The following is a 55,813-nucleotide window of genomic DNA, read 5'->3' as shown; positions in this document are numbered from 1 at the left end:
AGGCCGAGGCCGGTACCGGTGGTCTTGGTGGTGAAGAAGGGTTCGCCCAGGCGCGCCAGGGTGGCGGCGTCGATGCCCGGGCCATCGTCGCTGACGCACAGGCGCAGGCTGTCGTCGCGGCGGTACAGGTGGACCTTCAGGCGCGCGTCGCGGCCCGTCGCCTGGATGGCGTTGTCGATCAGGTTGAGCACGGTGCCGACCAGGGTGTCGCGGTTGCACAGCACCTCGCCGGCCTGGGCGTCGCACTGCCAGCGCACCCGCATGCCGGCCAGGTGCGGCTCGGCCGCCGCGCGGACGGCATCGAACAGCGCCCTGGGCGCCAGGCGGTCGGGCATCGGCAGGTCGCCACGGGCGAACACCAGCATGTCGCGGACCTGGTGCTCCAGTTCGTGCAGGCGCTCCTTGAGACGCCCGGCAAAGCGCTGCTGCTGTTCCACTTCCAGCACCTGCTCGCTGAGGTGGCTGGCGTAGAGCATGGCGGCGGACAGCGGCGTGCGGATCTGGTGGGCCAGCGAGGCGACCATGCGACCGAGCGCCGACAGTCGCTCGTTGCGGGCCAGTTGGTCCTGCAGGCGACGGGTTTCCGTCAGGTCATTGAGCAACACCAGTTGCCCCGGTTCGCCGGACAGCGAACGGGTGGCGATGGACAGCCGGCGGCCATCCTTCAGGGAAATCTCATGGCCGTCATCCTCGCGGGGCGCGAAGCAGCGCGCGATCACCTCGCGCCAGAGCATGCCCACCAGCGGCTTGCCGAGCAGGTTGATCGCCACCGGGTTGGCCTCGCGCACCACGCCCTGGCCGTCGATGACGATCACCCCGCCGGGCAGCAGGTCGAGCAGGCTCTGCAGCCGATGGGCCAGGCGCTCCTTCTCCGCCAGCTCCTGCATGCGCTGGGCGCTGACCAGGGCCAACTGGCCCTTCAGGTCGGCAACTCGCGCTTCGAGCAGGTTGTAGGACTCGTTGAGCTGGGTGGACATCTGGTTGAACAGGGCGAACGCCTGTTCGATGCCGGCCCGGCTGGTCTGCTCCGCCGAAGACGGGCTCTCGGAATCGCTACGGATAGGATCGGCGGAATGGCTGGCAGCGTGGCTCATGCTCTTCTCTCTGTCTCGAACCGTCAGTAAACGGTTGGTCGACAGAGACATAGCAATCGCCGTGCCTGAAATTTTTTATCTTTTGATTCAGATAGTTAGGAATGAAGCGTCAAATCACCGACGATTCTACGGGGTTGATTGGATTCCCGCGTTCGCGGGAATGACGTAACCCACACCAAGCCCTCACACGTCGTCCCCGCGAACGCGGGGACCCAGTAAAAAAGCAGGCGAACGACTCAGTCATCCACTCCCACTTCTTCGTCGCGCCGGCTCATGCCGTACTTGCGCATCTTCTCAACCAGCGTGGTGCGGCGGATGCGCAGGCGTTCGGCGGCGCGCGCCACCACGCCGTTGGCGTCGTCCAGCGCCTGCTGGATCAACCCCTGTTCGAGGTTGCCCAGGTAGTCCTTGAGGTCGAGCCCTTCCGGCGGAAGCATGGCCGAGCCATTGAGCCCCGGCATGTTGCCGGCGATGATTGCCGCGCGCTCCTCCATCTCCTCGCGGATGCTGGCCAGTTGTTCGTCCTCGTCGTCGACGTGGCGAAACTTCTTCGGCAGCTCGGAGACGCCGATCACCCCGTAGGGATGCATGATCGCCATGCGCTCCACCAGGTTGGCCAGTTCACGCACGTTGCCCGGCCAGTCGTGGCGGCACAGCGACATGATGGCGGCGGAGTTGAAGCGGATCGAACCGCGCTTCTCCACTTCCAGGCGGGAAATCAGCTCGTTGAGCAGTAGCGGGATGTCCTCCACCCGCTCGCGCAGCGGCGCCATCTCGATGGGGAACACGTTGAGGCGGTAGTAGAGGTCTTCGCGGAAGGTCGCCGTCTCGATCATCTGTTCGAGGTTCTTGTGGGTGGCGGCGATGATGCGCACGTCGACACTCTGCGTCTTGTTGCTGCCGACCCGCTCGAAGGTGCGCTCCTGCAGCACGCGCAGCAGCTTGACCTGCATCGGCAGCGGCATGTCGCCGATCTCGTCGAGGAACAGGGTGCCGCCGTTGGCCAGTTCGAAGCGGCCGGCGCGGTTGGTGATAGCCCCGGTGAAAGCGCCCTTCTCGTGGCCGAACAGTTCGCTTTCCAGCAACTCGGCGGGAATCGCCCCGCAGTTCACCGGCACGAACGGCGCGTCGCGGCGCTTGGAATGGTAGTGCAGGTTGCGCGCCACCACTTCCTTGCCGGTTCCCGACTCGCCGAGGATCAGCACGCTGGCGTCGGTGTCGGCGACCTGCTGCATCATCTGCCGCACCTGCCCGATGGCGCGGCTGGTGCCGACCAGACTGCGGAACAGATTGGGCTCGCGGGAACGGCCGCGATCACGGGCCTGGTCGTACATCTCGCGATAGACCTGGGCACGGTGCAGCGAATCGAGCAGCTTGTTGTAGCTCGGCGGCATTTCCAGGCTGGCCAGCACCCGGCGGCGCATGTCCTCGGGCCAGTCGGCCGGCGTCGGATCGCCGATCAGCAGCACCGGCAACTGTTCGTCCCAGCTCGCCAGTTGCTTGAGCAACTCCAGCGCCCCACCCTTTGCGGTGACTTCCCCCAACAGCACGCTGATCACTTCACGCGAATTGTCGAGGCCCTCGACAGCCTCCCGCCATTCGCGGCAATCGCATGCGATGTGTTCTTCCCCCAGGAAATTCAGAACGACCGCCAGGTCCCGGCGGCGCTCACTATTATCGTCAATCAGCAGGATCTTGGTTTCACGCCACATCTTTCTCTGATCTTTTAGCGAGGAGTGAGAGGAGAAAGCACGCCGGGCAGAATTCCGGAAAGCGCCATCATTTAGCCACTAGTAAAGTCAAAAAACCCGCTAGAGTCAAATTTATGGCGTGATTTTTCCGAACATGCCGACGAACAGCAAGAGCTTGTTCAGGCTGGAAGAAGCAAAGAATACAGGGAGATTAGCGTGAAGCGGGAGCAGCAATCCAGCACGGGGCGCGGCATGCGCGCCCTTTGGATCAGCCGAAGAGTTGGTAGACCTTGGCGCCTTGCTTGGACTGGTTCAGTTGCATGAGCTCGCCGGCCAGACGACGCTGCTCGGCCTGGCAGACCTCCACCAGTTCGCGGTAGAGCTCGAGCAGCTCTTGCATGCGTACTTTCAGCAATTCCTCATCGGGCAGTGGATCGGCCATGGCCTCGTCCACCGCACGGCGGCACTGCTGGTCCAGCTCGCCAATGGCAGCCCAGTCCTGGTTTTCAAGAGCCGCACGCAGCGCGCTGCCGGTCTCTTCAAGAAGCTGCACAGCGAAACTCATGTTCTGTCTCCTTCGAATCATTCCAGCGGCGCAATTGCGTCCCAGCCGGACTTGATCGTACGCATCAGTTGGGAAATCTCATCGAGAATCGCCAGGTCGTTCGTGGCATTCGCCTCTACGAGACGACGAGTCATGTATTCGTACAGGCGATCGAGATTGACCGCGACTTCTCCACCACGCTCCATGTCGAGCGCACCACGCAGGCCGCCAACGATGGCGATGGCCCGGCTGATCAACTCTCCCTTGCTGGCCAACTGGCCCCGCTCGAGCGCTCCGCGGGCCTGGGCCATGCGGCTGAGTTGACCGTCCATAAGCATCTGGACGAGTCGATGGGGACTGGCCTCGGCGACCATGACATTGGTGTTGACTGCCTGATACTGCCGAAGAGCTGTAGACGCGTTCATGATCGTTCTCACTGGGCTACTGGAGACATACCCTATATATCGGTTCTACCCAGCGAAGCTTTAGTGAGTTTTTACCCTTCTCTTCGATGTCTCGTGACAGCGTGATCAGGACTTGTTGTTCCGCGCAGTCAGGGCTTCCAGGCTGGCCAGCAGCGAGTTGCCGGTGCCGGTGAGCTGGCCCACCAGGTTGTCCATGGCGTTGTACTGGGCGTAGAGCCGCGCTTCGAGGGCCGTCATGCTGCGCTCGTGCGCCTCGCGCTGCTTGCTTATGTTGCTGAGAGTTCCCTGGAGCGATTCGGTCCGCTCTTTCAGCACGCCGCCCGCCTGGGTGTAGATTTTCACCTGGTCATCCAGTCGCTTGAACAGCCCCTCGTTCCCCGTGAAGAGGGCGCCGATCGACTCCGGGCTTTTCTCGATGATCTTGTCCAGCTTGCTCTGGTCGATGAGCAAGGTGCCGTCGTTCTGTGTCTTGATCCCCAGGTCCGCCAGAATCTTGATTTCACCGTTGCCGGTGTCCATCGACGTGGTGAGTTCCTTGCGCACGGTATTGAGCAACTGACGCAGGCTCGAATCACCGACCAGGGCGCCACTGTTGGTCGTCTTGCCATCGGCGCCCTGGGAAACCTTCGTCAGGCTGTCGGTTACCTTGATCAACTGGTTGTAGGCATCGACGAACTTCTGGACCGATTCCTTCAGGCCTTCCTTGTTCGGACCGACAGTCAGGGTCGTGATCTTGTCGACGCTCTCCGGGAGCAGCTCGAAAGTGAGGCCGTCGACGGCGCCTTCGACCTTGTTGGTCGCGCTGGACAGTTTCAGGCCATCGAGCTCGAATTCGGCATTCTGGGCCTTGGTGATATATCCGGCCCCGCTTCCCTGTTGCTGCTGGGAGCCGTCCACCTTGAGTTGATCAAGGGAGGCGTTCGAGCCCGAGACCGAGATGTCCTTGCCCTCACCCGTGACGGAAGAACTGAAGATGAGACGGGACCCCGCCTGCGGATTGGCGGGGTCGTTGACGATGTTGGCGGTGATGCCCTTGTCCTTCAACTGGGTGTTGATGGCGTCACGCACTTGAAGCAGCGAAGCCCCCTCGGCGATATCCACCGTGAAGCTTTCGTCGTCGCCGAGGCTCACGGTCAACGAACCGCCGCTGAATGCGGTATCCGCCGCAACGCCTTCGGTGACGACCTTGGACGAGCTCGCCAACTGGTTGACCTTCACCTGGTAGCTACCGGCGACCGCATTGTTCGAAGCAGAGACGGTGATCTGCTCAGGCTTCGAGGAAAGTGCGGCCAGGGCCGAGAAGGCAGTGTCCTTGCCCAGGTCTTTCATGGCCTTCTGGAAGGCCTCGAGAGCGCTCTGCAGTTGCCCTACGCCAGATATCTTGGCATCGGCCTGGCTCTTGAGGCGGTCAAGTTGAGCTGTCTTCGGGGCACTCTGCGCATCAACCAGCGACTTGACGATAGCGTTGATATCGAGCCCGGAACCAATACCGGTGCCAGTAATGTTTGCCATGTGCTGAACCTCGACAGTCTTTTGACAGTAACCATTTCCTGCATGGCTACGAGCAGAATTCGGGCCAAGTCCCTCAAGCGGAGGTATTGAGCATCAGGCTCCGCACTTCTTCCAGATGCTTCAGCAGACGAAGCGCCTCTTCGGAAGGGATCTGGCGAATGACATCGCCGGATGCCTGTTCCCGCACCTCGACGACGACCCGTCCACTGGAATCATCCACCCGGAAGGAAAGATCGCGCTGAATGGACTGCACGAACTCCTGAAGGAAGACGATCGCCTCCCCCAGTGCACCGACACCCTCGGATGGACTGGCACTCCGCTCTTCGATGGCCGACGAGCGTTTTTCCTCGGAGTAGGCAGCGCTGGGATTGCGACCTTGCGGCGTCTGCTCTGCGGCACGTTTCATATCAATCACGCCAGCCGATCTGACGCCCTGCACATTGATATCCATAACCGCCTCTCTTGAAAGGCAAAAACAGGGGTAGGCGTCCAGTGACCCCTCCCCTGTTCATCTTCGCCGTTTAGACCATTACTGCAGGAGGCTGAGCACCGCCGACGGCAACTGGTTGGCCTGGGCCAGGATCGCGGTGCTGGCTTGTTGCAGCACTTGGTTCTTGGTCAGGTTAGCGGTTTCGGCAGCGAAATCGGTGTCCTTGATGCGGCCACGGGATGCCGAAACGTTCTCTGCGATGTTCTGCAGGTTGGCGATGGTGTTCTGGAAGCGGTTCTGTACAGCACCCAGGTCGGCGCGCTTGCTGTCGATAGTGGCCAGAGCAGCGTCGATCGCGGAGACCGCAGCCTGGGCGCCGGAAGCGGTGGTGATGTCCACGGAGCCGGAAGCCACACCGAGGCCGGAAGCGTTGAAGGAGCCTGAGCCCATGCTCACGCTGATGGTTTCGTTGGCGTCGGCACCGACCTGGAAGTCCACATTACCGCTGAAATCAGTGCCGTTGAGCAGGTGCAACTTGCTGGAACCACTACCGAAGCTGGTGGTGTCAGCGATACGGTCCAGTTCGGTCTGCAGGGCCACGACTTCCTGGTTCAGGGACTCGCGGTCGACGCTGCTGTTACTGCCGTTGGCCGCTTGCAGAGCCAGTTCACGCATACGCTGCAGGATGTCGGTGGACTGCTGCAGGGCGCCTTCGGCCACCTGGGCGATGGAGATACCATCGTTGGCGTTGCGAACCGCGACATTCAGGCCGTTGATCTGGCTGGTCAGGCGGTTGGAGATCTGCAGGCCGGCGGCGTCATCCTTGGCGCTGTTGATACGCGAACCGGTGGAAAGACGCTGCATGGAAACACTCAGGGAATCGGAAGCGCGGTTCAGGTTGCGCTGAGTGTTGAGGGAAGCGACGTTGGTGTTGACGGTCAATGCCATGATATTCGTCCTCCGAAGGACTGAGCTTGATTGCCTGAGCTTGCGACTCCGAGCCTGCAGCTCATGCGGCTATTGAGTTCGCGTTCATTGGTTGTATCGGCGTCTGTTGCAAAACCTTTAGCTTTCCGATGCAACTTTTTTCGCGGCCCGGGTCGTGCGAAACACTGCGCAGCCCAAACCTTGATCAAGCTATCGCCCTCTTTCCGGCAAACTTTAGGTTGCATTCTGAAAAAACCGGGGGAGCCGAACGAGGCTTCCCCCGGTACATCGCAAAACGGCTGTCAGCTCGGCAGCCAGGCCTTGCGCCATTCGAGCAGCGAGTCTCCCTGCAGCATCCAGTCCCGCCTCACGACTTCCCGCAACGCATCACCGGCCTTGGCCGTGGCATCCAGGTCGGCAAGATGCATGCGGATCGCTTCCAGCCAATCTTCGGTACGGTTCTTGACCAAGGTGACCGGCATGCCGCAGCGGTAGGTCACGATGTCCGTGCAGATCACCGGGAAGCCGCACGCCCCGTACTCCAACAGGCGCAGGTTGCTCTTGCACTCGTTGAACAGGTTCATTTCCAGTGGAGCCAAGGCCAGATCCAGGTTCATGCTGGCAAGACGCTCCGGATAGCACTCGATGGGAATACCCGAATGGAACTCATGGATATAGGGCCTGAGCAATTCGGGGCACATGCCGAAGAACACCCATTCGACCTCATGCGCCAGTTCACGCACCACGTCGAAAATGAGCTCCAGGTCTCCCGTATGGCTCGAACCGCCAGCCCAGCCAACGCGAGGCTTGCGCCCCACCCGCCGCTCGCTGCTCAGATGTCCCCACCACTCAACCGGAAGGCGGTTCTGTACTACACGGATATCCGGGTGCAAACCAGCGAAGGCCTCGGCCAGCGGCTCGGTCGAGACGACAAAGCGATCCACTAGGCTCAAGGCCTTGTTGATGTAGTCCATCACATCCTTGGGTATCCGTTTGTAGTGGATGCTTTTCTGCGGCACTCCCGGAATGAAGTCATCCATGTCCATGACACGGAAAGCACCGGAGAACGTTTTTGCTTCCTCTCGCCGCAGCAGGCTCTCCGGCGTGAACTGGCGCTGATAGACGATGCTATCGGGCGCGAAACGCTCCAGCTCCACCGGCGCCAGCAACTGGCCAGTCGAAACACCTTCGATCAGCGCTTCGCGCTCCATGGCCAGGAACGGCTGATACAACCGATAGTGGCCACATCCACCACCGTCGGATGGATGGCACAAAACGCGAGGGAGTAACGGCTGCCCAATAGGTTGCCACTCACGGGTTCTGGAATAGTCAGGGGTGAAGCCGAATCCGCTGATGGACAGGTTCTGGTTGTAGGCTGGGTCTCGGGCAAGCACAGGCAACCACTTTTCATACATGCCAACCCGGGCTGCCTGCTGCTCCTGGGACTCGAGCGAAGGATCGACGCTTTCCGTCAACACCTCACCGGCCTGGCGCATCAATGCATGAGCAGCCCACAGGGTGAGGTAGCCGGCCTGGCCGATCTTCAGGCAAAGATCGACATCGGCATAGTCGTTGCGAATGCCCTCCCCTCCCATGCCGCCCACTTCCTCGTACAAGTGCTTGCGCACCAACATGCAGGCACGGCTCACCGCGCTGTAGCTCTGGTCGACCTGCAGACGGCTCATGTAGCCCGGAGCATCGCCCGCCTCACCAATGAACACGCCGCCGGCCGGACCACGCAGTCCCAGAACGATACCGGCATGCTTGACCGGCCCGAAGCGGTAGAGCACTTTCGCCCCTACGACTCCGATCTCTGGGCGCAGACCGTGGTTGAGCATTTCGTCCAGCCATTCGGGCTGGGTTACCCAAGTGTTGCTGGCAAGCAGTAGCAGGTACTCGCCGCTTGCAACACTGGCGCCCAGATTGCACATCGCCGACAGATCTAAACGCCCGGGGTGGCGTTCGACCCGGACTCGCCCCGCCCCCACGGCAGCAACGTTACCCAACCAGTCCCGTACCGGTGATGAGTCATCAAGGCTTCCCACCAGCACGACTTCATAGTTCTGGTAGCGAGTCACCTCCAGGAGACTGTCGACACAGCGCTCCAGCCGGGCCAGCTCGTCATCGACCGGAATGATGATACTGACGAGAGGCTGGGCCTTGTGCGCATACCGGATGCGATAACGCCCTGGGAGAACGGGAGCCACGATAGAGTCGTCGTAACCACGTGCCGCGAGGTGCCTGCCGATTGCTCGGAGTTCATCCGCCTTGTCTGCCGGAGACTTCCTGGCAGCGATGAGCAGGGGCTCATCGACGTGCGCCAGTCCCGCGAAACCGCCCTGCTCCACCATCCGGAGGATGAAGTCGAGCTCGAAAGCCTCGGAGAATCCGGGATCAAAACCGTCGAGCGCAAGCAGGGTTTCCTTGCGGAAGAACCAGTGGGAGGCCATCGCTCCGGGATAGGAGAGCAGGAGATCAAGATTGAATCCAGGCCGCAACAGCGATGTACGTATCCCCTCTCCATCGATCTCCAGCTCATCTCCATAGACAGCTCGACAACCCGGTGCGGACAACAGCTCGATGGCCAGGGTCTGCAACCCGGCCGCCGTGAACTCGGTTCCGGCCTCAACCAGCATCAGCCAGTCGAACTCGACCTCCGCGGCGATCAGGTTGAGGGTTTCCACCAGGTTACGCTCATCGACCTGTATGAAACGCAACTCCTCGGACGAGTTCTCCTTGGGGATATCGATCGCCGTTAGAACAGTGATCTTAACGTTCCGATAGAAGCAACGATCATTGTCCAGGCTCTTGATCGTAGCGATCACCTTCTGTAGATCGCCAGCCAGATCCTTGATCACCACTTGGAAGAGCGGCGCTTCAGGGTTGTCCTCGAGCGCCGAGTTGACCAATTGCACATGAGTCTCGGCCGGGACCCGAGCATCAAGCCACCGATCAAGCCAGAAGCGCTGACTGACGGCCTCCTTGGTCGCTTGTGCCTGGGTCTTCCTGGTGAAGACGACTAACTGATCCCAGAAACGCTCCTCCAGCTCGGCATGCCAATCGCGAATAATCGGCAACCCACTTACTGCCTTCTGCAACGACGACGTGGAATCGTCCAGGGCAATACCGCTGTGGCGGTAGAACTTCAGGGTCTCCTCAGTGAATGCCAGGTGCTCGTACCCCTTGGCCTTTAACGCGACGACCGGACAGCCGCAGAGCATGGCTTTGGTGCAGGTCGAGGATGTCTCGAACGAATAAAGAACCTCGGCAGACTTGAACTTCTCCGCCAACTGGGCCAGGGGAAGCGGATCTGCCATCGACAATATCTCGACATCGGGCGGCAGGATGGAAAAGTCCACGGCATCCTGGGACACCCGGTTCAAATACAGCAACCGCGATGTCTTTCCCCGCTGCGGATCGGGTGAAAACATCTCCATGTCAGTACCGGGCAAGGTCAGAAGATCGACTGCAAGCTCCCCGTCCACGAACTCTTCACGGAAATAGAAGAACAGGTCATGGATACCGGCGCCCATCCGATTGCCGCCGATCAGCCCCTCCTTGTTGAGGATGTAACGCACTACGACCGGCGTCATCAGCGGATTGCCGGACGCAACCTCCGGATAGACTCCGACGGGCACCTTCCCGGCCTGCTTGTGACGCTTCTTGATCGCATCGGTCAGTAACGGTGTCTTGAGGTCCGGATTGACCCGGTTGGCTCCGACTATGTAAGCCTCGAAACCCTCCAGGTTCAGGGCATGGCACAGATAGTGGAGCACACATACACCCGAGGAGGACTCTCGATAGTCAGGGGCCAGGATGTAGTAAGGGTGTCCGGGTTTGCGGTGCAGTCTGCTGTTCATGTGAAGTCCTTACTCCCGAGCACCGAGCGAGTTCATGATGAAAATGGGGCGATTGAGGAACTCTCCCAAGGCGTTATCACGCTGGATGTTTCGCTCATCGACATCCCGGTAAGTCAGCTCGCCATCCCGCCGCTCCGCTACACCAATGGCCTCGATCTTCCAGAAACCCGAAGTACCCTCGCGGATATACTCGATCATTTCCGCTTTCGTACCGTGGGTGAACAGACCACGCGCCGGATCACCGCGCCAGTTGAAACCCAGTTGGAAAATCAGTCGATCTGTCACACGACTCATCCGGTTCAGTTGTTTGAGAATCGACACCTTGGCCTGCTCGATGGTCAGAGCGGGATCGCCATAGTCGTCGCCAACGTGATGCAGGACGTTCAGCAAAAATGCGATGTCGAAATGCCCTGGCAGGGTCTCGAAATCGAAGTACCGCGACCGGATTTCCAGAGACTTTTCCAGTTGGAGCAGTCTGGCCGCCTCCTCGACGAAAGCAGCATGCGCCGCACTACCCTCATAGCCAGTGACATGAACGGCGTCAGCCTGTAGTGACTCGAACAGAAAAAAGCCCGTGTTGCACCCGATATCCAGAACCTTGCGGCCCTGGAAATCGACCTTGGACTGCATGTACGCCAATCGCTCGAACTCATGCTTGGAACGGATATCCACGCCTACATCACCCAACAGTTCTTTCACCGGGGTTGCCAGTAGCTGGTACGCGGAATGCTTCCTGGTGCCCGCCGTATCGACCAGCAGGCGCTTGAGTTTGTCGAGCTGTTCAGCAGGCAGCAACATTGCTGGAACCCTCTATTGAAGTAAGTTGTTTTTCCTACGAGCCCATGCTGATCGGAACGGAAATCAGTTCATGCGCAGGGTTCTGTATCAGGGGCGCCGAGACGGGCCGGAGAAAGATGGAAGATGGAGCCACACGCCAGAAATCGATCACTGCGTGCCTCCCACCACCCGTCTTCTCGCCCGGACAAAGCCCAGACGCAAGGCCTGGCTCAACTCATGCCCTAGCAGGCGCAAGGTGTCCTTGCGCAAATAGATATCCGCCCCGAACAGTGCCATGGGATGGGAAACGAGCTTGCGCAGGAGTTGCGGATAACGGCGAGGTCTTCCACCGGCCAGCAGGGACAGCATCAAGCCACTCGTCCAGAGATAGAGTGCGTTGCTGCTACCACCTTCCGCCTGCATGCCATCCACGATGGCATCCGGCCGGAAGCCCGCCTTGATTGCCAGCTCGAACGGCCCCCAGAACCTCGGATTGGCCTCGATCAGGTGAAGCACCCCATCCACCTCGATCAACTCCACCATGACGAAACCGAAGAACCCCACCGACTGGAACCCACGAACCAAGTGAGCCTCGATGTCGAAGTCCGGGCAATCGCACAGACGGGCAACCAGCATGGATTTGCCATTTGGCTGCTGGAGCAGGTTCTCCTGGTACCTCACAGCGGGCGCCCCCTGGCGCGGGAAGAAGGCCAGGAAGTAGTAGCTCCGGCCATCCAGGTAGGCCTGAAAGAAATAATCCTCGACCACGTCGCTCGCAAGAAAGGCCTCGAGCGCCTCCGCCGTAAAAATGAGTTCCGGATAGAGCTTGCGGCCGGTACGCCGGGACACCTCATTCAGAGGTTTGGCAACCACCGGCAGGTCACTGGGGCTCACATGCTCCAGTCGAGTCGGTAGCGGTACACCGAACTGCTCCATCAAAGCCAGGAAACTGGCCTTGTCGGAAATGGTTTCGTAGAGGGTCTTGTCGACCAGTGGCACCTCCAGGCCGGCCGACTCGAAGGAGTCTCGGTTATCCAGCACCAACCGGATGATCGACTCCGCCGTGGGCAGGAACACCAATCGCTGGCCTGGATAGCGAGCCTTGAGCAAGGCCAAGGCGCCAAGCATGTCATCGACATCCAGGCAATCGAGGCTGCGTACCGCATCGATCCAACGGGCGAAGCGGGTTTTCCGTATGGCGTCCACCCCTGGCCTAGCTACCAGAGAACAAGCGACACCGTGCCGCTGGAAATACCGGCAAACCGCAACCACCGCCCGCTCATTGGCGCCGGAGAAAATGACATACCGTGTCGTATCAGCCATCAGCCCGTTCCCTGGCAGCATCGAGGACGATGGAAATAACCTCATCCTGCTCCTGGTCCTGCATGTGCGGGAAGATCGGCAGGCAGATGACCTGGCGGGAGATGCTGAATGCGTTCCCGAGCCTCCTGGGCTGGGCACTGTCGAGCCCCCGATACATGGGAAACTCCGATATCAGGGGATAGAAGTAGCGGCGAGCGAGAATCCCTGCGTCACGCATGCGCATGAACAAGGCATCGCGGGAAAGCGGGAAGACTTCCTCATCGACATACAAGGGACAGTAAGAGTAGTTCCACTCCAGGCCCTGCCCTGGAGACACCATGCGCAACCCGGGAACTCCGAAGAAAGCATCGCGATAGCGTTCGAACAGCCGCTGTCTCGACTTCAGGGCATCGCCCAGATGCTTGAGCTGGAGCAGCCCGAAAGCCGCTTGCACTTCATTCATCTTACCGTTGATGCCGGGGGCGACGACCGTCACCTCATCGACGAATCCGAAGTTCTTCAGGTAGTCGATCCGCTTCTTGATCTTCGCGTCGGGGCAAACGATGGCGCCGCCCTCGAAGGTGTTGAACACCTTCGTCGCATGGAAGCTCAGAATCGACAGGTCACCGCTACGCAGGATGCTGGCGCCATCCTGTCGAACGCCAAATGCGTGGGCAGCGTCATAGATGACCTTGAGACCATAGGTATCAGCCACTCGCTGGATACCCTCCACATCGCAGGGAATACCGTAGCAATGCACAGGCATGATCGCCGAGGTGGAAGGCGTAATGGCTTCCTCGACCCGTGCCGGGTCCAGATTACAAGTGAGCGGGTCGATGTCGACGAACACGGGTTTCAAGCCGTTCCATAACACCGAATGCGCAGTGGCGACGAATGAATAGGGCGTGGTGATGACTTCGCCGGAAATGCGCAACGCCTGCAACGCCGCCACCAGAGCGAGCGTACCGTTGGCAAACAGGCAGATATGCTCGACGCCCAAGTAAGCAGCCAGCTCTCGCTCCAGACGCTCATGCATGGGACCGCCATTGGTGAGACGACGGCTTTCCCATACCTCTTCCAAATAGGGAAGGAAATCTTCAAGAGGCGGCAGTAAAGGACTGGTTACCGGAATAGATTTTGCCATGCTCGCACCGTGTATTGATTGAGCGTGCTTCAGGATTCGCCAACCAATGTGGCTAGCCTCCTGATCCTGAGGCGCCAGATTCGTGACGCATGCTTTTGTGCCTCAGTACACAGCAAGATGCCTGCCAAGAAGAACAAAGCCGGCATCAGCACGGCTTTTCAGGTTCTAGCGGACGCAGCTCACATCTTGTTGAACAGATTGAGCTGCGAAATCGTCACGTAGCTCTTCTGCGACGCGTCGAGGATCAACTGTTGGAACGACAGCCGCGACAGCGCCTCGGCATAGTCGAGCTCCCGCAGATCCGCTTGCACGGCCTTGTTGACCAGGGTCACATCTTCGTTGTCGGTCAGGGACGATTCGACCACGTTCAGACGGGCGCCGATCTGCCCCCGCGCCTGGTCCACCGCACTGATGCCGTTATCCAGGTTGGACAGACCCAGTGCCACCGCATCCCGCACTTCACGGCTATCGGCGCTGGATTCTAGAGCCTTGCGCAACTGGGAGATGGTGTTCAGTACGCCCGACTTGATCTCGGGGTCTCCCGGACCGGCGCTGGCGGCGGGCCCCGGACCGGAGACGGTGAAGGTGGAGCCGGCAGGCGGCGTGCCGTTCACGAAGAATGCCACTCCGCCGTAGGTGATCTGGGTGTCCTTGCCGTCGGCCAGACGACCGGAAACCGGCGTGCCGGAAGGCAGCGGGGTGAGCGTGTAATTCTTCGGGTCGGCAGGGTCGAAAGTAATCTGTACGCCATCTGCCGGGAAACTGGCGAACGACGCCTCATCCTTGACCAGGGCTCCGCTGATGCTGTTGACCGGCGCTGGCGGCGTGGAACCGTCGGTGATGGAGAGGCGTCCGGCATTGAGCGCATTCTCGAATACGGCCCTGCCGTTGTCGCTGATGGGAATCTCCAGCGAACTGGCGATCTGCAACTTGCGCTGGCCATCGTCTCCCGCATAGGCGTAGGAGCCATCGGGCTGACGCACGAATGGCTGGCTCTTCCCCTGGAAGCCGGAGAACAGATACTCGCCACGCGCGTTGCGGGTATTCATCAGGCTCAGCAACTCATCCTCGCGCTCGGCCAGCTCGGCGGCGATGGATTGGCGGTCTTCCAGGCTCAAGGTTCCGTTGCCCGCCTGCACCGCCAGCTCACGCACACGCTGGAGGATGGTACTGACCGAATTGAGCGTGACCTCTTCCTGGTTCAGGCTGTTCTGCGCCGCCGTCAGGTTGGACTTGTACTGCCCCAGCACATTCTGCTGCTGTTCCAGTTGCAGCAAACGCACGGAGGCGACCGGGTCGTCCGCCGGCGTGAGGATGCGGTTGCCGGTGCTGATCTGTTCCTGGGTGCGGATCGCGTTGGCGTAGTTGCGCTGCAGGCCCGCTACGCCGTTGTTGAACGCCTGGAGTGTGGAGATGCGCATGTCTGGACCTCTGTTTTCCGTCAGGGGCGCGAACTCCGCCCCTCACCCTGGTCCTCCCCCGAGAGGAGAGGAATCGTTTCGTACTGGCGGCAAGCGCCGTGCATTCATTGCGCTGGGTATCGCCGCGCCCGTCCCATCCTACGGGTGCCCCTACCTGAACGAACTGATCAGGGTATCGAACAACGAGCGGGCAACTTGAATGACCTGTGCCGAAGCGCTGTAGTACTGCTCGAACTTGATCAGGTTGGCCGCCTCTTCGTCGAGACTGACCGCCGACAGCGAGTCGCGGTTGTCGGTGGCCTGCTTGAGGATCGCCGACGTGGCGTCGCTGTCCTGGCGCGCCTGGGCGGTCAGGGTGCCGACGCGTTCGACCAGGTCGCCGTAGCCGTCGGAGAAGGTCACCCCGGTGGTGCCCGGCGAGTTCGGGTCGATGCCGATGGTGGCCTTGTTCTGCAGGTCCGCCAGTTTCAGGGCGTTGCGGTTGTCGGAAACGCCCTTGTCGTTGAACGCCACGTTGAAGGTGTCACCGTTTTCCGGGCGACCGCTCAGGGTCAGGCGCAGCGTGCTGCCGTCCGCCAGGGTCAGTTCGTAGGTGTTGGTCTGGCCGCTCTGGAAGGTGGGCGGCGTGGCCGGCGTGCCGTCGTTCGGGTCGATCCGCGTCAGGGTGGCGCCGGGCGGCAGGGTGAAGTCCCCGCTGGCGGCATCGTAGGTCAGGGTCACCGGCAAGGCGCCGGTCAGGCTGCCGAGGTTGAGCAAGGATTGCAGGTCCGGCTGGCTGATCGAGCCGGTGCCACGGTTCTGTCCGTTGGCCTCGCTGCGCACCGGCGCGGCGAAGGCGAGCTGGTCCGGCTGGTCCAGCACCGTCGAGATGCTGGCCGCGCCGCGCCGCGTCGGTTGCAGCAGGAAGACGTCGCCGGCCGCCGGCGCAGGGGTGCCGACTTCGAGCTGGATGCCCTGGTCGCGACCGCTGCCGTCGGTGAAGCTGAGCGTGCCGGGCGGGTTCTCGGTGACGGTCATCAACTGGTTGTCGCTCAGCCGCCGCGCGGTGTAGTTGGTACCGTCGAACTCCAGGCGGTAGTCGCTGGTGGTCAATGCGCTGGTGTCGGTGATGTTCAGCAGCGGCCGGGCGTTGCCGGTGTTGCCGGCGAAGCTCTGCACGCGCAGCTTGGCCAGGCTGGGGTCGTTGAAGTCGCCGAACAGCGCGGCGCCGATCTGGCCCTTGAGGTCGAGGCCCTGGCCGAGCTGGCTGTTGACCTGGTCGCTGACCGCCAGGGCCAGGCGGCCCAGGGAGTTCATGGTGCTGTCGAGCACTTCTTCGCGATAGCGGATCAGCCCGCCCAGTTCGCCTCCGCTGATCTGCGTGGTGATGCCCTGGCGCGAGCCGCCGCTGACGAACTGCACTTCGAAGCGGTTCGGGTCGCCCTGCCCCGGCACCACTTCCAGGCGGTTGGCGTTGGCGCCGACCACCAGTGGCTGGCCGGAGCCGATGAAGATGTTCTGCGAGCCGTCGTCCTGCGGCACCACGGTGACGCCGATATAGCTGGACAGTTGGCGGACCGCTTCGTCGCGGGCATCCAGCAGGTCGTTGGGCTGCTGGCCGTTGGCGGCGGCCACGGCGATGGCGTTGTTGAGGCTGGCGATGGAGCCGGCCAGGCGATTGATCTGGTCGCCCACCGCGGTCATCTGTTTGTTGGTGAAGTTGTTCTGTTCGTTGAGGCGGTCGTAGACGGTGTTGAAACGCCGCGCCAGGCCTTCGGCCTCGGACAGCACCAGTTGCCGCGCGGGGATGTTCGACGGGTCTTCGGCGGCGGTCTGCAGGGCCGAGAAGAATTTCTGCAGCGACGGCGTGATGCCGGTGGTGGAGCCGGCGAGCAGCGAGTCGAGCTGGTCGATCTGGCTCTTGTAGGCCATCACGTCGCTGTTCAGCGCGGTGGTCGAGCGCAACTGGGTGGTGAGGAACTCGCTGTAGCTGCGGCGGATGTCGGTCAGCGTGGTGCCCGAGCCGACGTAGCCGGCACCGCTGAACTGCGGCACGCGGGTGGCCTGCGTGGCGCTCTGGCGGCTGTAGCCGGGCGTGTTGACGTTGGTGATGTTGTGGCCGGTGACGCTGAGCTGGGTCTTGCTCGCCGAGATCCCGGACAGTCCGATGTTGAGAAGGTCAGCCATGAAAGTCCCTTATCAGCTCGTGGGTACGCTGCCGGCGGCGGCGATGGTCTGGTAGGTCTGCATCTGCTTGGCGATCTGCGCCACCTTGCGCGCGTAGTTCGGATCGGTGGCGTAGCCGGCCCGTTGCAGTTCCTTGACGAAGCGCTCGGGGTTGTCGGTGGTGTTCAGCGCGGTGCCGTAGCGGCCGTTGCTCTGCAGGAAATCGACGTAGTCGTGGAAGCTCTGCCGGAAGGAGTCGTAGGCGCGGAAGCTGGCCGCCTCCTTCACCGCCTGGCCGCCCTTGTATTCGGTGGTCAGCACGCGGGCCGACTTGCCGTCCCAGCCGTGGGACTTGATGCCGAACAGGTTGTGGCTGCTGGAGCCGTCCTGCTGGCGGATGATGGATTTGCCCCAGCCGGTTTCCAGCGCGGCCTGGGCCACCAGGTAGCGGGCGTCGAGGCCGATCTTCTCGGCGGCTTCCTGGGCCATCGGCAGCATGGCGGCGACGAACTCGGCCGGCGAGCTGAAGGCCGACTTGCCCGGCGCCAGCGGCGGCTGGGCCAGCCGGCGGCCACGCAGGGCGTCGCTGGCGGTGGTGTCCAGCGCGGCGGTTTCCGGAGCCGGGTAGACCTTCGCCGGAAGCCAGTCCTTCTGCGCCAGCGGCTGGCCGTCGGCGGGCGTGGCGCTGGGCACGATGCCGGCCAGCAGGCGGTCGGTGAGCTTGCCCGGCAGGGCCAGGCGGCGCTGGTTGATCAGCTTGGAGTCGTCGCGCGCGCTGTCCACCGCCGGCAGTGGCTTGTCGGCCTTGGCAACGCTGTTGTCACCGGTCTGGGCGAAGGGATTGGGTCGCGAGCTGCCCTTCTTGAGCTGCGACATCTGGCGCACCAGCACGTCGGCCAGGCCCATGCCCTTGTCCCGGGACATGCTGATCGCCAACTGTTGGTCGTGCATGTCCTGGTACATCTTGGTCTCGTTGCTGTTCATGAAGTTGCCTTCGGCGAACACTTCGTTGGCCGAACGCATCGCCTTGAGCATCTGGTTGAGGAACAGCGACTCGAACTCCTGGGCCACCTTGCGCAGGTTGCTCTCGCTATCGCCGCCGACCTTGAACTGGTTGAGGCGGTTGAGATCGGTGTAGGCGCCGGAGTCGACGCCGGCGGAGAACCTGGAGTCCATGTGCGCCTCCTCAGATCACGATCAGCTCGGCCTGCAACGCGCCGGCCTGCTTGAGGGCTTCGAGGATGGCCATCAGGTCCGACGGCGAGGCGCCGACCTGGTTAACCGCGCGGACGATCTCGTCGAGGCTGGTACCCGGAGCGAACTTGAACATCGGCTTGGCTTCCTGGGTGGCGTCGATCCGCGAACGTGGCACCACGGCGGTCTGGCCGCCGGAGAAGGCGTTCGGCTGGCTGACGATGGGGTCTTCGGTGATGCTCACGGTGAGGCTGCCGTGGGTCACCGCCGCCGGCTGCACGCGGACGTTCTGGCCGATCACGATGGTGCCGGTGCGCGAGTTGATGATGACCTTGGCCACCGCCTGGCCGGCCTCGATCTCCAGGTTCTCCAGCACCGACAGGTAGTCGACGCGCTGGCTGGGATCGAGCGGCGCGCTGACCCGCACCGAGCCGCCGTCGATGGCCTGGGCGACGCCGGGGCCGAGCAACTGGTTGATGTGGTCGACGATGTTCTTGGCGGTGGTGAAGTCCGGGCGGTTGAGGTTGAGGACCAGGCTGTTGCCCTGGTCGAAGCCGCTCGGCACCGGCCGCTCGACCGTGGCGCCGCCGGGGATGCGACCGGTGGACGGCACGTTGACGGTGACCCGCGAGCCGTCGCTGCCCTCGGCGTCGAAGCCACCGACCACCAGGTTGCCCTGGGCCACGGCGTAGACGTTGCCGTCGATGCCCTTCAGCGGGGTCATCAACAGGCTGCCGCCGCGCAGGCTCTTGGCGTTGCCGATCGACGACACGGTGATGTCGATGGTCTGTCCGGGCTTGGCGAAGGGCGGCAGGTCGGCGTGGATCGACACCGCGGCGACGTTCTTCAACTGCACGTTGCCGACGCTGGCCGGCACCTTGATGCCGAACTGCGCCAGCATGTTGTTGAAGGTCTGCAGGGTGAACGGCGTCTGGGTGGTCTGGTCGCCGCTGCCGTTGAGGCCGACCACCAGGCCGTAGCCGATCAACTGGTTGGTGCGCACGCCCTGGATGCTGGCCAGGTCCTTGAGCCGCTCGGCCTGGGCCAGCGGGCTGAGGAGCAGGCCCAGCAGCAGGGTCGCCAGCAGCAGCCAGTCGTTGGCGCCGCGACGGCTGTAGCCGCGCCACTCGCCGGCGAACTGGCGGCGGCAGGAGTATTTCGGCGCAGGAGCGAGCTCTGCTCGCGAACCCCGCCACGCAAAAGCTTCGCGAGCAGAACTCGCTCCTACACGCTTGACGGCTTCCCCACACTCGCGGGAATGATGCAGCAGCGACGCCACCACGCGACCGTCACCCCCGCGAACGCGGGGATCCAGAACAAAGGCCAGCCAGGCTTTCATGTGCGCTCCCCTGCTCAGAACGGCCACAGCGGGCTCATGAAGAAGCGGTCCAGCCAACCGGGCTGGCTGGCATCGGCGAAGGCGCCGGTGCCGGAATAGGTGATGCGCGCATCGGCCACGCGGGTCGACGGTACGGTGTTGTCGGTGGCGATGTCGTCGGAGCGGACCAGGCCGGCGATGCGCACCAGCTCGTCGCCGGTGTTCAGGGTCATCCACTTCTCGCCGCGCACCGCGAGGATGCCGTTGGGCAGCACTTCCGACACGGTGACGGTGATCGAGCCGGAAAGGCTGTTGCTCTGCCCGGCCTTGGCGTCGCCCTTGGTGTCGCGCTCGGCGCCGTACTCGGCGCTGAGGTCCAGCGAGCCGCCGCCGAACGGGTTGTTGGTGCTCACGCCGCCGCCGAACAGCGAGGTCAGGCCGATCTTGGCGCTGCTGTCCTTCTGCAGTTGCGAGTTGGCGTTCTTGCTGGCCTGGGTCCGCTCGTTGAGGGTGATGGTGATGATGTCGCCCACGCGGAACGCCTTGCGGTCGGTGTACAGGTTGGACTCGAAGCCCGGCTGGTAGATCGCGCCGTTGTTCTGCGAGGCGGGCAGCGGTGTGCGCGGCAGCACCGGAGCGTAATAGGGATCGTTCGGCTTCGGCGGCGGCGCCACGCAGCCAACCAGGGCCACGACGCCGAGCAGCGGGAGAAGGGAAAGCCGGTTCATTGCCATTACCTCGCGGTGCGCGACTTACGGATTACAGGTTCTGAGAGACGAAGCCGAGCATCTGGTCGGCGGTGGAGATGACCTTGGAGTTCATCTCGTAGGCGCGCTGGGTGGTGATCATGTTCACCAGTTCCTCCACCACGCTGACGTTGGAGTTTTCCAGGGTGTTCTGCTGCACCGTGCCGAGGCCGGTGAGGCCCGGGGTACCGACCTGCGGCGCGCCGCTGGCGGCGGTTTCCAGGAACAGGTTGCCGCCGATGGCTTCCAGGCCGGCCGGGTTGATGAAGTCGGCGGTCTGGATGGTGCCGAGGATCTGCGGCTGCGGGTCGTTGGCGGTGGTCACCGAGACGGTGCCGTCCTCGCCGACGGTGAAGGTCTTCACTTCGTTGGGCAGGACGATCGCCGGCTCCAGGGCGAAGCCGTTGGCGGTCACGACCTGGCCATCGGAATTGAGGTGGAAGCTGCCGTCGCGGGTGTAGCCGACGGTGCCGTCGGGCAGCAGCACCTGGAAGAAGCCGCGGCCGTTGATGGCCATGTCCAGCGGTTGCTCGGTGGTCTGCAGGCTGCCGGCGGTGAAGATCTTCTGGGTGCCGACGATGCGCACGCCGGTACCCAGTTGCAGGCCGGAAGGCAGTTGGCTGTCCTGGCTGTTCTGGCCACCGGGCTGGCGGCGGATCTGGTACAGCAGGTCCTCGAACTCGGCGCGGTCGCGCTTGAAGCCGGTGGTCGAGACGTTGGCCAGGTTGTTGGAGATGGTGGTCAGGTTCATGTCCTGGGCGGACAGACCGGTCTTGCTGACCCACAGTGCCGGAATCATGGTCGTTCTCCTCGGGCGCCGGATTCATGGCGCCGCGTTGCGTGATTAGCTGATCTGCAATACCCGCGCCATGGCCGCCGCATCGTCTTCGGCGGTGCGCATCATCTTCACGGACAGTTCGAATTGGCGGGACAGCGCGAGGATCGAGGTCATCTCTTCCACGGCGTTGACGTTGCTGGTTTCCAGGAAACCGGAAGTCACCCGCACGTCGTTGTCGGCCAGCAACTGGTCCTGGCCCTTGTAGCGGATCAGGCCGTCGCTGCCCTTCTCCATCAGCTTGAGGTCCGGGTTGACCAGCCGCAGCCGATCGACCTCGGCGAGCACGTTGGGCGCCTCGCCCAGCGCACGAATGGTGATGGTGCCGTCCTGGCCGATCTCCACCTTCTGTTCCGGCGGCACGGCGATCGGGCCGCCGTTGCCGAGGACCGGCAAGCCGTTGCCGGTACGCAACTGGCCGAGCGCGTCGATCTTCAGGCTGGCGGTACGCACGTAGGCCTCGCCGCCGTCCGGGGCCTGCACCGCCAGCCAGCCTTCGCCGCTGATGGCGACGTCCATGCCGTTGCCGGTTTCCTGCAAGGTGCCGGGAGTGAAGTCGGTGCCGGGACGCTCGGTCATGGCATAGACGCGCGCCGGAAAACCGTCACCGAACACGGCCATCGACCGCGCCTGCTCGAAGTCGCGACGGAAGCCGTTGGTGGAAATGTTCGCCAGGTTGTTGGCATGGGCGCGCAGGGCCAGGGTGTTCTGGCTGGCTCCGCTCATGGCGACGTACAGCATCTTGTCCATGGTTGTCTCCGAGGTTGGGCGTCAAGCCCTCTGCTCTGTTGGCAGTGACTCAGCAAAGGCTGTGCCAGTCTCGGCGATTAAAAACAAGATATTGATTAATAAGGAATTTTCAAAAGAAAAAAGCTCCCTTTCGGGAGCTTCGGCATGGAGGAGCGGCGGAAGATTGCCGCTTGCGGCAAAGGTGGCTTGCGGGATATCCAGTCGCTGGATCCCCGCGAACGCGGGGACCCAATCAACCCTACCCTCAACGCAGGTTGATGATGGTCTGGGTAATGGTGCTCTCGGTCTCGATGGTCTTGGCGTTGGCCTGGTAGTTGCGCTGGGCGACGATCAGGTTGACCAGTTGGTCCGACAGCTCGACGTTGGAATCCTCCAGCGCGCCGGCCTGCAAAGCGCCCAGGGTGCCGGAGCGCGGCGTGCCGATCACCGGCTCACCGGACTCGAAGGACTGCACCCAGCCGGTCTTGCCGGTCGGGGTCAGGCCCTGCACGTTGGCGAAGTTGGCCAGCACCACCTGCCCCTGCACCTTCGATTGACCGTTGGTGTAGCGGGCGAAGATCACCCCGGTATCGTCGATTTCCAGGCCGGCCAGTTGGCCGGTGGTGTAGCCGTCCTGGCTCACCCGGTTGACCGCGAAGGTGCTGGCGTACTGGCTGGAGGAGCGGATGTCGATGGAGATGCCGGTGGGGCTGGCATTGGCGCCGTTGGGGCTCCATACCGGCGGAGTACCGCCGTCCGAGGCGGCCGGTACCCAGTTGTCCAGGTTCATGAGCCCGGTCGCCGGGTCGTAGTTCAGCGGACCGCCGGCGGCCATGCCGGCGGTGTTCAGGGAGCCGTCGGCGTTAAATTGCAGTTGCATGGTGTAGGGCGCGTCAGAGCCCGGAGCCCCCGGGTTGCGTCCGTCGACCAGCACGTGCATGTCCCAGGTGTTCTCGCCGGTCTTCACGAAATACTGGGTGAACACGTGGGCATTGCCCTGGGTGTCGTAGATGTTCACCGAGGTCGACGAGTTGTAGGAGGTCGGCTCTTGCGGGTCGAACGGCGTGACGGTCGGCGTCGTGTTGGTCGAGTTCAGGTTGAAGGCCTGCTCCAGCTTGGTGGAGGCCTTGGGCGCCTGGTTGGTGGTTTCCACGCGCAGGTCGCCGACCACACCGTTCTGCAGGTTGCCGTTGGCATCGACGGTGTAGCCCTGCAGGCGATAACCGAAGTTGTTGACGACGTAGCCCTGGCGGTCGGTACCGAAGTAGCCGGCGCGGGTGTAGCCGATGTCGCCGCCGTTGCTGGTGACGAAGAAGCCGTTGCCATTGATCGCCAGGTCCAGGGCGTTCTGGGTGTAGTTGATGTTGCCCTGGTTGAACAGTTGCGACACGTTGGACAGCAGCACGCCGCTGCCCTGCGGGTTCGCACCGGTGCCGAGCACCGAAGCGGCATAGACATCGGCGAACTCCGCACGCGACTGCTTGAAGCCCGCGGTGCCGGCGTTGGCGATGTTGTTGCCGGTGATGTTGAGATCGCTGGTGGCGGCGCGCAGACCGCTGAGCCCGATGTTGAACGCCATGGAAGACTCCTTTGCCGGGACAACCGGCGGGTTATGACCGGTTGGTTATTGACCGATGATCTGGACTTGGGAGAGCGGTACGCTGCCGAGACCGGCCAGGTTGAGCATCAGCTCGCCGCCGTTCTGGCCGAGGGTGACGCTGTCGACGTTGGCCGGCAGCAGGGTGTAGAGCCCCTTGGTGCCGTCCTCATAGGTCGCCTGCGCTTCGAACTTGTAGGTGCCGGGCGGCAACAGATTGCCGTCCGAGTCCTTGCCGTCCCACATGAAACTCACCTGGCCGGCCTGTTGCTGGCCGAGGTTGACGCGGGCCACCGCCTTGCCGGTGTCGTCGTAGACGTTGACGTAGACGTTGTTGCTGCTGACCGGCAGTACCAGGCTGGCCTTGAAGGTTTCGCTGGTGTCCACCACCGCTTTCTCGCTCGGCACGATGACCTTGCGGCCGACCAGAGAGGAAGCCTGCAACGCCTGCGAGGACTGGTAGCCGGAAAGCAGCGAGGCCATGCTGTCGTTCAGCTTCTGCACGCCCTCCACCTGGCTGAACTGCGCCAGTTGGGCGATGAACTCGCCATTGCCCTGCGGCTCCAGCGGGTTCTGGTTGTTCAATTGGGCCACCAGCAGGTTGAGGAACGCGTCCTTTCCCAGCTCTTCCTTCTTGGCGCCGCTGTCGTTCTTGATCTGGTACTGGTCCAGGATCGAACTGGCGCCGCCGGTGCTATTGATGCTCATGGTTGCTCCTTATCCGCGCCGTCACTGACCCAGGGTCAGTACCTTCATCATCATCTGCTTGGCGGTGTTCATCATTTCGGCGTTGGTCTGGAAGGAGCGGCTGGCGGAGATCATGTCGGCCATTTCCTCGACCACGTTGACGTTCGGGTAGTAGACGTAGCCGTTCTCGTCGGCGGCCGGGTGGTTCGGCTCGTAGCGCGGCACCAGGGTGCTCTGGTCCTCGACCACGCCGAGCACCTGCACGCCGACGCCGGCCTTGTCCTGGTCGGCGAACAGCGAGCCACGGTCGCCGGTCTGGCTCTGCGCGCTCTGCAGCATGGTGGCGAACACCGGGTGGCGGGCGCGGTAGGTCTGGTCGACGCTGGAAGACACGCTCTCGGCGTTGGCGATGTTGCTGGAGATGGTGTTCAGACGGGTGGTCTGGGCACTCATGCCGGTACCGGCGATGTTGAAGACGTTGGACAGGGACATGACGGGGTTCTCCGTTATTCGCCGCGCAGGGCGGTGATCAGCCCTTTGAACTTGCTGTTGAGCAGGGTGAAGCTGGTCTGGAACTGCACCGCGTTCTCGGCGTAGTTGGCCTGCTCGAGCTGGGCGTCGACGGTGTTGCCGTCGATGGCGGCCTGCATCGGGGTGCGGTACTTGAGCGCCGGGTCGCCGATCTCGAGACCTTCGGCGGCGATGTGCTGGCTGTTGGTACGGGCCATTTCGAAGCTGCCGCGCTGGGTGCGCTCGCTTTGCGCGGCCAGCACCGAGGCGAAGTCCAGGTCGCGTGCCTTGTAGTTCGGGGTGTCGGAGTTGGCGACGTTGTTGGCCAGCACCTCGGCGCGCTGGGCGCGGAAGCCGAGTGCCTTTTCATGGATGCCGAGGGCTTTGTCGAAGCTGATGCTCATGGTCAACGAACCTTGCCGGTCTGATGTGCTTGTCAGCCATTCAGCAAAGTGCGTGCCAGAAAAATTTATCCTTTTAATTCAGCCATTTGCCGCAACGGCAAGGCCGGATTGCCGCTCACAGCGGCAAGGCTTTTCCGCCTCGTGGCAAGGCCGGCTTGCCGCCCTGTCGCCTCGCGGCCATGGGCCGCGCCTGCGTGGTTCACTGGTTCCCCGCGTTCGCGGGCATGACGAAACCCCACCGCGCGCGCTCCGTAGGGTGGGCTTCAGCCCACCACTCGCGGCGCCCGCACCAACCGCAGCGCGGCGATCACCAGGGCGAACACCGCCAGGCTGGCGCTGTACAGCACCAGCGCCGGCAAGGCGAGGAACAGCGCCACCAGCGCCAGCCCCCATCCCACCCGGCCAGGCACGAAGAAAGCCACCAGGGCGGTCAGCAAGGCGCTCCAGGCAATCACCCGGAAATGAATCAGCAGGCCCAGCCCGGAACGCAACCGGCACTCCCAGCGCTGCGCCTCGTCCACGCACAGGCCGACCCACTGGCCATTCTCCATCAGCGCGAAACGCAGCCCATAGCTGGCGGCCAGCCACAATGCCAGGGCGACCAGCAGCAGGAGCAGGGAAAAACGGCGGGACATGGGATTCTCCGAGAGCAAAACGGCGCTCAGCATAATCCGTCGGCGCCAGCGTTCAAGCCTCCCTCCTCCTCTTCGTTCGTCGCCACGACGCCGCGCGCCGTGAACCGATCGAAGGTTGACGACTCCAATCGCCAACTGACTGCCCCGTCACGCTTGCAGTCGCAACGGCAACCGTATTCACTCCACGAGTCTCGTCTAAAGGGATTTAGCCATGCCCGCCTTTCTCCGCCTCGCCGCCCTGTTCGGCGGACTCATCCTGAGCGCGCCCCTGCTGGCGGCCGTCGAACCGGATGCGGCCAGCTACGGTTACCCGCTGACCAACCCCTTCGAGGCGACCATCGCCACCACGCCGCCGGCCCTGCGCCCCGAGCTGCCGGCGGACGACGCCATCGACCAGGCCGACTACGCCATCAAGCTGCGCCCCGAACGCGAGTTCGCCCTGCTGAAGAACTTCTGGCCGGTGACCAAGCTGCGCTACCGCCTCGCCCGCCAGGATGGCCCGGCGCCCCTGGTGTTCGTCATCGCCGGCACCGGCGCGCCCTACTCCAGCGGCACCATGGAGTACCTGAAGAAACTGTTCTACGGCGCCGGCTACCACGTCGTGCAGTTGTCCTCGCCGACCAGCTACGACTTCATGGCCTCCGCCTCCCGCTACGCCACGCCGGGCCTTTCCAGCGAGGACGCGGACGACCTCTACCGGGTCATGCAGGCGGTGCGCGCCCAGCATCCCGATCTGGAGATCACCGACTACTACCTCACCGGCTACAGCCTCGGCGCCCTCAACGCCGCCTTCGTCAGCAAGCTCGACGAAACCCGGCGCAGCTTCAACTTCAAGCGCGTGCTGATGCTCAACCCGCCGGTCAACCTGTACACCTCGATCAGTAACCTCGACAGCCTGGTGCAGACCAAGGTCAGCGGCATCGACGACAACACCACCTTCTACCAGGTGGTGATGAACAAGCTGACCCGCTATTTCCAGGAAAAGGGCTACATCGACCTCAACGAGGCGATGCTCTACGACTTCCAGCAATCCGGGGAACAGCTCTCCAACGAACAACTGGCCATGCTGATCGGCACCGTGTTCCGCTTCTCCTCCGCCGACATCGTGTTCACCTCGGACCTGCTCAACCGCCGCGGCCTGATCACCCCGCCGAACCTGCCGATCGACCAGGGCACGCCGCTGGAACCCTTCTTCAGGCGCGCGCTGCAATGCGACTTCGACTGCTACATCCGCGAACAGCTACTGCCGATGTGGCGCGTGCGCACCGACGGCGGCAGCCTGATCCAACTGATCGACCAGGTCAGCCTGTACGCCCTGGAGGACTACCTGAAAAGCAGCGACAAGATCGCCGTGATGCACAACGCCGACGACGTCATCCTCGGCCCCGGCGATCTCGGCTTCCTGCGCCGCGCCATGGGCGACCGCCTGATCCTCTATCCCCACGGGGGGCACTGCGGGAACCTCAACTACCGCGTCAACGCCAACGACATGCTGGAGTTCTTCCGTGGCTAAGAAGCTTTTCCTGCTTGCCTTGCTGCTGGGCGCCGGCCTGGCCCGCGCCGACCACGTCACCGACCCCGACGGCTTCACCCGCCCGCTGGAACACCTGCAATTCAACCCCGGCCTGGACCAGCGCGAGTTCGAACGCTCGAGCTTCGACGCGCTGAACGTCTACGATCCCCTGGAGTCGTGGAACCGCCGCGTCTACCACTTCAACTACCGCTTCGACGAATGGGTGTTCCTGCCGGCGGTGCGCGGCTATCGCTACGTCACCCCGGGCTTCGTGCGCAGCGGGGTGAGCAACTTCTTCAGCAACCTCGGCGACGTGCCCAACCTGCTCAACAGCCTGCTCCAGTTCAAGGGCAAGCGCTCGATGGAAATCACCAGCCGCCTGCTGTTCAACACGACCTTCGGCGTGCTCGGCCTGTGGGACCCGGCGACCAGGATGGGCCTGCCCAAGCATAGCGAGGACTTCGGCCAGACCCTGGGCTTCTACGGCATGCCCAGCGGTCCCTACCTGATGCTGCCGGTGCTCGGCCCCTCCAACCTGCGCGACACCGGCGGCCTGGTGGTCGACTACGTTGCCGACTACGGGATCAACTTCCTCGACGTGCCGGAGACCAGCAGCAACCACCCGGAGATCAGCGTGCTGCGCGCGGTGGACAAACGCCACACCACCAACTTCCGCTACGGGCAGACCAACTCGCCGTTCGAGTACGAAAAGATCCGCTACGTCTACAACGAAGCACGCAAGCTGCAAATCGCCGAATGAGGGGAAGTCCATGTAGGGTGCGCCGCGCACCGATCAGGAGACAGCGCCAGTGTTTCAGGTGAACTCCGCGCTTGCCCCCGGTAAACGGTGCGCACGGCGCACCCTACGGACGTTCTTCGTCCAGCCTTAAGCCTCCAGCGCTCTTATCGTCCCTCCGCACTACCGCTCCCCGGCATAGCACACCGGCGAACTGCTCGGCCCCTGGCGATCCAGCTCTTCTTCGAGAAATTCCGCCAGGACCTGCGCGTTGTTGTGCTGCTCGTCGCGCGCGGCGAACAGCAGCGTCAGGGTGCCGTTGCGCGCCTTGTCCAGCAGAGGCCACCAATGCTCGGGATGCGCGGCCAGCTCGGCGCGGTAGTGCAGGCGAAACTCGTCGAAACGCTCGGCATCGTGATGGAAGGTCTTGCGCAACTCGGCCGACGGCGCCAGCTCGCGCGGCCAGTCGTCCAGGCGCAGTTCGTCCTTCCGGCAACCGCGCGGCCACAGGCGATCGACCAATATCCGGTAGCCGTCGCCGGCCTCGCGAGGCGCATATACCCGCTTGCATTGAATCATTCCCACCTCCGCTCTTGAGACGGACCGGCGCGATGGGTAACGTGGCCGCAACTTTCCCGGAGACCGACCATGCGCGCCGTCCGCCCTCTATTGTTTGCCCTGTTGCCCCTCTTCGCCAGTTGCCAGGTGTACAAACCGCAGTCCAGCTCGGCGGCCACCACGCCGATTCGCCTGCAAGGCGAGCTAAGCGTCAACGCCGGCCAGTTGCTGCTGCGCCCCTGCGACGAGCAACGCCAGTTGACGCTCGGCGACGACGGCAGCACCAGCCTGGCCCGCGATGTCGCCGGCCTGCTCGCCGACGGCCCCGGTCCGCTGTTCGTCGACCTGAGCGGCATCCCGGCGGCCGGCCAGGGCGAAGGCGCCGGGCGCCTGAAAGTGAGCCAGGTCTATCGCCTGCAGCGCGAAGGGCACGGCTGCAACGACCCCGACTTAAAACGCCTGCTCCTGCGCGCCAGCGGCAACGAGCCGAGCTGGAACGTGAAGATCAGCAGCGGCGGCATGGTCATCGAGCGTCCCGGCCAGCCCCCGCTGGCGTTGCCCTACGTGGAAGAGCAACTGCCCGAAGGCCGCTTCGACTTCAGCAGCGAAGCCAACGGCGAACGCGTGCAACTGTGGGTCGCCCCGCAACACTGCGTGGACAGCATGAGCGGCGCGGTCCATCACCTGAGCGCGGAGCTGCGCATCGACGGCCAGGTACAGCGCGGCTGCGCCGCCTATGGCGGCCAGCTCGGCAACTGAGCGGAAACCTGCGGACACAGCTAGCGGCCGCGTGGGCAACCTCCCGCACCTAAGCTGAAAACGGAAGTGCAGTGCAGAAGGAGAGTTCGTATGTTGCGAATCGCCATCAACGGTTATGGACGGATCGGCCGTACCCTGGTCCGCGCCCTGTTCGCCCGTGGCCTGGAGGACAAGATACGCCTCGAAGCCATCAACGACCTCGGCGAACCCGCCACCCTCGCCCACCTAACCTGCTTCGATTCGACCCTGGGTCGCTTCCCCGGCGAGGTCGGCCTGGACGGCGACAGGTTGCTGATCGACGGCCAGGCCATCGCCCTGCTGCGGGAACGCGACCCGCTCGCCTTGCCCTGGCACCGCCTCGACGTCGACCTGGTGCTGGAATGCACCGGCAAGTTCAAGAAACGCGCCCAGGTCGAGCAACATCTCGAAGCCGGCGCGCCGCACGTGCTGGTCTCCCACCCGCTGGAAAGCGCCGATCTCACCGTGGTCTATGGCGTCAACCACGAACTGCTGGGCAACCAGCGCATCGTCTCCAACGCCTCCTGCACCACCAACTGCCTGGCACCGCTGGCCATGCTGCTGCACCGCGAGTTCGGCATCCGCCAGGGGATGATCAACACCGTGCACGCCTACACCAACGACCAGAACCTGCTGGACAAGGCCCATCACGACCTCTACCGGGCGCGCGCCGCGGCGCTGTCGATGATCCCCACCAGCACTGGTGCGGCGAAGAGCATCGGCCTGGTCCTCCCGGAACTGGCCGGCCGCCTGGATGGCCTGGCGGTCCGGGTGCCAACGCCGACCGTCTCGCTGCTCGACCTGACCTTCACCGCCGAACGCCCGGCCAGCCGCGAAGCCATCGACGACTGCCTGCGCCGGGGCGCCGAGACGTTGCCGCCAGGTGTGCTGGAGTGCAATGCGCTGCCGCTGGTATCCAGCGACTTCATCGGCCACCCGGTGTCCTGCGTGGTCGACCTCAACCACACCCGGGTACAGGGCGACCTGGTCAAGGTGCTGGCCTGGTACGACAACGAATGGGCCTTCGCCAACCGTATGCTGGATGTTGCACTGGCCTGGTTGGGGCGTTGACGTAGGGTGGGAGTAATCAGGGGGCGGAGTGGTTGGCATCATTCGAAACACCGTCCCTCACCCTAGCCCTGCCTACGCGGCCCGCTCCGGAGGGAGAGGGGACTTGTCCGGTGAGCCCCGAAAGTCCGTGCCAGGGCGTAGCCCGGATGCAATCCGGGAGTCGGAATGGCCGGCATCTCAAGTTGAAGCTAGATCACTGCACCAACCAGCAATGTGGACTGCCCCCTCTCCTATTTATGGGGGCACGCCTAGTGGAGAGGGTTGGGGAGAGGAAAGAAATCCCATAACCACTCGAAGCACCGCCCCTACAGCTCAGCCCAAGGCACCCCCGGCAACGCCTGCCCCTCCTCCGCACAGGCAGCCACCCCATCGATCAGCGGCTCCAGCACATACCCCTGCGCCTTCAACCAGGCCGGATCGTAGTAACTGGTGGCGTACCGCTCTCCTCCATCGCAAAGAATCGCCACCACAGCCCCCTGCTCGCCAGCCTCGATCATCCGCCGGGCGGCGGCCAGCGCGCCGATCAGGTTGGTGCCGCTGGACGCTCCGACCCGTCGCCCGAGGCGCTTCGCCAGGTAGTGCATGGCCGCCAGCGACAGGGCGTCCGGCACCTTGACCATGGCGTCGATCGCCTCCGGCATGAAGGAAGCCTCCACCCGTGGCCGGCCGATGCCTTCGATGCGTGAGCCGCAGTCCAGGGTCAGGCTGCGGTCGCCGCTGACGTAGCTGTCGAAGAACACCGAGCGCTCGGCATCGGCGCACAGCACCCGCGTCGCGTGCTGGCGATAGCGCACGTAGCGGCCCAGGGTCGCCAGGGTGCCGCCGGTGCCGGCGCTGGACACCAGCCAGGCCGGCACCGGGTGCCGCTCGAAGCGCAACTGGTGGAAGATCGACTCGGCGATGTTGTTGTTCGCTCGCCAGTCGGTGGCGCGCTCGGCGTAGGTGAACTGGTCCAGGTAGTGACCGCCGGTGTCGCGGGCCAGGCGTTCGGATTCAGCGTAGATCTGCGTCGGGTCGTCGACCAGGTGGCTCTGCCCGCCGTAGAAGGCGATCTGCGCGATCTTCTCCGGCGAGGTGCTGGCCGGCACCACGGCGATGAAAGGCAGGCCGAGCAGGCGGGCGAAATAGGCTTCGGAAATCGCCGTCGAACCGCTGGATGCCTCGATCACCGGCGCGCCCGGCTTCAGCCAGCCGTTGCACAACGCATAGAGGAACAGCGAGCGCGCCAGGCGGTGCTTGAGGCTGCCGGTGGGATGGCTCGACTCGTCCTTCAGGTACAGGTCGATGCCCGGCAAGCCCGGCATGGGCAAGGGGATCAGGTGGGTATCGGCGCTACGCTGGAAGTCCGCCTCGATGATGCGGATCGCTTCGCGCACCCATTGCCGTATATCGTTCATGGCCCGTCCTCAATCGAGAATGCCGGCCGGTGGCTGCGGCCGGCTGCGCCACTGGCTCAGGGCGACCCCGGCGAACACCAGGCCGGCCGCCAGCATCTGCACCCCGTTCAGGCTTTCGCCAAGCATGGTCGCGGCGAACACCAGGGTGAACACCGGGATCAGGTTGATGAACCCCGACGCCTGGCTGGCCGGCAGGCGGCTGACGCCGAAGTTGTACAGACCATAGGCGCCGACCGTCACCACGATGCCCAGGTAGACCACCGAACCGATCGCCAGCGGGCTCGGCTCGACCGGCAGCGGTGCGCTCACGACCGCCACGGGCAGGAAGAACAGAGTGCCGATGAACGCCTGCATGGCAGTCAGGAAGAACGGCGAATAACGCGACGCCAGGTGCTTGAGCAACAGGGTGTAGCCGGTGGCGCAGAGCATGGCGAGGAATTCGTAGAAGTTGCCCAGCAGCGGCGCCGAGGCGTGCGCGTCGCTCTCCCCGGCCAGGCTCAGCCAGGTCGCACCGACGACCGCGACGAGGAAACCGGCCAGCGTCGTGCGGGCAACCCGCTCGTGCAGGAAGAGAAAGGCGCCGACCGCCACCAGCAACGGCAGCAGCGCAGTGATCATGCCGGCCTGGGAGGCGCTGGTGTATTGCAGCGCCAGGGCCTCGAAGATGAAGTACAGACAGGGCTCGCACACCGCCAGGCCGAGCAGGTATTTCCAGTCGCCGGCGCGGTAGTCGATACGCCCGCGCCAACACCAGGCGAGCAGGAAGATCAGGCTGCCGAGCGCCATGCGGCCAAAGATCACCCACATCGGCGGCAGCTCCTGGAACGCCAGCTTGAGGGCGATGAACGAACTGCCCCACAGGGCCATGGCCAGAACCAGACATCCCAGGGCCAGGGCCCGTCCTTGCTGCTGCACGGTAGTTCTCCGAATCGATGCGCCCAGTATAGAAAGCCGCTACCGTGCCACACAGGCACAGTACGAGGCGGTTCCGGGCGAAAACTGTTATTGCCGGGGGCGCGTCGCCAGCGACCCCGTGCGGGGATTCAGGGGCTGACGACAAAGAACTGGGGGAACGAACGGACACGAGCACGGCGACTCCCCTCCTCCGCGGCCTGGAAGAGGGGGTATCGAGAATCCGGCTCGCCGTCAGTGGGTCACGCGGCTGGTGCCATTGACGGTGAGGACGCGCACGCGGTCGCCAACGCGGAAGACCTGGTTCTCTTCCACTTCCTGCACATAGGCGCGCATGCTGCCGTCGTCTTCGCGAACGGTGATTTCCACACCCTGGGTACGGGTCAGGCCTTCCTCGGTCGCCGCACCCAGCAGGCCACCGGCCACTGCGCCGATCACCGCGGCGACCGCACTGCCCCGGCCATGGCCGATGGTGCTGCCGCCGACCCCGCCGATCACCGCACCGGCACCGGCGCCGATCGGCGTCTTGGTGCCCTCGATCTTCACCGGACGCAGGGACTGGATGGTGCCCATGCGCACGGTCTGCACCTGGCGGGCCTCTTCACGCGAGTAGGTATCGCCGGTGAGACTGGACTGACAACCTCCCAGCGTCATACCGACGGCAAGAAGTGAAGCGGTCAGCACGATAGACTTACGCATAGCGGTTCTCCTGAAAGGACAGATACAAAAATTAGACTCCAGCGTCTCGCCTCTGTCACGACGGCTCCTGAGAAATTCCCCTCGACGCTATATGTTAGGTCCTGTATGAAAAGTCGCCGAGCGAAGGTCACCCGACAAAAATCGGTGGGGAGGAGTTTACGTGCTGTAAACGAGCACCCCTAACCGATTTTCAACGACGCATCACCGATGCGCAGGCAGTTTTCGTACAGAACCCAGGGTAGCAAGATCGTGGATTACCTGATTATCGTCATTACCACCGCCGCCGGCCTGTATTTCCACTGGTGGCTCTACGTGCGCATCAAGCGCTGGATGGACCGCGACCTGGCCCTGTCGCTGGCCGGCGACGACACCGCGATGCGCGCCCACATGCTGGAACGCCTGGGCCAGGCGCAAGCCAGCGGAATCAAGCGCCGCGACCTGCCGGCCTGGCTGGAACGGGCGGCCGAGGACTACCGCTCGACGCGCTCGTAAAAGCGCTGGGGTATCCCAGTCACTGGATTCCCGCCTTCGCGGGAATGACGGGGCTGGCGGCAGGCTCGGCGTCACTCCCGTCGTCCTCGCGAACGCGGGGAACCAGTCCAAACACCTGTTATGCCTGAATGTCGATTCGACCCAGGACCTCAGGGAGCCAGCCGCTCACGCAGCCAATCACCATTGCGTCGGCGATAGTTGAGGCGGTCGTGCAGGCGGCTTTCGCGGCCCTGCCAGAACTCTATGCGCTCCGGCAGCAGGCGGTAGCCGCCCCAGTGCGGTGGGCAATGCGGTGCGATATCGAGGAAGCGCTGTTCGGTCTCGGCCAGCAGCTCTTCGAGCTCGGCCCGGTCGCGGATCACCCGGCTCTGCGGCGAGGCCCAGGCGCCGATGCGGCTGCCCAGCGGGCGCACCTGGAAATAGGCATCGGACTCCTCCGCCGTCACCCGCTCCACGCGCCCTTCGATCCGTACCTGGCGCTCCAGCGCCGGCCAGAAGAAGGTCATCGCCGCGAAGGGCCGCGCCTCGAGCTGTCGGCCCTTGGCGCTTTCGTAGTTGGTGAAGAAGGTGAAGCCGCGCTCGTCGACGCCCTTGAGCAGCAGCACCCGGCAATGCGGCCGGCCATCGGCATCGACCGTCGCCAGGGTCATGGCGTTGGGTTCGACCGGCAGTTGCTCGGTCTTCAGGGCATCGTCGAACCAGTGCCGGAACAGCGCGAAAGGCTCTTCCGGCGCCTGGTTTTCACAAAGGCCGTCGCGGGTGTATTCGCGACGCATGTCGGCCAGGGACTTGGGCATGGCGGTCATCCAGTCTGCTTGAATGCCCCTAGCTTACCCAAGCGTGCCCCTATTCGGATTGACTTGCGGCAAGAGCCGGTTGCGGCGGAGCCGGACGGCTGTACTGCGCCAGCAGGGCGACCAGGGTGTGCTGCGGCGTCAGCACCACTTCCACGCGGCGGTTCAGGGAGCGGCCTTCCTTGCTGTCGTTGGCCGCGCGCGGCATGTCGGAGCCCATGCCCTTGAGCATCAGGCGATCGCCACGCAGGCCGCTGAGACGGAAGATCGAGGCCACCGCCACCGCGCGCTCGTGGCTGAGCTTGCGGTTGAGCTGGTCTTCGCCGGAACTGTCGGCATGACCGAGCACCAGCACGGCGGTCTGCGGGTCGCCTTCGACCAGCTTGGCCACCTTGGTGATCGGGCCGAGCACCGACGGCATCAGCATGCCCGGCCGGTCGGGGTTGAACGAGGAATCCACCGGAGCGGTGACGACCAGCACGGTATCGTGCCGCTTGACCTCGAACTTGCTGCCTTGCAGCCCCTCGCGCAGACGCGGCTCGTAGATGTCCAGCCAGGCCGTCGTGGCTGCACGGTCGATCTTGGTGTCGACTACTTCATCGGTCTTCTTTTCAAGGTTGAGAATGCTGCAGCCGGCGGCGGTCATGCAGAAAACGAGAGTGGCTGTCTTGAGCAGCAAGGTGCGCATGGAAAAGGCTCCGTCAATAGGTCAGGCGCAATCGAATGGCCAGAAACCGAGACATCTTAATCTTATTCGGCGAGTTAGATTCTGGACGCAAGCCACTAATCCTAAAAGATTTATCAAGCAAACCCGACGAGTGGCTCAAGACAGGCAATCTTTCACCGCTCCCGCCAGTTTCTGCGCGCGCGGGTCCATCAGCACGTAGGGCCCGAGGGTATTGGTGACGAAGCCGAAAGCCAGCTCGCGCTCCGGGTCGGCGAAACCGATGGAGCCGCCCGCCCCCGGATGGCCAAAAGCCTTGGGCCCGACACCGTAGGTGGCGTTGGGTACTTCCGGCTGGTCTAGCATGCAGCCCAGGCCGAAGCGGGTTCGGGTGAGCAGGGTCTTGTCCTCGCCGACGCTGTGCTCGCGAGTCATCTCGTTGAGCAGTTCGGCCTCCAGCAGGCGGCCGTCAAGCAGCCTGGCGTAGAAACCGGCCAGCGCCCGGGCGCCGCCATGGCCATTGGCCGCCGGCTGTTCCATGCGCCGCCATTCGGGCTTGTTGGTGCTGGTCATGATCGAGGGCGGATTGGCGAAGGCGCGGGTGGTCATCGACGCCGGCTCGGTCATCATGCACTTGAGCAGGCGCTGCGCCGCCGCATCGCCAAAGTTGCCCTTGGCCCTCGAGACATGGGCGACGCGGGGAAACTCGGCATCGACCAGGCCGATGTGGAAATCCAGCTCCAGCGGCCGCGCGGTGCGGGCGATGATGGATTCGCCCGGGCTGCGGCCATCGACCCGGCGCAGCAGTTCGCCGACCAGCCAGCCGTAGGTGATCGCCGCATAGCCGTGGCCTTCGCCCGGCGTCCACCAGGGTTGCTCGGCGGCCAGGGCTCGGGTCATGGCGTCCCAGTCGTACAGCGCCTCGGCCGGCAGCAGTTCGCGCAGGGCAGGCAGGCCGGCGCGATGGCTGAGCAGTTGCCGCAAGGTGATGCGCTCCTTGCCGGCGGCGGCGAATTCCGGCCACCAGCGGGCGACCGGCACGTCCAGGTCGAGCTTGCCCTCGCCCACCAGTTGCAGCGCGGCAACGGCGGCGAAAGCCTTGGTGCAGGAGAACAGGTTGACCAGGGTGTCGCTGGTCCAGGCCTGGGCACCATCCTTGTCGGCGGTGCCGGCCCAGATGTCCACCACGGTTTCGCCGCCGACCTGCACGCACAGCGCGGCACCGCGCTCCTGCGGGTCCTCGAACAGGTTGGCGAAGGCGTCCTTCACCGCCTCGAACTTGAGATCGAAATAGCCCTGGATCTGCACGCGGTACTCCTCGAACCTGTGGGTGATGCCGGATTGTTCCAGCCGGCGGCGCGGTTGTGAACCCGTCCCGAGGTCGGGTTATCGGTCGCTTCGCAGGGTGCGCCGCACGTACCGAACCTGCCGGGACACTCTCGCTGTAGGAGCTGGGCCATGCCTGCGATTCGCGGCCATGGGCCACTCCTACGGGGCGTAGCCCGGATGCAATCCGAGAAAGCCCCTAGGGTTGAGGTCGTTCGGCTGCAGGGGCGGCGGGCTGCGCCTCCGCCCGCTTGGCCGCTTCGGTCAGCAAAGTCTTGCCGGCCTCGAGGTTGGCCTTGCGCACCGCCGTGACGAAGCCCTGGTAGGGCCGGTCGGTGATGCCCACCAATCCCAGGTGGCCGTTCTCGCCGTCCAGCAGGCGGCCGGTCACCGGCTGGTCGAGGTACTGGAACCAGTGCGCGCCGACGATGAAGGGCTCGGCCAGAGCCTTCTTCAGATAGTTGGCGTAGGCCGAGCCCCGCTCCTCTTCCTTGTACACCTCCTGCACACCGCCCCAGAACGGCCCGCGATCGCGGGAGCCGAAGTGGAACTCGCCGATCAGCACCGGCTTGTCCAGCTCGCGCAGGGCGGCGAAGTCGTAACCCTGTTGCGGTTCGCGGGTGTAGAAGTTGAAGCTCAGCACGTCGCAGTACCGCGCGCAGGAGGCCACCGCCTCAGGCGTCGAGCTGGCGAAGCGGCCACCCAGCAACAGATGGTTGGGCGCATGCCACTTGAGCGAATCGACGACGGTCTTGAAGTAGGTATCGGCGAACAGCCGCTGGAAATCCTGGAAATCCTGCTCGATGGCCGGATGCTCGGGACTCGGCAGCGGCGCCTCGAAGCCCGGGTCCTCCAGCAGTTCCCAGGCCGGCAATTCGATGCCCCAGGCCGCGGACAGCCCTTCGTGGTTGCGGTACTTGTCGCGCAACTGCTTGAGGAAGGCACGCTTGGCCGGCACGTCGGTGGTCAGCCGCAGGGTGCCGTAGGCCAGCGCGTAGCGCGCCCGTGGCCCCTCGCCGGGACCGGCCCAGGCCAGTTCGTTGTCGGTGAAGTAGCCGAGCAGCCAGGGATCGTCGCGGTGGTCGCGGGTGGCAATGGCGATGGCGCGTTCGGCGGCCATGGCGAAACGCGGGTCGAAGGGATCGGGCATCCCGCCCCACCAATCCAGGCCGGTGCTGATGGTCGCGTAGTCGCCGCTGATCGACAGCGGGATGGTGTACGGCAGGCGCGCGGCCTCCCGCAACGGCGCGTCGTTCCAGTTGCCCAGGGTATTGAAGCCCCAGGCCTGCAGGCGATCCAGGCTGAGAGCGGCCCAGCGGTCGAGATCGACGAGCGTCGACTCGCAGGCCGGCGGGGTAACCGCCTGCCCTGGCGTCGCTTCGGGCTGGCCAGCCGGCGCCTCCGGGCAGGCCGGCTTGCCGTAGGTGCGGTACAGGTTGGCGCTATAGAAGTCGAACCAGCGCCCGTGATCGAAGGCCCGGCCCCGGTTGGCGCCGCTGCCGCTGCGGTTGTCGCCCTGGCCGTAGTAGGCGGCGAGCGCTTCGCCCTCCTTGGGCAGGCCGTCGAACATCGCCTCGCGTCCTTCGACATAGGTGGCGCTGTGGCCCAGGCTCACGGTATTCACGCCGATCGAATAGAACGGGTTGCCTTCCGGGGTGACCAGGTACCAGCGGCCGTCGCGCTTCTCGGTGCGGAAGAAGTTGCTCGCCTCGAACCGGGGACCGCCGAGCAGACCGCCGTAGGTGTCGGTCTTCGGCCGCTCCTGCAACCATTTGCGCAACTGTTCCCGTTCCCTGGCCGCGGCGGACTTGAGTTCCTCGTCGCTGCCCACCTTCTCCGGCCAGCGCAGCCGGGTGTACTGGCCGTAACCGTCCACCAGCCCGGCATAGGCGGCTTGCTCCACATCGTCCCCCTCGCGCACGCCGAAGCGGCCGACCAGGATGCTCTGCGCCGCCTGCGGGTTCTCCAGTGAAAGAGTCACCGCCGTCACCCTGGCGGGATCGAGCGCCCCTTCCGTGCTGGTCGCCAGCAAGGTGCGCTTGCCCTGGTAGCTCCAGGGCATCGGCGGCGCGGCGCGCATGCCGTGGGCCAGCGGCGAGGTCGCGCGCAGCGGCACCAACAGGTTCTGCGCGGGGCCGGCCGGCAGCGCGACCCGGCTGGTCAGCACCTTGCCGTCGGCGCTCTCGATCTTCACCAGCAGGGTCAGCGCCCAGTCCATGGCATTCTGGATACGCAGGCTCATGACGCCCGCCTGCGACCAGTCCCATTGCCCGCCCTGCGGGGTCAGGCGCAGGCTGGGCAGTTCGTCGGGGTTGAAGGTGATCCGGCGCAGGCTTTCCCCTTCGGAGGTGTCTTCCCCGGTCAGCGATGGCAGCACGGCATGCTGCAGGTCGACCCGTACCGCGTCGGTCGGGCTGACGAAGTTGAACAGTGTCTGCTGGCCAGCCGCGCTGGCCCATAGCGGAATGGCGCAGGCGATGGCGATCAGGGAACGGCGGATCATCTGGACAAGGCTCCTAAGGACACGGCATCCGGCAGAACGACCGGAAGTAGACTACGAGCGGAGAAAAAGATGCCAAGAATATCCATCGAAACACAGGGAAACGAGCGGCTGACGCTCAGGCGATCTCCCGTCGGAACGGCGGCAGCGCGTTGAGGATCGCCTTGCCGTAGCGCTGGGTGACCACGCGCCGGTCCAGCAGGGTGATGATGCCCCGGTCGGCCTCGGTGCGCAGCAGGCGGCCGCAGGCCTGGACCAGGCGCAACGAAGCGTCGGGCACGGCGATCTCCATGAACGGATTGCCGCCGCGCGCCTCGATCCACTCGGCCAGCGCCGCTTCCACCGGGTCGTCCGGTACCGCGAAGGGAATCTTGGCGATCACCACGTGCTCGCAATAGGCGCCGGGCAGGTCGACGCCCTCGGCGAAGCTGGCGAGACCGAACAGCACGCTGGGCTCACCGTCGTCGACCCGCGCCTTGTGCTTGTTCAAGGTCTCCTGCTTGGACAGGTTGCCCTGGATCAGCACGCGCTTGCGCCACTCGCGGTCGAGACCGTCGAACACGTCCTGCATCTGCTTGCGCGAGGAGAACAGCACCAGGGTGCCGCGCGGGCCGTCGACCAGTTGCGGCAGATCGCGGACGATGGCCGCGGTGTGCGCCGTGGCGTCGCGCGGGTCGGCCTTGAGGTCGGGCACGCGCAGCACGCCGGCCTCGGCATGGTGGAACGGGCTGGGCACCACGGCGGTGACCGCCGCCTTGGGCAAGCCGGCGCGCATGCGGAAGCGGTCGAAGCTGTTCAGCGCGGTGAGCGTGGCGGAGGTCACCAGGGCGCCGTAGGCGACGTTCCACAGGTTGCGGCGCAAGGTCTCGGCGGCCAGGATCGGGCTGGCGTTGACCTCGATGTCGAACGCCGCACCGCTCTCGGCCAGGGTCAGCCAGCGCGCCATCGGCGGGCTGTCCTCCGGGTCCTCGACGGTGAAGGCGGTCCACAGTTCCCAGTTGCCCTGGGCGCGGGACAGCAGGCTGCCGAACAGCGGATACCACTCCTCGGCCTGGTGGCTGGCGATGCCCACGCCGGCCTCGCCGTCCATGGCTTCCTTGAGCAGTTCGGCCAGGCGGGTGAACACATCGGTGAGCTTGGCGAAGCCTTTCTTCAGCTCGATGCCCAGCTCGCGCAGGTGCTCCGGCACCAGGCCGCCCTCGAAACGATGACGCGGCCGCTCGCGGCCTTCCATGTCCTCGCCGGCGCGGAAGTCGGCCAGTTGCTCGCAGGCGGTGAACATGAACTGCTGCTGGGTGCGCAGTTCGCGGGCCAGTTCCGGCACCTGCTCGATCAGCCGGCCGAGGTCGCCGGGCAGCGGGTTCTGGGCAAGCAGCTTGGTGAGGTTCTTCTCCACCTGGCCGAGCCAGTCGGCGGTCGAGCGCAGGCGGGTGAAGTGGGCGAAGTGGCCGATGGCCTTGTCCGGCAGGTGATGGCCCTCGTCGAACACGTAGAGGGTTTCGCGCGGATCGGGCAGCACGGCGCCGCCACCGAGGGCGAGGTCGGCCAGCACCATGTCGTGGTTGGTGACGATCACATCGACCTTGGTCATGCCCTCGCGTGCCTTGTAGAAGGCGCACTGCTGGAAGTTCGGGCAGTGCCGGTTGGTGCACTGGCTGTGGTCGGTGGTCAGGCGCGCCCAGTCGGCGTCCGCCAGTTCCTCCGGCCAACTGTCGCGATCGCCATCCCAGCGGTTGCCTGCAAGCTTCTCGACCATGCGGGTGAACAGCTTCTGGCTCTGCTCGTCGACGTCGATGCGGAAACCCTCGTCGGCGAACAACTGCGCGGTGGCGCTCTGCGCCTCGCCTTCCTGCAGCAGCGCGTCGAGCTTGGACAGGCACAGGTATCGCCCGCGCCCCTTGGCCAGGGCGAAGCTGAAATTGAGGCCGCTGTTGCGCATCAGGTCGGGCAGGTCCTTGTGGACGATCTGCTCCTGCAAGGCGACGGTGGCGGTGGCGATCACCAGGCGCTTGCCCGCCGCCTTCGCGGTGGGAATCACCGCCAGGCTGTAGGCCACGGTCTTGCCGGTACCGGTGCCGGCCTCGATGGCCACCACCGCCGGCTCGCCGTCGCGATGCCCTTCGTCGTTGCTCTTGATGGTGCCGAGCACCTTGGCGACCTCGGCGATCATCAGGCGCTGGCCATAGCGCGGCTTGAGGCCCTTGGCTTCGAGGAAACGCGAATAGGCGCCCTGGATCTGGGACTTGAGTTCGGCGCTGAGCATGGAGACCGGCAGGCTGGAGACTGGATAAATTTTCAGTAGTTTACCGATAGGTTATGCTCGCGCGCCATACCGAAGCCTCGATGGAGAACCCGATGACCGTCTTCGCCGCCCTCTACGCCCTGCATCTGCTGGCCGCCCTGGTCTGGGTCGGCGGCATGTTCTTCGCCTGGACGATCCTGCGCCCCGCCGCCGTCGCCACCCTGGAGGCACCGGAGCGGCTCAGGCTGTGGGCCGATGTGTTCCGCCGCTTCTTCGTCTGGGTATGGGGCGCGGTCGTGCTGCTGCCGATCAGCGGAACCGGCATGCTGCACATGAACTTCAGCGGCTTCGACAACGCGCCGCGCTACGTGCAGATCATGATCGGCCTGTTCATCGCCATGCTCGCCCTGTTCATGCGCGTGCAGGCCCTGCTGCTGCCGGAACTGCGCCGCGCCATCGACGCCAACGACTGGCCGGCGGGCGGCGCCGTGCTGGGCCGGATTCGCCGGGTGGTCGGCTTCAACCTGCTGATCGGCATGCTGCTGGTGACCGTGACGGCGATTCGGCCGAGTTTCTGATGAGGTTGCATGGATGCCGGTCCCGGACTGCATCCGGGTACGTCCCTGCACGAACCCTCAGCACACACCAAACCAGTCCCCTCTCCCCTTGAGAGCGGGCCGCGTAGGTAGGGTGAGGGTGAGGGGCGGTGTTTCGGTTCATCGCGAAACCACGCGCCCTCTCCCCAGCCCTCTCCCATAAATGGGAGAGGGGGCGGCAGCCCGTGCTGCTGAAAGCCTCCGCAGTTCAGTCCTAATCCGGGATGCCGGCCATTCCGCTTCCCGGATTTCATCCGGGCTACGTCCCTGCACGAACCCTCAGCACACACCGAACCAGTCCCCTCTCCCCTTGGGAGCGGGCCGCGTAGGTAGGGTTAGGGTGAGGGGCGGAGCTTCGGTTGATCACGAAACCACGCTCCCTCTCCCCAGCCCTCTCCACTAGGCGTGCCCCCATAAATAGGAGAGGGGGCAGTCCGCGCGGCTGGAAATTTCTGCGACCCAGCTCTGACCCGAGATGCTGGTTATTCCGACTCCCGGATTTCATCCGGCCTACGCCCTACAGCTTCCTGACAACAGCCGTGGCAGTAGCAGTGGCAACGGTCCTTCCATCCTGGCTCAACTCGCCCGACAGGTAGCAAACCCCGCCACCCCGCTTCACCACACGGCCAATGGCATGCAGTTTCCCGGGCTTGGCGGGTGCCAGGAACTGCACATTGAGATTGACGGTCGGTGCGAACTCGCCTTCGGAAAGCAGCGAAGAAAGGGCGGGCCCCATGGTGTCGTCCAGCATGGCCGACAGAAAGCCTCCCTGGATATTGCCCGCCGGGTTCGTGAATTCGTCCTTCCCTTCGAACTCCGCTTCAAGTTCCCCGGAGTCCGGGTCGACGCTCAGGATCTTCATGCCCAATGTCTGGGCCGCCCTGGGTTCGGGAAGCTTGCCCTCTCGTATCAGCCAGAAAAATGCCTTGCGATCCATCAGCCCTCCCTCCTTGCCTTGCCAGCGTTTTCACTCCTGGGATGCAGCGAAACGCACCAGATTGAACTCGCCTTCCCTGCCGGCCGGCCCTGGTTGCCCGGCCTGTCCCGGTCGGCCATCGCGGGCCCGTCGGTGCTGTATATCCAGCAGCCCTTGGCCGAGCCGCCGCGACCGCCCTGCCCGGCTGTGCCGGCAACTCCGCCAGCGCCACCTTCCAGGCGTACCTGCACGTTCTCGGCCGGGAAGTCTTCCGGCACTTCCAGGCGAATCCGGCCGCCAGCGCCACCGGGCCGGCCATCGCCACCGTTCAGGCCGTCGTGGCCACGGCTGGCCTGGCCCCAGGCACAGCCGGCGGACTTGCCGTTCGCGCCGTCCAGGCCGGCGTAGCCTGGCGCACCGGCACCGCCCCGCACGTCGAGGATCAGGTCGGCCAGGTCGGCCTGCTCCAGGCGCAGGCTCAGGTTGCGCCCCGCGGTCGCCGGCTTCTCGTGGCTACCCGCGGCACCGCGCGCGCTGATCCGGCTGCCGGCGCCGAACTCGGCATGCCGCGCTTCGAGGCGGAACTCTTGGTCGCTCGGGGCGATGCCGATGCTCGCCTCGCGGCCCAGGCTCAGTTCGCCAACGCGGATTTCGGTCAGGGTCGAGGGAATCAGCAGGGTGCCGGCATCGGCGATTTCGAGTCGGTCGAGCACCAGCAGGCCGGTGGTGGTCGGCAAGCGCAGCAGCGTGTGCGGCGCCACCTTTACCTGGGCATCGGCCAACGCCAGGGAACTACCGAGGATGGCCAGCAGAGCGAGGCTACGCATGGCTGACTTCCTCCGTCAGCGCGACATCCTCGACGACCCCGGCCGGTTCGATCCGTGGCTGCGCGAACAGGTGCAGGATGCCGAACGCCAGCACCTGCAGGCGCTCCAGACCGCCATTCAGGCGCGCGCCGAACAGCATCAGTTCCAGCACGTGCAACAGCAGCAGGGAGCCCCCTGCCAGATGGAGCAACCCGGCGAAGGGCTGTGCGAAAGGTTTCAACAGATTGGCCAGCACAACCAGCCAGAACAGCAAGGCAAGCGCCTTGCCCATCCCCAGAAAGATTTTCATCCCCGCCCCCCTTAGGGTCTGTTGACGTTTCGTCGCGAACCGCGTTGCTGCGCCAAATGGCGCCAGGCTAGGCGCGGGACGCAGGGAATGGTGTCCCCCTTGCCAAGTCCCGCAACGACGCATGGCACCATTTGCCGCGCAACCCGAAGGGACGGGCCTGTTTTTGCGCGATGCGTCGTTGCTCGACGGCTCATTTGGAACGACCAAACTTCGCGTCTCGCGCCTAGCTCCGCGCAAAAACAGGCTCCATCGCGGCCGCGACGAAACGTCAACAGACCCTCATCAATTTCTTCTGCTGCGCACCTTACTCCCAAGGCACGGCCGGCAACAACGTACTGGGCGACAGTCCGACGGGACGATAGACGGGAAGGGAGAAACCGTTGCCGCGACGCACCAGGCGCGCGGCAACGGATGGGGTGGGAATCAACGCTGGATCAGGATCTCGACACGCCGGTTCTGCGCGCGGCCGCTATCCGTGGAGTTGTCGGCCACCGGCTGGCTTTCCCCGGCACCCCGAACCGCCACGATATTGGCCGGCGAAATGCCGGAACTCACCAGGTAATCCGCCACCGACTGCGCACGGCGCTCGGACAGCCCCTGGTTGTAGGCATCGGAGCCGACACTGTCGGTGTGCCCGGTAATGGTCAGGCGAGCATCCGGCGCTTCGTTCTTCAGGCGGCTGGCCACCGTATCCAGAATGGATTTGTCGGACTGGGTGAGACGGGCCGAGTCGAACTCGAACAGCAGGTCGCTCACCACGATGGTTTCCTCCTGGACCACCACCACTTCCTCGACCACCTCTTCGACCGGCGGGCAACCGTTGGCGTCGACCGGGGTATTCGGCGGGGTGCCAGGGCACTTGTCGCGGCTGTCCGGTACGCCGTCGCCATCTTCGTCGCCATCACCGTGCACCCAGCAATACGCTGCGGCGGTCGCACCGCCTACCAGCACACCCCAGCCCGCCCAACTGCTGCTTTCAATCGCCCCCAACCCGGCGCCGACCACACCACCGACAGCCGCGCACTTGGGCCAATCGGTCTTCTGCAGCCCTGCGCAACCGGTCAGAAGGGTACTGACTAGAATCAGAGGTAAAGCTGTCCTTGTGATGCTCATCTGCGAAGTCTCCTCATAGGAATCGGCCGACGACCGACGGTTTCCTGAGTAAAGACGGCCGTACAAAAATACGCCAGCACTAGGCCATCTCTGCGCTCCAAGCTAGTCTTTGCACCCCTGATCGAGGATTTTCGATGACTGAAAGCTTTTCCTCACGGACGCCGCAACAAGCCGTGGCCGCCCTGCTCGACCGTTATGCGCCAGCCCGCCTGCTGCTGGTCGGCGCCAGCGATCTCCCTGCCCTGCACGCCTACTGCGAGGCCCACCCCGACAGCCAGGTCGCGCGGGCCCAGGCCGGCCCGCTGCCCGCCGAACTGGCGGCCCAGCGCTTCGACCTGGCGCTGGTCGCGGACTGCCTCGAACACCTACCGAAGCGCACCGCCCTGGAACTGCTTGGCGGTATCCGCAATCTCAATGCAAGCCGCCTGGCGGTGCTGGTCGATCTCTCCGCCTGCGACTGGGCGGAAACCGACTTCTTCGCCCTCGCCCTGCAGGCCAGCGAACGCTTTCGCCGCGATGAACAGACCTTGACGCTGTTCACATACGATCTGCATGAATACAAACAGGTCCCCGACTGGCTGAACGCCAAGTTCTGGGCCAATCCGGAAAACTTCGGGAAATACTGGTGGTGACCATGGAGCCGACCTGTCCCTGCGGAAGCGGCGGTTATCTGGATGACTGCTGCGGCCGCTACCACGCGGGCACACCCGCGCCGAGCGCCGAACTCCTGATGCGCTCCCGCTACAGCGCCTATGTGCTGGGGCTCGTCGATTACCTGGTACGGACCACGCTGCCGGCCCAGCAGACCGCCGTCGACCGCGACGCGATCACCGCCTGGAGCACCCAGAGCACCTGGCTGGGCCTCGAGGTGGAAAGCTCGGAAGTGCTCGGCGGCAAGCCGGAGCACGCCTTCGTCACCTTCACCGCCCGCTGGCACGACGGCCAGGGCGAGCACGCGCACCGGGAGCGCTCGGGTTTCGTGCAGCACGATGGCCAGTGGTACTTCCTCGACCCGACGGTGCCGCTCAAGGCGGGACGCAACGATCCCTGCCCCTGCGCCAGCGGACAGAAGTTCAAGAAGTGCTGTTCGGGCTTCATCTAGGAGTGTTCTGAAAAACAGACACCCCGCCGACAAAAAGGCCCGCATCAGCGGGCCTTTCGGTTCATTCCTGCAGCTTCAGGTGCGAGGTGTCCGGCGGCGGCGCGGCGGGGGCGGCCTTGGCCTGGCCCATGTCGCTGCCCACCGGCGCCAGGCTGAACTGCGACAGGTCCACCTGTGGCGCGGCCGGGTCCGGGCGCTCGTCCTGCAGATCGGCCCCCACGGGCGCCATGCCGAAGTCCGGGGCATCCACTTCGCTGAAAGCGGCCATGTACTCATCCCGTGGCGCCACCTTCAAGCGTCCCGGCGCGGCAGCCGGAGCCGCGACCGGCGCGGGCTCTGGCGCGGGCGGCGGCGCCAGTTCCACTTCTTCCACCTCCATCGCCGCCACCTCGGCGCGGGCCCCGGCCCGCTCCATGGCCACGCGGTATTTCTCCGCCGTGGCGCCATCCAGGCCGTTCTTGATCACGATGCGCCGGCCGGAAAACAGCACGGCGATGCGCTGCGCATCGGCCTGGAACAGCTTGGCGAGGTTGGCCCGGACCTGTTCCGGCTCCGCACCGGGCACCAACTGGCCGGAAAAAGCGATCTCGTAAAGGCTCATGGTCACACTCCTGTCCCATTCGGCACCCAGTATGGCGCAGGTTTTTTTCCCCGAACAACATTGCAGCCGAGCAGTTGCTTGTTACACACTGGGGCATCGAGCGGAGTATTGGAATGCTTTACCAGGCGCAAATGATAAGAACTATCAGCCTATTGATGTTCTTCGGCCTCATTCTCGGCCTCGCAGGATGCTCGAGCCTCTCATCAGGCTTCAAGGACCCGGACGTCCATCTCATCGAAGTTGAAGTGGTCAGGGCCAAACTGCTGGAACAGCGGTTCGTCCTTCGCTTCCGCATCGACAACCCGAACCCCGCCAGCCTGTCCGTCCGGGGCCTGTCCTACAACCTCTACCTCAACGAGATGAAGCTCGCCGACGGCGAATCCAATGCCCGCTTCACCGTCCCCGCCAAGGGGCATCTCGTCTTCGAGGTGCCGGTGCGCACCAACCTCTGGCGCCACGTCAAACCCATCGTCAAGCTGCTGGAAACCCCGGAACAGCCCATCCGCTATCGCCTGCAGGGCGAAGTGAAGACCGGCTTCCTGTTCGGCCGCAGCGTGCACCTGAGTCGAAATGGCGAGATAATCCCCGGCGATTTCATCCCGGAGTAGTTTTTCCATGAGCCAGCAACCCCACGTTCACGGCCCCGACTGCGATCACGACCACGATCATCATCATGGCCACGGCCATGTGCACGGCCCGCACTGCAACCACGGCCCCCAGGAGCCGGTGCGCAACGCGCTGAAGGACGTCGGCCGCAACGATCCCTGCCCGTGCGGCAGCCAGAAGAAGTTCAAGAAGTGCCACGGGGCCTGATTGACCCTAGCGCGCTACCGACAGGCCCGTTTCGTGCGGGCCTGTTGTTTTATGGGGGGCTGAAAGGCTGGTCCTGGCGGGATGAAAGACTGTGCAAACCTGATATTCCGTCCCTCACCCCAGCCCTCTCCCGGAGGGAGAGGGGGCTGATCGGAGTTGGGTTTGTGTACTGCGTCTACCGACACCTCGGATTGACTCCCTCTCCCCCTGGGAGAGGGTTGGGGTGAGGGGCGGACTCCAACCGTACTGCCACTCTTCCCCTGAGATACACACCACCACCAACCCTCACCTATCCTCCCCACCACATCTTGCGCGGCGAATCGCCGCTCACTAACGTAGCGCCAGCCCAACGCCCCCTCCGCAGGAGCTTCCACCCATGGCTTCGCCAGCCTTTCCGCGTTTCCTTGGCCTCGCCGCGACGGCCGCGCTCTTCACCGGCCTGTCCAGCCTGGCCGGCTGCCAGAGCTGGTTGAACACCCAATACGCCGCCAGCCTGCCACCGACCTCCGGCTTCCAGCCGGTCAAGGGCCTGGCGCAGAGCGTGTCGATCCGCCGCAACGCGCTGGGCATGCCGTTGATCGAGACCACCACCTTCCACGACGCGTTGTTCGCCCTCGGCTACGTGCACGCCAGCGACCGCCTCAGCCAGATGGTAGGCATGCGCCTGATGGCCGAAGGCCGGCTCGCGGAAATGGTCGGCCCGGGGGCGCTGGACATCGACCGCTTCATGCGCGCGGTCAACCTGCGGCGGGATGCGGAAACCCTCTACAAGAACGCCTCGCCGCGCCTGAAGGCCTTCTTCGAAGTCTATGCTCGGGGCGTCAACGCCTACCTGTACCGCTACCGCGACAAGCTGCCGATGGACCTGGCCGAGTCCGGCTACCGGCCGCCCTACTGGAAGCCGGAAGACTCGGTGCTGGTGTTCTGCCTGATGAACTTCGGCCTGGCGATCAACCTGCAGGAAGAGATCGCCTCGCTGGTGCTGGCCCAGAAGGTCGGTGCCGACAAGCTGGCCTGGCTGCTGCCGACCTACCCGGACGAACAGTTGCCGTTCGCCGAGGCGGAGAAACTCAAGGGCCTGGCCCTTGACGGGCAGATTCCGGGCCTGGCGGCGGTCAATGCGACGGCCAGCCGGATCGCCGCGCTGGACAAGCTCGGCGTCGCCGCGTCCAACAACTGGGCGATCGCCCCGCAGCGCAGCCGCAGCGGCAAGAGCCTGCTGGCCAACGACACCCACCTGCCGTTGTCGATGCCCTCGGCATGGAATTTCGTGCAGATCCGCGCGCCGAAGTTCCAGGCCGCCGGGGTCAGCGTCGCCGGCGTACCAGCCGTGGTGGCTGGCTACAACGGCAAGCTGGCCTGGGGCATGACCATGGTCATGGGCGACAACCAGGACCTGTTCCTCGAACAGGTCCGGCGCCAGGGCGAGCGTCTCTACTATCTGGCCGACGGCAAGTGGCTGCCGGCCCGCGAACGCCAGGAGACCTTCTTCGTCAAGGGCGGCCGGCCGCTGCGCGAGACCATCTACGAAACCCGCCATGGTCCGCTGCTGAACAGCGTGCTCGGCGAGCGCAAGCACATGCTGCAACCCATGCGACTGGGCACGGGCTACGGCCTGGCGCTGCACAGCGCATCGCTCGACGGCGACCGCAGCCTCGATGCGTTCTTCGACCTGTCCCGCGCGCAGTCGGTGGACGAAGCCTTCGAGGCCAGCCGAGAGATCCGCGCCATCGCCCTGAACATGGTGTTCGCCGACGCCCGGCACATCGGCTGGCAGGTCACCGGGCGTTACCCGAACCGCCGCGACGGCATCGGCCTGCTGCCCTCCCCCGGCTGGGACGGCCGCTACGATTGGGACGGCTTCACCGACCCGATGCTGCATCCCTACGACCAGGACCCGGCGCAGGGCTGGCTGGGCACCGCCAACCAGCGCACCGTGCCGCAGGGCTACGGCATGCAGTTGTCCAATTCCTGGTTCTACCCGGAACGCGGCGAGCGCATCGCCCAACTGGCCGGCGGCGGCCGCCACGACGCGCGCAGCATGATGGCCATGCAACTGGACCAGACCTCGCCCTTCGTCGCCAAGCTACAGGCGATGTTCGAAGCCCCGGGCATGGCCCAGCCGCTGCGCCAGGCCATCGACGCCCTGCCCGCCGCCGAACGCGCCAGGGCTCGCGAAGCCCTCGACCGCCTGATGGCTTTCGACGGCAACCTCGCCGCCACCTCGGCGGATGCCGCACTGTACGCCGCCTTCCTGCACGAAAGCGCGCGGCAGACCTTCCTCGACGAGCTCGGCCCGGAGACCAGCCCGGCCTGGAAAGCGCTGGTGGATATCGCCGACCTGTCCTACTCGGCACAGGCCGACCACCTGCTCGGCCGCGAGGACAGCCCGTTCTGGGACGACGTGAACACCCCGCGGAAGGAAGACAAGCCGGCCATCCTCGCCCGCAGCCTGGCGGCCTCGGTGAGCCTGCTGGAAAGCCGTCTGGGCAGCGATCGCGCGGCCTGGCAATGGGGCAGGCTGCACACCTATACCTGGGCCACGGAAACCACCCGGCTGGCGCCCTACATGAGCGCCAGCCAGCGTGCCGGGATCAACGCCATCAAGGGCTACCTGGATCGCGGCCCCTACCCGGCCGGCGGCGACCACACCACCCTCAACGTCTCGGCCTACCACTGGGGGCAGGACTTCGACACCTGGCTGATCCCGGCCATGCGCATCGTCGTCGACTTCGGCCAGGCCGAGCCGATGTCCGGCATCAACAGTTCCGGCCAGTCCGGCAACCCGGCCAGCCCGCATTACGCGGACGGTATCGAGTCCTGGCGCAGGGGGCAGTACCAGAGCTTCCCGTTCCAGCCGCAGAACCTCGACAAGGTCTACGGCACCCGGCGCCTGACGCTGGTTCCGGAAAAATGACACTGTTCGTCGCTGCGGAGTGAACTTCCCGCCGGGGACGATGGTCACAATTGGCGGACTTACTCCTAGAGATCATTTCAGGGCGCCTATGGCGCCCTTTCTTTTGCCCGCTCAAACCGTCGGCGCCGGCGGCAACTGGTCCGGAACCGTGGGTTCGTCGGGCTCGGTGGGTTGCGGTGGCGTCGGCTTGGCCGGCAGGTCGGGAACATCCGGATCGGGCTGCCCGGGGATGCCGCCCATGCCGATACGTCCCTCTTTTCCACCCATGCGCTTCGCTCCAGGCATCGTCATCACTTCCATCACTCGTTCCTGTAGTGATAGAGCACCCTGGGCCTTCCCGCCGCCCGGTCGCGACCAAGGGCGTCCCCGGCGAACGCCCATGAAAAAACCGGGTCTTGGCCCGGTTTCTCGTTTCACGCCTTGGGCAGCGTCACGCCCCTCTGTCCCTGGTACTTGCCGCCGCGATCCTTGTAGGACACCTCGCAGGCCTCGTCCGATTGCAGGAACAGCATCTGCGCCACGCCCTCGTTGGCGTAAATCTTCGCCGGCAGGTTGGTGGTGTTGGAGAACTCCAGGGTCACGTGACCTTCCCACTCCGGCTCCAGCGGGGTGACGTTGACGATGATGCCGCAGCGCGCGTAGGTGCTCTTGCCCAGGCAGATGGTCAGCACGTCGCGGGGGATGCGGAAGTATTCCACGGTGCGCGCCAGGGCGAAGGAGTTCGGTGGGATGATGCAGACGTCGCTGTTGATGTCGACGAAGCTCTTCTCGTCGAAGTTCTTCGGGTCGACCACCGCCGAGTGGATGTTGGTGAACACCTTGAATTCGGCGGCGCAACGCACGTCGTAGCCATAGCTGGACACCCCGTAGGAAATCACCCGGCTGTCGTCCGCGCCGCGCACCTGGCGCTCCACGAAGGGCTCGATCATGCCGTGCTCCAGAGCCATGCGGCGAATCCACTTGTCCGATTTGATGCTCATGGCGGGCGTCCCGTAGCTGCTGAAAAATGAAGCGCGAATCTTACCGGCAGGCGCGCCGCCCGGCAAAGGGGCGCGCCGGACGGCGGCTTGCCTTCCATTGGGCCCCCGCGTTCGCGGGAATCCAGAAAACGCGGCAATCCGATCAGTCGTCACTGACCTCGATGGTCGGCATCGCCGGCGCGGCCTGTTCGCTCAGCGTGATGCGCGCGCCGACGGTACGGGCCATCTGCTGGTAGACCATGGCGATCTGGCTTTCCGGATCGGCGATGACCGTCGGCTTGCCGCCGTCGGCCTGCATGCGGATCGCCATCGACAGCGGCAGCGAGGCCAGCAGGTCGACGCCGTACTGCGCGGCCAGCTTCTCGCCGCCGCCCTCGCCGAACAGGTGCTCGGCATGGCCGCAGTTGGAGCAGATGTGCACCGCCATGTTCTCCACCACGCCAAGCACCGGGATGTTCACCTTGCGGAACATCTCCACGCCCTTCTTGGCGTCGAGCAGGGCCAGGTCCTGCGGCGTGGTGACGATCACCGCGCCGACCACCGGCACCTTCTGGGCCAGGGTCAACTGGATATCGCCGGTACCCGGCGGCATGTCCACCACCAGGTAGTCGAGGTCGTCCCAGGCGGTCTGGGTGATCAGTTGCAGCAGCGCGCCGGACACCATCGGCCCGCGCCACACCACCGGGGTGTTGTCGTCGGTGAGGAAGGCCATGGACATCACTTCCACGCCATGGGCCTTGAGCGGCACGAACCATTTCTGGTCCTTGACCTGCGGCCGGGTGCCTTCCGGCAGGCCGAACATGATGCCCTGGCTGGGGCCGTAGATGTCCGCGTCGAGGATGCCGACCCGCGCGCCTTCGCGGGCCAGGGCCAGGGCCAGGTTGGCGGCGGTGGTCGACTTGCCGACGCCGCCCTTGCCGGACGCCACGGCGATCACGTTCTTGACGTTGGCCAGCGCCGGCACCTGGGCCTGCGCCTTGTGCGTGCCGATCACGCAATCCACCTGCACGCGGGCCGAATCGACGCCGTCGAGGTTCTCCAGGGCCATCTGCAGCATCTGCGCCCAGCCGCTCTTGAACAACCCGGCGGCGTAGCCCAGTTCCAGGCGCACCCGGACGCTGGCCCCCTGGATGTCGATCTCGCGCAGGCAGCCGGCGCTGACCGGGTCCTGGTCGAGATGGGGGTCGGTGAACTGACGCAGGCAGGCTTCAACCGCTTCGCGGGTGATGGTGCTCATGAGACGACTCCAGAAGACTGAGCAGAACAGGCGGGCATGATAGCAGCAGCGACAAGCTCCAAGTCTCAAGCGACAAGTAGAACGGCGCTTTTACTTGCCGCTTGTAGCTTGAAGCTTGCCGCTTCCCTTATAGTTGCTGACTTTCCTACCGCAATTCCGACTGCATATCATCATGTCCGAAGCCCGCAAGATTCTCGTCACCAGCGCCCTCCCCTACGCCAACGGTTCGATCCACCTCGGCCACATGCTCGAGTACGTCCAGACCGATATGTGGGTGCGCTTCCAGAAGCTGCGCGGCAACCAGGCCATCTACGTGTGCGCCGACGACGCCCACGGCTCGGCGATCATGTTGCGTGCCGAGAAGGAAGGCATCACCCCGGAACAGTTGATCGCCAACGTGCAGGCCGAGCACATGGCCGACTTCGCCGACTTCCTGGTGGACTTCGACAACTACCACTCGACCCACTCGGAAGAGAACCGCGAGCTGTCCAGCTCCATCTACCTGGCGCTGCGCGATGCCGGGCATATCGCCACCCGCGCGGTGACCCAGTACTTCGACCCCGAGAAGGGCATGTTCCTCGCCGACCGCTTCATCAAGGGCACCTGCCCGAAATGCGCGGCCGAGGACCAGTACGGCGACAACTGCGAGAAATGCGGCGCCACCTACGCGCCCACCGAGCTGAAGAACCCGCGCTCGGCGATTTCCGGTGCCGTGCCGGTGCTCAAGGAGTCGCAGCACTTCTTCTTCAAGCTGCCCGACTTCGAGGCCATGCTGAAGACCTGGACCCGCAGCGGCACCCTCCAGGAAGCGGTGGCCAACAAGATCGCCGAATGGCTCGACGGTGGCTTGCAGGAGTGGGACATCAGCCGCGACGCGCCCTACTTCGGCTTCGAGATCCCCGGCGAGCCGGGCAAGTACTTCTACGTCTGGCTGGACGCGCCGATCGGCTACATGGCCAGCTTCAAGAACCTCTGCGCCAAGCGCCCGGAACTGGATTTCGACGCGTTCTGGAACAAGGACTCCAGCGCCGAGCTGTACCACTTCATCGGCAAGGACATCGTCAACTTCCACGCCCTGTTCTGGCCGGCCATGCTGGAAGGCGCCGGCTACCGCAAGCCGACCGCCATCAACGTGCACGGCTACCTGACGGTGAACGGCCAGAAGATGTCCAAGTCGCGCGGCACCTTCATCAAGGCGCGCACCTACCTGGACCACCTGAACCCGGAATACCTGCGCTACTACTACGCCTCCAAGCTCGGCCGTGGCGTGGACGACCTCGACCTCAACCTCGAGGACTTCGTGCAGAAGGTCAATTCCGACCTGGTCGGCAAGGTGGTGAACATCGCCAGCCGCTGCGCCGGCTTCATCCACCGTGGCAACGGCGGCGTGCTGGTCGAGGCCAACCCCGAGCCGGAACTGTGGGACGCCTTCCAGACCGCTGCGCCGAGCATCGCCGAAGCCTACGAGGCCCGCGACTTCTCCCGCGCCATGCGCGAGATCATGGCGCTGGCCGACCGCGCCAACGCCTGGATCGCCGACAAGGCGCCCTGGGCCCTGAACAAGGTCGAGGGCAAGCAGGCCGAGGTGCAGCAGATCTGCGCGCTGGGCATCAACCTGTTCCGCCAGTTGGTGATCCTGCTGAAACCCGTGCTGCCCAACCTGGCGCGCGACGCCGAGGCGTTCCTCAACGTCGCCCCGCTGACCTGGGCCGACCTCGCCACGCCGCTCGCCAACCACCAGTTGAACCCGTTCAACCCGCTGCTGACCCGTATCGAGCCAGCGAAGATCGACGCCATGATCGAAGCCTCCAAGGAAGACCTCGCCGCCGAAGCGCCGCAACCCGCCGGAAAGCCGGACCTCGGCAATGGCGAACTGGTCAAGGAGCCGCTGGCCGACGAGATCGGCTTCGATGCCTTCGCCGCCGTCGACCTGCGCATCGCGCTGATCGAGAAATGCGAGTTCGTCGAAGGCGCCGACAAGCTGCTGCGCCTGACCCTGGACATCGGCGACGCCAAGCGCAACGTGTTCAGCGGCATCAAGAGCGCCTACCCGGACCCGGGCAAGCTGGAAGGCCGCCTGATTCTCTACGTGGCCAACCTGGCGCCGCGCAAGATGAAGTTCGGCATTTCCGAAGGCATGGTCCTGGCCGCCGGCCCCGGCGGCAGCGAGATCTACCTGCTCAGCCCGGACAGCGGCGCCAAGCCCGGACAGCGTGTGAAGTAAGCGTTGTCTCTCACCGGCAATGCGCATAGATTATGCGCATTGCCGATTCGGGAAGCCGTCATGCAACCGACCTACGATCTTCATGCCCCCAAGAAGGCCACCAACCTCAGTCTCAACAGCGACTTGCTGAAGAAGGCCCGGGAGCTGGACATCAATCTTTCCGCCGTGCTCGAGGAAGCCTTGGCCAACGAAGTGAAGGAACGGCTCGCCCGGCGCTGGCTGGAACAGAACCGGCAAGCCATCGACGCCTACAACCGTCATGTCGAGGAGCAAGGGGTCTTCAGCGACGGCTTGCGCAGCTTCTGATGCCCCAGTTCGACCTCTACCGCAACCCCAACCCGCGTTCACGGAGCGACGTGCCGCTGTTGCTCGACGTGCAGAACGGGTTGCTCGACTCATTGAACACCCGCATGGTCGTTCCCCTCAGTCGCGACCGCAGCCTGCAAGGTATCGCCCGCCTGACGCCACGGGTAAGCATCGATGGCGAGGACTACCTGCTGCTCACGCCGCAGATGGCCGGTATCGCCAGTCGTGACCTCGGCAAACCGGTCGGCAGCCTGGCGCACTTGCGCGATGAGATACTCGCAGCT

At 64.5% G+C, this 55,813-nt stretch carries 53 protein-coding genes and 1 pseudogene (2 of these 54 cut by a window edge); 14 read left to right on the top strand and 40 right to left on the bottom strand.

Going from position 1 to position 55,813, the window contains the following annotated elements; translation table 11 throughout:
• From PSEWESI4_RS17880 to PSEWESI4_RS17770, 23 genes are all read right to left on the bottom strand, one after another.
• Window positions 1-1,094, bottom strand: the 5' portion of a protein-coding gene (locus PSEWESI4_RS17880) for a sensor histidine kinase (RefSeq protein ID WP_187672567.1). The gene continues 127 nt to the left of window position 1, outside the view; 1,094 of the gene's 1,221 nt are visible here — the first part of the coding sequence; it begins with the start codon at window positions 1,092-1,094; its stop codon lies off the left edge, out of view.
• A 236-nt stretch (window positions 1,095-1,330) separates the two neighbouring features.
• Window positions 1,331-2,806 carry a sigma-54-dependent transcriptional regulator gene (locus PSEWESI4_RS17875; protein ID WP_187672566.1) on the bottom strand — a complete coding sequence of 492 codons (1,476 nt, stop codon included), beginning with the start codon at window positions 2,804-2,806 and terminating at the stop codon, window positions 1,331-1,333.
• Window positions 2,807-3,053: 247 nt separating this feature from the next.
• Window positions 3,054-3,350, bottom strand: a complete 297-nt coding sequence (fliT, locus tag PSEWESI4_RS17870; RefSeq protein ID WP_187672565.1) for a flagellar protein FliT — start codon at window positions 3,348-3,350, stop codon at window positions 3,054-3,056.
• Between the two features lie 17 nt (window positions 3,351-3,367).
• Window positions 3,368-3,754, bottom strand: coding sequence for a flagellar export chaperone FliS (fliS, locus tag PSEWESI4_RS17865; protein ID WP_187672564.1), 387 nt, complete (start codon window positions 3,752-3,754; stop codon window positions 3,368-3,370).
• Window positions 3,755-3,859: 105 nt separating this feature from the next.
• Window positions 3,860-5,266 (bottom strand): flagellar filament capping protein FliD, encoded by a 1,407-nt coding sequence (gene fliD, locus PSEWESI4_RS17860; RefSeq protein ID WP_187672563.1) that lies wholly within the window; start codon window positions 5,264-5,266, stop codon window positions 3,860-3,862.
• Window positions 5,267-5,339: 73 nt separating this feature from the next.
• A complete protein-coding gene (locus tag PSEWESI4_RS17855; RefSeq protein ID WP_235978959.1) occupies window positions 5,340-5,717 on the bottom strand; it encodes a flagellar protein FlaG in 378 nt (125 codons plus the stop codon).
• Window positions 5,718-5,795: 78 nt separating this feature from the next.
• Window positions 5,796-6,644: a flagellin domain-containing protein gene (locus PSEWESI4_RS17850; protein ID WP_187672562.1), complete on the bottom strand. Its 849-nt coding sequence runs from the start codon at window positions 6,642-6,644 to the stop codon at window positions 5,796-5,798.
• Between the two features lie 281 nt (window positions 6,645-6,925).
• The gene (locus PSEWESI4_RS17845; RefSeq protein WP_187672561.1) at window positions 6,926-10,483 is read right to left on the bottom strand and encodes a glycosyltransferase; all 3,558 of its coding nucleotides are present in this window, start codon (window positions 10,481-10,483) and stop codon (window positions 6,926-6,928) included.
• A 9-nt stretch (window positions 10,484-10,492) separates the two neighbouring features.
• Window positions 10,493-11,281, bottom strand: a complete 789-nt coding sequence (locus PSEWESI4_RS17840) for a class I SAM-dependent methyltransferase (protein WP_187672560.1) — start codon at window positions 11,279-11,281, stop codon at window positions 10,493-10,495.
• Between the two features lie 147 nt (window positions 11,282-11,428).
• Window positions 11,429-12,583 (bottom strand): ATP-grasp domain-containing protein, encoded by a 1,155-nt coding sequence (locus tag PSEWESI4_RS17835; RefSeq protein ID WP_187672559.1) that lies wholly within the window; start codon window positions 12,581-12,583, stop codon window positions 11,429-11,431.
• Window positions 12,576-13,706 (bottom strand): DegT/DnrJ/EryC1/StrS family aminotransferase, encoded by a 1,131-nt coding sequence (locus tag PSEWESI4_RS17830; RefSeq protein ID WP_187672558.1) that lies wholly within the window; start codon window positions 13,704-13,706, stop codon window positions 12,576-12,578. Before PSEWESI4_RS17830 ends, PSEWESI4_RS17835 begins: the two co-directional genes overlap by 8 nt.
• A 179-nt stretch (window positions 13,707-13,885) precedes the next feature.
• Window positions 13,886-15,127 carry a flagellar hook-associated protein FlgL gene (gene flgL / locus PSEWESI4_RS17825; protein WP_187672557.1) on the bottom strand — a complete coding sequence of 414 codons (1,242 nt, stop codon included), beginning with the start codon at window positions 15,125-15,127 and terminating at the stop codon, window positions 13,886-13,888.
• A gap of 150 nt (window positions 15,128-15,277) precedes the next feature.
• Window positions 15,278-17,293, bottom strand: a complete 2,016-nt coding sequence (flgK, locus tag PSEWESI4_RS17820) for a flagellar hook-associated protein FlgK (protein WP_187672556.1) — start codon at window positions 17,291-17,293, stop codon at window positions 15,278-15,280.
• 12 nt (window positions 17,294-17,305) lie between these two features.
• Window positions 17,306-18,448 (bottom strand): flagellar assembly peptidoglycan hydrolase FlgJ, encoded by a 1,143-nt coding sequence (gene flgJ, locus PSEWESI4_RS17815; RefSeq protein ID WP_187672555.1) that lies wholly within the window; start codon window positions 18,446-18,448, stop codon window positions 17,306-17,308.
• A gap of 10 nt (window positions 18,449-18,458) precedes the next feature.
• The gene (locus tag PSEWESI4_RS17810; RefSeq protein ID WP_235978958.1) at window positions 18,459-19,805 is read right to left on the bottom strand and encodes a flagellar basal body P-ring protein FlgI; all 1,347 of its coding nucleotides are present in this window, start codon (window positions 19,803-19,805) and stop codon (window positions 18,459-18,461) included.
• A 14-nt stretch (window positions 19,806-19,819) separates the two neighbouring features.
• Entirely contained in the window at window positions 19,820-20,512 is a 693-nt protein-coding gene (gene flgH, locus PSEWESI4_RS17805; protein ID WP_187672554.1) for a flagellar basal body L-ring protein FlgH, read from the bottom strand.
• 31 nt (window positions 20,513-20,543) lie between these two features.
• The gene (gene flgG, locus PSEWESI4_RS17800; RefSeq protein WP_187672553.1) at window positions 20,544-21,329 is read right to left on the bottom strand and encodes a flagellar basal-body rod protein FlgG; all 786 of its coding nucleotides are present in this window, start codon (window positions 21,327-21,329) and stop codon (window positions 20,544-20,546) included.
• Between the two features lie 45 nt (window positions 21,330-21,374).
• Window positions 21,375-22,115, bottom strand: a complete 741-nt coding sequence (locus PSEWESI4_RS17795) for a flagellar basal body rod protein FlgF (protein ID WP_187672552.1) — start codon at window positions 22,113-22,115, stop codon at window positions 21,375-21,377.
• Between the two features lie 244 nt (window positions 22,116-22,359).
• Entirely contained in the window at window positions 22,360-23,673 is a 1,314-nt protein-coding gene (gene flgE, locus PSEWESI4_RS17790; protein ID WP_187672551.1) for a flagellar hook protein FlgE, read from the bottom strand.
• Between the two features lie 45 nt (window positions 23,674-23,718).
• On the bottom strand, window positions 23,719-24,399 hold the full coding sequence (gene flgD, locus PSEWESI4_RS17785; RefSeq protein WP_187672550.1) for a flagellar hook assembly protein FlgD: 681 nt from the start codon (window positions 24,397-24,399) through the stop codon (window positions 23,719-23,721).
• A 21-nt stretch (window positions 24,400-24,420) separates the two neighbouring features.
• Window positions 24,421-24,870 carry a flagellar basal body rod protein FlgC gene (gene flgC, locus PSEWESI4_RS17780; RefSeq protein WP_187672549.1) on the bottom strand — a complete coding sequence of 150 codons (450 nt, stop codon included), beginning with the start codon at window positions 24,868-24,870 and terminating at the stop codon, window positions 24,421-24,423.
• A 14-nt stretch (window positions 24,871-24,884) separates the two neighbouring features.
• The gene (gene flgB, locus PSEWESI4_RS17775; protein WP_187672548.1) at window positions 24,885-25,292 is read right to left on the bottom strand and encodes a flagellar basal body rod protein FlgB; all 408 of its coding nucleotides are present in this window, start codon (window positions 25,290-25,292) and stop codon (window positions 24,885-24,887) included.
• Window positions 25,293-25,555: 263 nt separating this feature from the next.
• Window positions 25,556-25,927 (bottom strand): hypothetical protein, encoded by a 372-nt coding sequence (locus PSEWESI4_RS17770; RefSeq protein WP_187672547.1) that lies wholly within the window; start codon window positions 25,925-25,927, stop codon window positions 25,556-25,558.
• 211 nt (window positions 25,928-26,138) lie between these two features.
• Between PSEWESI4_RS17770 and PSEWESI4_RS17765 the strand changes: the two genes are divergently transcribed.
• Both PSEWESI4_RS17765 and PSEWESI4_RS17760 read left to right on the top strand, forming a co-directional pair.
• The gene (locus PSEWESI4_RS17765; RefSeq protein ID WP_187672546.1) at window positions 26,139-27,440 is read left to right on the top strand and encodes an alpha/beta fold hydrolase family protein; all 1,302 of its coding nucleotides are present in this window, start codon (window positions 26,139-26,141) and stop codon (window positions 27,438-27,440) included.
• Window positions 27,433-28,200: an MlaA family lipoprotein gene (locus PSEWESI4_RS17760; protein WP_187672545.1), complete on the top strand. Its 768-nt coding sequence runs from the start codon at window positions 27,433-27,435 to the stop codon at window positions 28,198-28,200. The genes PSEWESI4_RS17765 and PSEWESI4_RS17760 overlap by 8 nt, the downstream gene beginning before the upstream one ends.
• Before the next feature lie 159 nt (window positions 28,201-28,359).
• On the opposite strand, the gene PSEWESI4_RS17755 is transcribed toward PSEWESI4_RS17760, so the two are convergent.
• The gene (locus tag PSEWESI4_RS17755; protein ID WP_187672544.1) at window positions 28,360-28,755 is read right to left on the bottom strand and encodes a DUF488 domain-containing protein; all 396 of its coding nucleotides are present in this window, start codon (window positions 28,753-28,755) and stop codon (window positions 28,360-28,362) included.
• A gap of 69 nt (window positions 28,756-28,824) precedes the next feature.
• Here PSEWESI4_RS17755 and PSEWESI4_RS17750 point away from each other — a divergent pair, with 69 nt between their 5' ends.
• A complete protein-coding gene (locus PSEWESI4_RS17750; protein ID WP_187672543.1) occupies window positions 28,825-29,493 on the top strand; it encodes a COG3650 family protein in 669 nt (222 codons plus the stop codon).
• Window positions 29,494-29,583: 90 nt separating this feature from the next.
• On the top strand, window positions 29,584-30,582 hold the full coding sequence (gap, locus tag PSEWESI4_RS17745; protein WP_187672542.1) for a type I glyceraldehyde-3-phosphate dehydrogenase: 999 nt from the start codon (window positions 29,584-29,586) through the stop codon (window positions 30,580-30,582).
• Between the two features lie 305 nt (window positions 30,583-30,887).
• Here the strand turns inward: gap and PSEWESI4_RS17740 are convergent, their stop codons facing one another.
• The 3 genes from PSEWESI4_RS17740 to PSEWESI4_RS17730 all read right to left on the bottom strand — a co-directional run bounded on the left by PSEWESI4_RS17740 (window position 30,888) and on the right by PSEWESI4_RS17730 (window position 33,590).
• Complete coding sequence (locus PSEWESI4_RS17740) at window positions 30,888-31,979, bottom strand: PLP-dependent cysteine synthase family protein (protein ID WP_187672541.1); 1,092 nt, start codon at window positions 31,977-31,979, stop codon at window positions 30,888-30,890.
• A gap of 9 nt (window positions 31,980-31,988) precedes the next feature.
• The gene (locus tag PSEWESI4_RS17735) at window positions 31,989-32,894 is read right to left on the bottom strand and encodes a DMT family transporter (RefSeq protein ID WP_328821932.1); all 906 of its coding nucleotides are present in this window, start codon (window positions 32,892-32,894) and stop codon (window positions 31,989-31,991) included.
• Window positions 32,895-33,125: 231 nt separating this feature from the next.
• Window positions 33,126-33,590 carry an outer membrane lipoprotein gene (locus PSEWESI4_RS17730; RefSeq protein WP_187672540.1) on the bottom strand — a complete coding sequence of 155 codons (465 nt, stop codon included), beginning with the start codon at window positions 33,588-33,590 and terminating at the stop codon, window positions 33,126-33,128.
• A 249-nt stretch (window positions 33,591-33,839) separates the two neighbouring features.
• On the opposite strand from PSEWESI4_RS17730, the gene PSEWESI4_RS17725 reads away from it, so the two are divergent.
• Window positions 33,840-34,082 carry a hypothetical protein gene (locus PSEWESI4_RS17725; RefSeq protein WP_187672539.1) on the top strand — a complete coding sequence of 81 codons (243 nt, stop codon included), beginning with the start codon at window positions 33,840-33,842 and terminating at the stop codon, window positions 34,080-34,082.
• Window positions 34,083-34,231: 149 nt separating this feature from the next.
• Here the strand turns inward: PSEWESI4_RS17725 and pdxH are convergent, their stop codons facing one another.
• From pdxH to dinG, 5 genes are all read right to left on the bottom strand, one after another.
• Complete coding sequence (gene pdxH / locus PSEWESI4_RS17720) at window positions 34,232-34,879, bottom strand: pyridoxamine 5'-phosphate oxidase (RefSeq protein ID WP_187672538.1); 648 nt, start codon at window positions 34,877-34,879, stop codon at window positions 34,232-34,234.
• A 49-nt stretch (window positions 34,880-34,928) separates the two neighbouring features.
• Window positions 34,929-35,564 (bottom strand): OmpA family protein, encoded by a 636-nt coding sequence (locus PSEWESI4_RS17715; protein ID WP_187672537.1) that lies wholly within the window; start codon window positions 35,562-35,564, stop codon window positions 34,929-34,931.
• A gap of 135 nt (window positions 35,565-35,699) precedes the next feature.
• Window positions 35,700-36,848: a serine hydrolase domain-containing protein gene (locus tag PSEWESI4_RS17710; RefSeq protein WP_187672536.1), complete on the bottom strand. Its 1,149-nt coding sequence runs from the start codon at window positions 36,846-36,848 to the stop codon at window positions 35,700-35,702.
• A 217-nt stretch (window positions 36,849-37,065) separates the two neighbouring features.
• A complete protein-coding gene (locus PSEWESI4_RS17705; RefSeq protein ID WP_187672535.1) occupies window positions 37,066-39,369 on the bottom strand; it encodes a beta-agarase in 2,304 nt (767 codons plus the stop codon).
• A 115-nt stretch (window positions 39,370-39,484) separates the two neighbouring features.
• Window positions 39,485-41,629: an ATP-dependent DNA helicase DinG gene (gene dinG / locus PSEWESI4_RS17700; protein ID WP_187672534.1), complete on the bottom strand. Its 2,145-nt coding sequence runs from the start codon at window positions 41,627-41,629 to the stop codon at window positions 39,485-39,487.
• Between the two features lie 92 nt (window positions 41,630-41,721).
• Here dinG and PSEWESI4_RS17695 point away from each other — a divergent pair, with 92 nt between their 5' ends.
• Window positions 41,722-42,186: a CopD family protein gene (locus tag PSEWESI4_RS17695; RefSeq protein WP_187672533.1), complete on the top strand. Its 465-nt coding sequence runs from the start codon at window positions 41,722-41,724 to the stop codon at window positions 42,184-42,186.
• A 535-nt stretch (window positions 42,187-42,721) separates the two neighbouring features.
• Here the strand turns inward: PSEWESI4_RS17695 and PSEWESI4_RS17690 are convergent.
• The 4 genes and pseudogenes from PSEWESI4_RS17690 to PSEWESI4_RS17675 form a co-directional block, all read right to left on the bottom strand.
• Entirely contained in the window at window positions 42,722-43,141 is a 420-nt protein-coding gene (locus PSEWESI4_RS17690) for a PaaI family thioesterase (protein ID WP_187672532.1), read from the bottom strand.
• Between the two features lie 30 nt (window positions 43,142-43,171).
• A pseudogene (locus tag PSEWESI4_RS17685) lies at window positions 43,172-43,947 on the bottom strand (collagen-like protein).
• Window positions 43,940-44,236 (bottom strand): DUF1145 domain-containing protein, encoded by a 297-nt coding sequence (locus tag PSEWESI4_RS17680; RefSeq protein WP_187672531.1) that lies wholly within the window; start codon window positions 44,234-44,236, stop codon window positions 43,940-43,942. Before PSEWESI4_RS17680 ends, PSEWESI4_RS17685 begins: the two are co-directional and overlap by 8 nt.
• Before the next feature lie 423 nt (window positions 44,237-44,659).
• On the bottom strand, window positions 44,660-45,349 hold the full coding sequence (locus tag PSEWESI4_RS17675) for an OmpA family protein (protein WP_187672530.1): 690 nt from the start codon (window positions 45,347-45,349) through the stop codon (window positions 44,660-44,662).
• 134 nt (window positions 45,350-45,483) lie between these two features.
• On the opposite strand from PSEWESI4_RS17675, the gene PSEWESI4_RS17670 reads away from it, so the two are divergent.
• Together PSEWESI4_RS17670 and PSEWESI4_RS17665 are read left to right on the top strand one after the other, a co-directional pair.
• The gene (locus PSEWESI4_RS17670) at window positions 45,484-45,981 is read left to right on the top strand and encodes a DUF6231 family protein (RefSeq protein ID WP_187672529.1); all 498 of its coding nucleotides are present in this window, start codon (window positions 45,484-45,486) and stop codon (window positions 45,979-45,981) included.
• Window positions 45,982-45,983: 2 nt separating this feature from the next.
• Window positions 45,984-46,451, top strand: coding sequence for a YchJ family protein (locus PSEWESI4_RS17665; protein WP_187672528.1), 468 nt, complete (start codon window positions 45,984-45,986; stop codon window positions 46,449-46,451).
• A gap of 61 nt (window positions 46,452-46,512) precedes the next feature.
• Here PSEWESI4_RS17665 and PSEWESI4_RS17660 read toward each other — a convergent pair whose 3' ends face one another.
• Complete coding sequence (locus PSEWESI4_RS17660) at window positions 46,513-47,052, bottom strand: hypothetical protein (RefSeq protein ID WP_187672527.1); 540 nt, start codon at window positions 47,050-47,052, stop codon at window positions 46,513-46,515.
• Between the two features lie 113 nt (window positions 47,053-47,165).
• On the opposite strand from PSEWESI4_RS17660, the gene PSEWESI4_RS17655 reads away from it, so the two are divergent.
• The 3 genes from PSEWESI4_RS17655 (at window position 47,166) to PSEWESI4_RS17645 (ending at window position 50,782) form a co-directional block, all read left to right on the top strand.
• On the top strand, window positions 47,166-47,660 hold the full coding sequence (locus PSEWESI4_RS17655) for an LEA type 2 family protein (RefSeq protein ID WP_187672526.1): 495 nt from the start codon (window positions 47,166-47,168) through the stop codon (window positions 47,658-47,660).
• A gap of 7 nt (window positions 47,661-47,667) precedes the next feature.
• Window positions 47,668-47,865, top strand: coding sequence for an SEC-C metal-binding domain-containing protein (locus PSEWESI4_RS17650; protein WP_187672525.1), 198 nt, complete (start codon window positions 47,668-47,670; stop codon window positions 47,863-47,865).
• A 376-nt stretch (window positions 47,866-48,241) separates the two neighbouring features.
• A complete protein-coding gene (locus PSEWESI4_RS17645) occupies window positions 48,242-50,782 on the top strand; it encodes a penicillin acylase family protein (RefSeq protein WP_187672524.1) in 2,541 nt (846 codons plus the stop codon).
• A 111-nt stretch (window positions 50,783-50,893) separates the two neighbouring features.
• Here PSEWESI4_RS17645 and PSEWESI4_RS17640 read toward each other — a convergent pair whose 3' ends face one another.
• From PSEWESI4_RS17640 to apbC, 3 genes are all read right to left on the bottom strand, one after another.
• Complete coding sequence (locus PSEWESI4_RS17640) at window positions 50,894-51,049, bottom strand: hypothetical protein (protein WP_187672579.1); 156 nt, start codon at window positions 51,047-51,049, stop codon at window positions 50,894-50,896.
• 146 nt (window positions 51,050-51,195) lie between these two features.
• Window positions 51,196-51,762, bottom strand: coding sequence for a dCTP deaminase (dcd, locus tag PSEWESI4_RS17635; RefSeq protein WP_187672523.1), 567 nt, complete (start codon window positions 51,760-51,762; stop codon window positions 51,196-51,198).
• Window positions 51,763-51,904: 142 nt separating this feature from the next.
• Window positions 51,905-52,999 carry an iron-sulfur cluster carrier protein ApbC gene (gene apbC, locus PSEWESI4_RS17630; RefSeq protein ID WP_187672522.1) on the bottom strand — a complete coding sequence of 365 codons (1,095 nt, stop codon included), beginning with the start codon at window positions 52,997-52,999 and terminating at the stop codon, window positions 51,905-51,907.
• Window positions 53,000-53,171: 172 nt separating this feature from the next.
• Here apbC and metG point away from each other — a divergent pair, with 172 nt between their 5' ends.
• The 3 genes in view from metG to PSEWESI4_RS17615 are tightly spaced (at most 60 nt apart) and all read left to right on the top strand, a layout consistent with a single transcriptional unit that may run on beyond the window.
• Window positions 53,172-55,223 carry a methionine--tRNA ligase gene (gene metG / locus PSEWESI4_RS17625; protein ID WP_187672521.1) on the top strand — a complete coding sequence of 684 codons (2,052 nt, stop codon included), beginning with the start codon at window positions 53,172-53,174 and terminating at the stop codon, window positions 55,221-55,223.
• 60 nt (window positions 55,224-55,283) lie between these two features.
• On the top strand, window positions 55,284-55,529 hold the full coding sequence (locus tag PSEWESI4_RS17620; RefSeq protein ID WP_187672520.1) for a type II toxin-antitoxin system CcdA family antitoxin: 246 nt from the start codon (window positions 55,284-55,286) through the stop codon (window positions 55,527-55,529).
• Window positions 55,529-55,813 carry the 5' portion of a CcdB family protein gene (locus PSEWESI4_RS17615; protein WP_187672519.1) on the top strand. The gene runs 27 nt beyond the window's last position, so 285 of the gene's 312 nt are visible here — the first part of the coding sequence; its start codon is at window positions 55,529-55,531; its stop codon lies off the right edge, out of view. The genes PSEWESI4_RS17620 and PSEWESI4_RS17615 overlap by 1 nt, the downstream gene beginning before the upstream one ends.

This window comes from Zestomonas carbonaria (genome assembly GCF_904061905.1).
In the GTDB taxonomy this organism is placed as follows: Bacteria; Pseudomonadota; Gammaproteobacteria; order Pseudomonadales; family Pseudomonadaceae; genus Aquipseudomonas; species Aquipseudomonas carbonaria.
The sequence above is the reverse complement of the archived record's forward strand: the minus strand, read 5'-3'. Positions and strand labels throughout refer to the sequence as shown.

Coding starts and splice junctions, on each gene's coding strand:
- PSEWESI4_RS17810 (WP_235978958.1), bottom strand. CDS start 19,805: ATGAAAGCCTGGCTGGCCTTTGTTCTGGATCCCCGCGTTCGCGGGGGT.
- PSEWESI4_RS17840 (WP_187672560.1), bottom strand. CDS start 11,281: ATGTTGCTGCCTGCTGAACAGCTCGACAAACTCAAGCGCCTGCTGGTC.
- flgG (WP_187672553.1), bottom strand. CDS start 21,329: ATGATTCCGGCACTGTGGGTCAGCAAGACCGGTCTGTCCGCCCAGGAC.
- PSEWESI4_RS17770 (WP_187672547.1), bottom strand. CDS start 25,927: ATGTCCCGCCGTTTTTCCCTGCTCCTGCTGCTGGTCGCCCTGGCATTG.
- fliT (WP_187672565.1), bottom strand. CDS start 3,350: ATGAGTTTCGCTGTGCAGCTTCTTGAAGAGACCGGCAGCGCGCTGCGT.
- PSEWESI4_RS17795 (WP_187672552.1), bottom strand. CDS start 22,115: ATGGACAAGATGCTGTACGTCGCCATGAGCGGAGCCAGCCAGAACACC.
- PSEWESI4_RS17755 (WP_187672544.1), bottom strand. CDS start 28,755: ATGATTCAATGCAAGCGGGTATATGCGCCTCGCGAGGCCGGCGACGGC.
- dinG (WP_187672534.1), bottom strand. CDS start 41,629: ATGCTCAGCGCCGAACTCAAGTCCCAGATCCAGGGCGCCTATTCGCGT.
- PSEWESI4_RS17645 (WP_187672524.1), top strand. CDS start 48,242: ATGGCTTCGCCAGCCTTTCCGCGTTTCCTTGGCCTCGCCGCGACGGCC.
- PSEWESI4_RS17845 (WP_187672561.1), bottom strand. CDS start 10,483: ATGAACAGCAGACTGCACCGCAAACCCGGACACCCTTACTACATCCTG.
- PSEWESI4_RS17650 (WP_187672525.1), top strand. CDS start 47,668: ATGAGCCAGCAACCCCACGTTCACGGCCCCGACTGCGATCACGACCAC.
- PSEWESI4_RS17690 (WP_187672532.1), bottom strand. CDS start 43,141: ATGGATCGCAAGGCATTTTTCTGGCTGATACGAGAGGGCAAGCTTCCC.
- PSEWESI4_RS17750 (WP_187672543.1), top strand. CDS start 28,825: ATGCGCGCCGTCCGCCCTCTATTGTTTGCCCTGTTGCCCCTCTTCGCC.
- PSEWESI4_RS17875 (WP_187672566.1), bottom strand. CDS start 2,806: ATGTGGCGTGAAACCAAGATCCTGCTGATTGACGATAATAGTGAGCGC.
- PSEWESI4_RS17835 (WP_187672559.1), bottom strand. CDS start 12,583: ATGGCTGATACGACACGGTATGTCATTTTCTCCGGCGCCAATGAGCGG.
- flgD (WP_187672550.1), bottom strand. CDS start 24,399: ATGAGCATCAATAGCACCGGCGGCGCCAGTTCGATCCTGGACCAGTAC.
- PSEWESI4_RS17675 (WP_187672530.1), bottom strand. CDS start 45,349: ATGAGCATCACAAGGACAGCTTTACCTCTGATTCTAGTCAGTACCCTT.
- fliS (WP_187672564.1), bottom strand. CDS start 3,754: ATGAACGCGTCTACAGCTCTTCGGCAGTATCAGGCAGTCAACACCAAT.
- flgC (WP_187672549.1), bottom strand. CDS start 24,870: ATGTCCCTGTCCAACGTCTTCAACATCGCCGGTACCGGCATGAGTGCC.
- flgL (WP_187672557.1), bottom strand. CDS start 15,127: ATGCGCATCTCCACACTCCAGGCGTTCAACAACGGCGTAGCGGGCCTG.
- PSEWESI4_RS17830 (WP_187672558.1), bottom strand. CDS start 13,706: ATGGCAAAATCTATTCCGGTAACCAGTCCTTTACTGCCGCCTCTTGAA.
- flgH (WP_187672554.1), bottom strand. CDS start 20,512: ATGAACCGGCTTTCCCTTCTCCCGCTGCTCGGCGTCGTGGCCCTGGTT.
- PSEWESI4_RS17655 (WP_187672526.1), top strand. CDS start 47,166: ATGCTTTACCAGGCGCAAATGATAAGAACTATCAGCCTATTGATGTTC.
- PSEWESI4_RS17740 (WP_187672541.1), bottom strand. CDS start 31,979: ATGAACGATATACGGCAATGGGTGCGCGAAGCGATCCGCATCATCGAG.
- PSEWESI4_RS17855 (WP_235978959.1), bottom strand. CDS start 5,717: ATGGATATCAATGTGCAGGGCGTCAGATCGGCTGGCGTGATTGATATG.
- dcd (WP_187672523.1), bottom strand. CDS start 51,762: ATGAGCATCAAATCGGACAAGTGGATTCGCCGCATGGCTCTGGAGCAC.
- flgB (WP_187672548.1), bottom strand. CDS start 25,292: ATGAGCATCAGCTTCGACAAAGCCCTCGGCATCCATGAAAAGGCACTC.
- metG (WP_187672521.1), top strand. CDS start 53,172: ATGTCCGAAGCCCGCAAGATTCTCGTCACCAGCGCCCTCCCCTACGCC.
- PSEWESI4_RS17640 (WP_187672579.1), bottom strand. CDS start 51,049: ATGGGTGGAAAAGAGGGACGTATCGGCATGGGCGGCATCCCCGGGCAG.
- PSEWESI4_RS17765 (WP_187672546.1), top strand. CDS start 26,139: ATGCCCGCCTTTCTCCGCCTCGCCGCCCTGTTCGGCGGACTCATCCTG.
- PSEWESI4_RS17695 (WP_187672533.1), top strand. CDS start 41,722: ATGACCGTCTTCGCCGCCCTCTACGCCCTGCATCTGCTGGCCGCCCTG.
- PSEWESI4_RS17665 (WP_187672528.1), top strand. CDS start 45,984: ATGGAGCCGACCTGTCCCTGCGGAAGCGGCGGTTATCTGGATGACTGC.
- PSEWESI4_RS17715 (WP_187672537.1), bottom strand. CDS start 35,564: ATGCGCACCTTGCTGCTCAAGACAGCCACTCTCGTTTTCTGCATGACC.
- PSEWESI4_RS17660 (WP_187672527.1), bottom strand. CDS start 47,052: ATGAGCCTTTACGAGATCGCTTTTTCCGGCCAGTTGGTGCCCGGTGCG.
- PSEWESI4_RS17705 (WP_187672535.1), bottom strand. CDS start 39,369: ATGATCCGCCGTTCCCTGATCGCCATCGCCTGCGCCATTCCGCTATGG.
- PSEWESI4_RS17850 (WP_187672562.1), bottom strand. CDS start 6,644: ATGGCATTGACCGTCAACACCAACGTCGCTTCCCTCAACACTCAGCGC.
- PSEWESI4_RS17680 (WP_187672531.1), bottom strand. CDS start 44,236: ATGAAAATCTTTCTGGGGATGGGCAAGGCGCTTGCCTTGCTGTTCTGG.
- flgK (WP_187672556.1), bottom strand. CDS start 17,293: ATGGCTGACCTTCTCAACATCGGACTGTCCGGGATCTCGGCGAGCAAG.
- fliD (WP_187672563.1), bottom strand. CDS start 5,266: ATGGCAAACATTACTGGCACCGGTATTGGTTCCGGGCTCGATATCAAC.
- PSEWESI4_RS17730 (WP_187672540.1), bottom strand. CDS start 33,590: ATGCGTAAGTCTATCGTGCTGACCGCTTCACTTCTTGCCGTCGGTATG.
- pdxH (WP_187672538.1), bottom strand. CDS start 34,879: ATGCCCAAGTCCCTGGCCGACATGCGTCGCGAATACACCCGCGACGGC.
- PSEWESI4_RS17670 (WP_187672529.1), top strand. CDS start 45,484: ATGACTGAAAGCTTTTCCTCACGGACGCCGCAACAAGCCGTGGCCGCC.
- apbC (WP_187672522.1), bottom strand. CDS start 52,999: ATGAGCACCATCACCCGCGAAGCGGTTGAAGCCTGCCTGCGTCAGTTC.
- flgE (WP_187672551.1), bottom strand. CDS start 23,673: ATGGCGTTCAACATCGGGCTCAGCGGTCTGCGCGCCGCCACCAGCGAT.
- gap (WP_187672542.1), top strand. CDS start 29,584: ATGTTGCGAATCGCCATCAACGGTTATGGACGGATCGGCCGTACCCTG.
- PSEWESI4_RS17620 (WP_187672520.1), top strand. CDS start 55,284: ATGCAACCGACCTACGATCTTCATGCCCCCAAGAAGGCCACCAACCTC.
- flgJ (WP_187672555.1), bottom strand. CDS start 18,448: ATGGACTCCAGGTTCTCCGCCGGCGTCGACTCCGGCGCCTACACCGAT.